This is a genomic window from Paenibacillus thalictri, assembly GCF_004307995.1.
GTDB lineage: Bacteria > Bacillota > Bacilli > Paenibacillales > NBRC-103111 > Paenibacillus_AF > Paenibacillus_AF thalictri.
The window spans coordinates 230,687-287,416 of record NZ_SIRE01000012.1 but is presented as its reverse complement, the minus strand read 5'-3'; the positions used below and the strand labels follow the sequence as shown (position 1 = coordinate 287,416).

Here is a 56,730-nt window from a genome sequence, read left to right as displayed (position 1 = left end):
TTGCCCCGTGTTTCTTGATCTCCTCATGCGAGAAAACCACTCATCCGGTCTTAGCTACCGTTTCCGGTAGTTATCCCGATCTTACAGGCAGGTTGCCTACGTGTTACTCACCCGTCCGCCGCTAACCGTCCCCGAAGGAACGATCCGCTCGACTTGCATGTATTAGGCACGCCGCCAGCGTTCGTCCTGAGCCAGGATCAAACTCTCCATTAAGGTTTGTTTAATATAGCTCAATTCATTGCTGACTTGCTTGTTTTACATTCACTCGTTGTTCAGTTTTCAAAGAGCAATTTTCTTGTCATTTCTTGCCGTCGTTTTAGCGGCGACTTTTATAATATAGCACATTTGCCTAGTTCGATGCAAGCACTTTTTTTATTTTCTTTTTTCTTGAAAAATTTAAGTGCCGTCGAAGCAGCGAAAGTTAATGTACCATAACTATCAGACCAAAGTCAAGCTTCACGGCACTCTTTTTTTCAAAACCTTACTTTTGGATGACGTCCTTAATGAAGAGGTTCCGTTCTAAGGTTAAATTAACAATTGTTCCATTCACATTAACCCATGGACGCGTCGGATTCGAGCGGTCGGAAAAAACGATTTCTCCAATCCGGTTATCGCTGAGTTTAACCAGGGTTCCATTATGGAACTGTGTGACCTTATTAATAAACGTCTGGATCATAGAAGGATCCATCTTCCCGAAAGCCTCGGTAAACAGCTGCTCAAGCACCAGATAAGGCGATGCCGCTTTCTTATGGGCCCGATGGTTGGTCATGGCATGGAACATATCGGCTACCGCGACGATTTTGGCGTATACGTGAATCTTATCGCCTTTTACGCCAAGCGGGTAGCCCGAACCGTCTTCGCGTTCATGATGCTGTACGGCGCATAACTTAACGCCTTCGTTAATAGCAGGCACCGACTTTAGAATGCTGTAGCCGATGACAGTATGCTTCTTCACTTCCTCCAGCTCGGCTGGAGTCAGTTTAGCCGGTTTATAAAGAAGATTATCGTCAATCTTGGCATTCCCGATATCATGCAGTAATCCGCCGAGAGCGATCGGCATTAAATCCTTCTGCGGCATTCCGTGCCATTTGGCCAGCATATACGAAGTGAGGGCAACCATAATGCTATTATGATACAAAAAATCCCTCACCGTGTTGTTGCGCGGAGTGAAGGTCAACACATTATAGAAATCGATATTTTGAATCAGCGCTTCCATATGAGTGCGAATTTCCAAGATAGGCAAGCTTTGATTCGACTCTGCCAAAGTAAAAACCCGCTTCAGCAAATTAAACATCTTATCATATTGCTGATAAAATGGCAGCACCGTATTAAACATTTCCTCCTGAGTCTGTTCTTCGGCAGAAACCTCAGCTTCGCCAGTCTTTGACTCAATCATAATGTTGGGTACCATAAATGCCTTTAAAACCTCAATATCGCGCTCTGTAACAATCTTTCCTTTTTGAAAAAGAACGCCCCCGAGCTTCGTCTGAACGTTCTCGATTATTTTCTCGCCGGACTTTAGCTGTGAAACGGGAATAGTTGCCATGGAACTCCCCTCACTTTATGTGATGTGTAGCTTTATTTTAAAACAAAAAGAATGGGGATGTAAGCCCCATTCCTTAAATTTGTAAATTATTCTTCTGATTCTTCAGAACTAATTTCATCGTTTTCGAGGGCATCATCGCTTTTTTCAACCCGTGTAACCGTCGAAACCTCGTCTTCATCACGGATATGGATAAGTCTTACGCCCTGGGTATTCCGACCCATAACCGATATACCATCCATACTGGTCCGAATAATCGTTCCCATCGCCGTAATAATCATCAGGTCCTCATCATCCTTAACGACCTTCAGTCCGACGACCATACCGTTTTTGGTTGTCACGTTAAGCGTCTTGATTCCTTTGCCGCCGCGCGTCTGCATGCGGTATTCGGATACAGGCGTCCGTTTGCCGAAGCCCTTGGACGTGACGATCAACACGGTATTGTTCTCATCGGCGACATCCATATCGATAACCGCATCGTCATCGTTTAACTGAATGCCCTTAACCCCCGTAGCGCCACGGCCCATCGGACGAACGTCCTCTTCAGGGAAGTGGATGGAGATCCCTTCCTTCGTGCCCATGATGATCGATTGTTTGCCATCGGTCAGTTTGACGCCAATCAAATCGTCGTCTTCACGGAGAGTCAGCGCAATTAAACCGCCTTTGCGGATATTCGAGTAATCGTCGAGCGGTGTCTTTTTGACAATACCGTTCTTCGTCGCAAAAAATAAGTATTTATCCGAATCAAACGATTCAACGGGAATTACCGCATTGACGGTTTCCCCTTGCTCGATTTGAATTAGATTGATGATCGGCGTACCTCTGGCGGTCCGGCTCAAATCCGGAATTTCATAAGCCTTAAGTTTGTACACCTTTCCTTTGTTCGTAAAGAACATGAGGTATTGATGCGAATTCGTAACGAAAAGATGCTCGACGAAGTCGTTATCTTTTGTATCCATACCAAGCACACCGCGGCCGCCGCGTTTTTGACTGCGGTAAGTGCCGACCGGCAGACGTTTGATATAACCCGTATGCGAGATTGTAATAATCACGTCCTCTTGCGGGATCAAATCTTCGTCCTCAATGCTCTCTTCGCCAATCGTAATCTCCGAACGGCGGTCGTCGCCGAAGCGGTCTTTTATCTCGTTCAGTTCTTCACTGATGATATTAAGCACAAGCTGCTCATCGGCAAGAATAGCTTTGTATTCAGCGATTTTTAGCAGCAATTCTGCGTATTCCTCTTCGATTCTCTCGCGCTCCAACCCGGTCAAGCGCTGCAAACGCATGTCCAGAATAGCCTGGGCTTGATCGTGGCTGAGCTGGAATTGGGTCATTAACCCATTGCGCGCTTCTTCAGTCGTACGCGAAGCACGAATTAAAGCGATGACTTCGTCCAGATGATCAAGAGCAATGCGCAGCCCTTCCAGAATATGAGCCCGCGCTTCCGCTTTGCGCAATTCAAATTCCGTACGCCGGCGGATAACGACTTTCTGATGCTCCAGGTAATGATACAGCATTTCCTTCAGGTTAAGCACCTTCGGTTCGCCATTGACAAGCGCAAGCATAATGATACCGAAATTGGACTGCATTGCCGTATGTTTATACAAGTTGTTCAGCACAACGCTCGGATTGACGTCACGGCGCAGCTCAATGACGATGCGCATGCCGTTGCGGTCGGACTCATCGCGCAAATCGGTAATTCCGTCGATTTTTTTCTCGCGGACCAATTCGGCGATTTTCTCAATCAAACGTGCCTTAATAACCTGGTAAGGAAGCTCGTTGACGATGATGCGCGCCTTATTGTTGTTCTCTTCAATAACGGCTCTCGCCCGCATCGTAACCGAACCTCTGCCCGTCGTATAAGCATGTCTGATCCCTTCGCGGCCTAGAATAAACCCGGCAGTCGGAAAGTCAGGGCCCTTGATGTATTGCATCAGTTCAAGCGGCTCGGCTTCCGGATTTTTCATCAAGTGCTGCAATCCGTCAATAACCTCCCGCAAGTTATGCGGCGGAATATTGGTGGCCATACCTACGGCGATCCCGGAGGAACCGTTCACGAGCAGGTTGGGGAAACGCGCCGGCAGAACGGCCGGTTCATGTTCTTCACCGTCGTAGTTCGGGATAAAATCAATGGTTTCTTTGTTAATATCACGCAGCAATTCCATCGCTATTTTGGAAAGACGCGCTTCCGTATATCGCATCGCCGCGGCAAAGTCGCCGTCGATCGAACCGAAGTTTCCGTGTCCGTCCACCAGCATATAACGCAGCGAGAAGTCCTGCGCCATCCGGACCATGGTTTCATAAACGGCCGAGTCGCCATGCGGATGGTATTTACCGATGACTTCGCCGACGATTCTCGCTGATTTTTTGTAAGGCTTATCCGGTGACATTCCGAGTTCGGACATCGCGAATAAAATGCGGCGATGTACCGGCTTTAGGCCGTCCCGAACATCAGGGAGCGCGCGGCTGACGATGATGCTCATCGCATAATCCATAAAGGACGTGCGCATCTCCGTACCGATGTCGATCTCTTTAATTTGCGAACGTATTTCTTCGGCCATGACGGACCTCCTGAAATTTTAAATAAACGCTGGTATTGCAAGCGAAAGCCAGCAAGCCCATTCACATCAATTCACCGAAGGAGTAAGTCTGCGGTAAACCATACCCGTGTTGCCGTTATAAGTGACGCGGCTTCCGAACATGGTTTGCAAATCTCCTGTAGTGATGTAATAACGGTCTTTTACACGAAGCAATGGCTCTTGCATTTGAAAGGACCGATCAGCCGCTACGGCTGAACTGCTGCCTTCCTTCAAATTCCAGCGATTGTCTCCCCACTGCAGCTCCACTGTCCCGTTAGGTTCCAAAGTACATTTCCCGCCCAATTGCTGCGTCGAGTTTTGAAGATCAAGTTTCTCCGGAAGCGAAGAAACGATACGTTTAATGATGAGATTATGCAACGATTGCGGATGAATAAAAGGGCTCCCCGCATTAATTCTAGGAGTCTGCAGCAGTTCGTCGCTGCGGCTTGCCATTTCGCTAACCGTAGTAAATGCATATTTAATGCCGGCCTGCGGCAGCAGCTGCGCCGATGGAGAATCGAGCGATCCGAAAGGATACGCAAACGCATCGATAGGCTGAGGGCTCAGCTGCTCAAGCTTGCTTACACAACGGCTCGTGTCCTGTACGATTCGGGTAGCATATTCGGCATCCGATTCTTTATGTCCGTCTTTTAATAACCGGCTTGTAAAAAGCGGGCTTCCGTCATCCTGCTTGCCATGCAAACTATCTGAATGGCATTCCATATCAAAATTGACGGAGTGATTCATAATCTCCCGAATTTGATCCCGCGACATGGACGGGATGAGCGAGCCCATCGGGTTGTCCAAATCCTTGGTGATCACAAAATCAACCGCCGGTATTCCCAGCTTGGCCATAATCGGGTAGGCTTTTGTGTAAAAACTTTCGTACCCGTCGTCAAAGGTAACCAGCACCGCATTGGGCGGAACCGGTCCCCCGGATTTATAATCCCTAAACTGCTGCAACGTAATAAAATGATACCCCCGGCTCAGCAAATCTTTCAGCTGATTCTCAAATAATGCCGGGGTGATGGTCACGTCGCTTTGTACATGCTCGTCAATATGATGGTACGCAATGACGGCTACTTGATCCTCGTACCAAACTTCCGTTTGCCCGCCTAGCCATACGGGAGAAAACAGAAGGAGCAAGAGGACAAGCAGCCATCCCAAGGGCTTAACAGGCCATAAACGAAGCATATCTAGATATCCAGATTTTTCACATATTTAGCATGCTCTTGGATAAAATCCCGGCGCGGTTCGACATTGTCGCCCATCAACGTGTCAAACATCGCATCGGCTTCCATCGCATCTTCAATAGTCACTTGCAGCATGGTACGGATTTCCGGATCCATCGTTGTTTCCCACAACTGCTCGGGATTCATTTCTCCCAGACCTTTATAGCGCTGCACGTTGACTTTCTGCCCTTCGCCGAATTCCTGCATAGCGGCGTCTCTCTGACGGTCGTTATAGGCGTAACGAACGACCTTGTTTTTCTCCAGCTTATACAGCGGCGGCTGAGCGATGTATACATATCCGTATTCGATCAGCTTACGCATATACCGGTAGAAGAAGGTAAGCAGCAGCGTACGAATGTGCGCGCCGTCGACGTCGGCATCGGTCATGATGATGATTTTGTGGTAACGGGCTTTGCTGATATCGAAGTCGTCGCCAATTCCGCAACCAACTGCGGTAATAATGGCTCTGATCTCGGCATTGGACAAAATTTTGTCCAGCCGCGCTTTCTCCACGTTTAATATTTTTCCGCGCAGCGGCAGGATCGCTTGAAAATGCCGGTCGCGTCCCTGTTTTGCGGAGCCGCCCGCAGAGTCACCTTCGACGATATACACTTCGCTGATCGAAGCGTCCTTGGACGAACAATCGGCGAGTTTGCCGGGCAGCGAGCTGACTTCCAGCGCGCTTTTGCGGCGGGTCAATTCTCTGGCTTTTCTAGCCGCTTCGCGGGCTCTCGCCGCTTGAATCCCTTTCTCTACAATCCGCTTGGCAACAGCCGGATTCTCTCCCAGGAATTCCTGCAGTTTCTCGGAAAATACCGACTCGACGATTCCTCTGACTTCGCTGTTCCCCAGCTTTGTCTTGGTCTGGCCTTCAAATTGCGGCTCGGGAATTTTGACCGAAATGATCGCGGTCAAACCTTCACGCACATCATCGCCGGACAAGTTCGAATCGCTGTCTTTAATCGCATTATATTTACGGGCGCAATCGTTCAAAATACGCGTCAACGCGCTTTTGAAGCCGGATTCGTGTGTGCCGCCCTCATGGGTATGAATGTTGTTGGCAAACGAATAAATGTTCTCGGAATAGCTGTCGTTGTACTGAAGCGCGACTTCCACCTGGATGTTGTCTTTGGTCCCCTCGGCAAAAATCGGCGGTTGATGCAGCGCTTCGCGATTGCGGTTCAAGTATTCGACGAAAGAAACGATACCGCCTTCGTATACGAACGAATTGGACACGCCTGTCCGTTCGTCGGACAGCGATATTTTGAGGCCTTTATTCAAAAAGGCCAGCTCGCGAATACGGGATTGCAGCGTATCGTAGTCATACTCAAGCGTCTCGGTGAAAATCTCCGGGTCGGGCTTGAACGTAACCGTCGTCCCCGATTCATCCGATTCGCCAACCACTTTCAAGTCGTACTGCGGCGCACCGCGGCGGTATTCCTGCATATGAATCTTGCCTTCACGTTTGACCTGTACGGTCACGTGCTCGGATAAAGCATTCACTACGGAAACGCCAACGCCGTGCAAGCCGCCGGATACCTTATAGCCTTCGCCGCCGAATTTACCGCCAGCATGAAGTACGGTCATAACGACTTCCAAAGTCGACTTTTTCAATTTTACATTCTCGCCTACGGGAATCCCCCGGCCGTTATCAACAACCGTTACGCTGTTGTCTTTATGAACAATAACCTCGATATGCGTACAAATACCGGCCAGCGCTTCGTCGATACTGTTATCGACCACTTCCCATACGAGATGGTGGAGCCCTCTGGAGCTCGTGGAGCCGATGTACATGCCGGGACGTTTGCGAACCGCTTCAAGTCCTTCAAGTACTTGAATCTGACTCTCATCATACGTGTGTTGATTAACAGACATCTATAAGACACCTACTTTTCCATGGTAACCACTTAGTTTGTCAGGAGCTGATGGGCACGTTTTTTCAACGTGGAGGAAGAGATGGGAGAATAATAAATTTTCGATTGCGTGACAACAAGCGATTTACACTCTTCCTCGCCAATCACTTCGGCTCTTTTCTCTTTATTCGCTTGGCTTATGAACTGTTTGGAAATTTTCGAAGATTTCTCGATGGATAAATCAAATATCGCGATCAATTCCGATGCGCGTATGATTTTTTCCCCGCCCAAATGAATAAACATACGACCCACTCCTTACCAAAATGCAAAGTCGGCAAACGAACTAATCTATGAATCCATCTATATCAAGCCGCCGCTTCTCACTTGAAAAACAGAGGCGTCTTCTAGCTTCGCCAGATCGATGCTCTCAATGCCGGTCGTCGTAATAAACGTCTGCACCTTGCTTTGAAAGGTTTCAATGAGCTGGGTTTGACGAAATTGGTCAAGCTCGGACAATACGTCGTCAAGCAACAGCACCGGGTATTCGCCGACTTCCTGATGAATCAGCTCGATTTCGGCCAATTTCAAGGAGAGCGCCGTCGTTCTTTGCTGACCTTGCGATCCGAACGTTTGAGCCTCTTTTTCGTTAATGAAAAACAGCAAATCATCGCGATGAGGGCCGACAAGCGTGACGGCACGCCTGATTTCCTGATCCTTCACCTGTGATAACTTTATCATAAATTGGTCAAATAAAACAGTTTCATCTTCTGAAACGGTTAAATCAAGCGCGGTTTGGTATTGAATTTGCAGCTTTTCATGTCCGCCGGTAATACCGAAATGAATCGTTTCCGCCCATTGTTGGAGTTTCTTTATAAAGCTTTGACGTTTTTTAATGATTTTAATACCAAATTGCGCCAATTGTTCATTCCAAACCTCTAACATGGCCATATTTGACGAAGAACTGCCGAACATTTGTTTGAGATGATTGTTGCGCTGGTTCAATATTTTCAGATATTGGGACAAGTCGTAAAGATATGACGGATATACTTGGCCGATCTCCATGTCCAGAAAACGGCGACGAACCCCGGGGGAGCCTTTGACGATTTCGAGGTCCTCCGGGGCAAACATAACGACATTTAGCGCACCGATGAAATTGCTCAATTTTTTTTGTTCCAAGCCGTTCAGCTTTGCTTTCTTGCCTTGAGCGGAGATGACGAGATCCAACTCGGCTTTCCCATATTTTCTTTCGATCGAGCCGTGCAAGTGAGTGAAAGGAGCGTTCCACCGGATCAGCTCCTTATCATGATGGGTCCGATGGGATTTCGTCAAAGCAAGCACAAAGATCGATTCCAGCAGGTTGGTTTTGCCCTGCGCGTTAGGACCGACAAAAATATTGACCATTTGTCCGGAATGGAATTCGATGCGCTCGTAATTGCGGTAATCCTGCAAGGTTAAGCTGTTCAGCCTCACGCCTGAGCCACCCGGAACGTCCCGCAGCCTTCCACCTTGATCACATCTCCCGCTACAAGCTTCCGGCCGCGGCGGTTTTCCGGCTGTTCATTCACAGTGATCTCCGTTTCCTGCAGAAAGCTTTTGGCTTGCCCGCCGGTCGAAATGCAATCAGACAGCTTCAAAAATTGGCCCAAGGTGATGTAGTCCGTATGAATTTCAATAGTTTTCATAAGTCATCCCTCTTAATTTGTTGTCCGGTAAGGAAGAATAAGCTGCAGCAGGGAAGAGGAATCGTCAGGCCGCAGAATGATCGGCTGCATAGCTCCGGTAAATCCGATTTGAATCAAATCGCTGTCCATGACCTTCAGCGCATCCAGCATATATTTAGAGTTAAACGATATGCGCAGCAATTCTCCGGTCATCTTGTTGACAGGAATCTGCTCGGTAACTTTGCCCAGCTCGGAAGAACTGGAGGAAATTTCGACGGATTGATCTTCGCGCATAATCATTTTGACGATATTGGTCTTGTCTTCGCGTGAGAGCAAATATGCCCGGTCTATGGAATCCGCCATCTGTTTGGTATTAAGCACCATTTCGGTTTGAAACGTCTGAGGAATCAGCTTGGATGTGTCCGGATACGTTCCATCCAAAATCCGGGTATAAAACATAATGGAGCTGAGCTTAAACAAAACTTGATTATCTGCGATGACCACGTCGATCAATGTATTCTGATCCGGCAAAATCTTGTTCAGTTCATTCAAAGTTTTCCCTGAAATGGAAAAACTTATGTTTTCAATGTCTGTGCCGCTGGTAATATTCGTTTCGCGGGTAGCCAGTCGATGGCGGTCGCATGCCGTAAATTTAATTTTTCCTCCGCCAATGGTCCAAAGTACACCGGTTAAAACCGGAGTGGCTTCGTTTGTCGATACCGCAAACGACGTTTGTTTAATCATTGTTTTTAAAATATCGCTTGGAATTTGCAGACGTTTGTTTTCCTCAATGCCGGGCATAATCGGATATTCTTCCGGATCGAGCCCAACGAGCTGAATCTCTGCCGTACCTGAGCGTATCGTCGTTTGAAAATGTTCTTTCACTTCAATCTCAACATGCTGCGATGGCAGCTTGCGAATCATTTCCACAAAAAATTTAGCCGGCAATACGACACTTCCCGGTTTTTGCAGCTCAATAACTTGCAATCCGTCTTGTTCTTTGGCAATAAAGCTTTGAATCGAAATATCGGTATCGCTGGCCGTTAAGGTAACTCCGTTATAATCCGCATCTATTTTGATTCCGCTCAGAATCGGAATGGTCGTTTTGCTCGTAATGGCTTTGGAAACGTGATGAATGGATTCGTTCAAAAAGTCTTTTAATATCGTTAACTTCAATTTCTTCACTCCCATGGTTCTATTCTGTTGAAATGGGCATATACGTCTTATTATATATTTATTTTATTAATAGTGATAGTAGTAGGGGCACTGAATATGTGGATATGTGGAGAAAAGGCGCAAAACGAGAGCCTATCCACATGTGAATAAAGTGTGTATAGGCTCAGGACTTTTAAACAGTCGCATTTTTAATTTTTTCGGATATGGTGTGGATAATTTTATAGAGCTCTTGATCCGATTTTATAGCCACCGTAATTTTTTCGTGCGCGTGTATGACCGTCGTATGATCTCTGCCGCCGAACGCTTCTCCGATTTTGGGAAGCGAGTGATCGGTCATTTCGCGCGATAAATACATGGCGATCTGCCTTGGGAAAGCGACCGTTTTGGTACGTTTCCGCGCTTTAAAATCCTCTAACTTCAAACCGTAAAATTCTCCGACTTTCTGCTGTATATCCTGAATGGTGATTTGTTTTGGACGATTGGACGGGATAATGTCCCGCAGCGCCTCAGCCGCCAAATGAGACGTAATGTCTTGATTGATAAGCGATGAGTAGGCGACGACGCGAATTAACGCGCCTTCCAGCTCCCGGATGTTCGTATCGATCTGATTGGCGATGTAGACCATCGCTTCGTTAGGAATATCGAGATTCTCGGCCTTGGCCTTTTTGCGCAAAATGGCGATCCGCGTTTCCAGATCCGGCGGCTGAATGTCGGTAATCAGTCCCCATTCAAACCTGGATCTGAGCCGTTCCTCCAATGTCGGAATTTCTTTAGGCGGACGGTCGCTGGAAATAATAATTTGCTTTCTTTCTTCGTGCAAGGCGTTGAAGGTATGAAAAAATTCTTCCTGCGTCTGTTCTTTTCCCGCCAAAAACTGAATATCATCAATGAGCAGCACATCAATGCTGCGATATTTGCTGCGGAAGCTTTCGCCGCGGTTATCGCGAATCGCATTAATGAACTCGTTCGTGAATTTTTCGGACGAGAGGTAAAGAACCCGCGCGCTCGGATTGTGTTCCAGCACGTAGTGGCCGATCGCATGCATCAGATGAGTTTTTCCCAGTCCGACACCGCCGTACAAAAACAACGGGTTATACGCCTTTGCCGGCGCCTCGGCTACTGCGAGCGAAGCGGCATGAGCAAAGCGGTTGCCGGCGCCGATAACAAACGTATCGAACGTATATTTGGAATTCAAACTGCTAGGCTCTTCGTAGACGGGAAGCGACGTTCTCGCGGGCTGGGGCGCCGCGGGAGCTGCCGGAACGGCTTCCGCTCTTGTCTCTTCGGATTCGAGCGTAAACTTCACTTCAACAGGACGGTCCGTATATTCAAAGATGGTAGCGGAAATCATTTTAGCGTAGCGAGTTTCAAGCCATTCCTTCGCGAAGTTGTTCGGCACGCAGATCACAACAGCATCATCGTTAAAAACGACAGCTTTTGTTGATTTCAACCATGTATCGAAGCTCGGCTTGCTCACCTTCGTTTGAATTATGGAAAGAACTTGCTGCCATTTTTCATTGGGATGGCTTTCCATACTAAAATTCAACTCCTCATTCACGGTACCAACTAAAGCTTATTTCCATGTTATACACATCGGGCATTTTATATAGAAAATGGGCGTTATTGGTCGATTGTCGAAAAGAAACGGGGGAAATGTGTCGTAAATAACCGGATTGTGCAGAAATGTGGATAACTGTATTATAGAATAACTGCGAATTGTTCACAGGTTTATCCACAGGCTGTTGATAAACTATTCAGGGGAATGTATGTATCCACAGGTGAAAACATATTTATAATAACAAAATAGATACTAGATATCAACGAATTATTACAGCTTATCCACAAATTCAATAACTTGTGCGTAAGTTTTATGCACAATACTACATATTGTTAATAATCTGTTCATATTCGACAAAATCCGAAATTGTGGATGAAACGCTATCCCCATAGTTATCCTATGTGTGGGCAAATAAAGGCAGACGGTCGCCGCAACCGTTCTGTTGACTTTTTGGGCTGCAAGTGCTTTAATGGTTAAAGGTGTTTTTTAAAATGGATAGGTGAAATTCCCGAGGAGGTGCATATAGATGAGACCGACTTTTAAGCCGAACGTTAGAAAACGTAAAAAGGTTCATGGCTTCCGTAAAAGAATGAGCACGGTTAACGGCCGTAAAGTGCTGAAGGCACGCCGCCAAAAAGGCAGAAAAGTATTGAGCGCATAAGGCGAAAGACCACTTAAGCTGTGGTCTTTTTTTCTGTCTGCAAATGCGTGCCTCGCTGTCGTTTAAAAACCGTATATTTGTTAACGATATATAGATGTTCCTTATTTTCTAATTATATGATTGCGGAGAATGTTTCGTGGAAAAAGAGCATCGCTTAACGAAAAGGGAATATTTCGACCGGGTGTACCGGTACGGTAAATCTACGGCCAACCATCAGTTTGTCGCCTATTATTTGAAGCGCGGCAAAGGAGAACCGTTCCGCCTGGGTGTTTCGGTCAGCAAAAAGCTGGGCAACGCCGTGGTAAGGAACAGGCTTCGACGGTTGATGAAGGAAATCGTGAGGCTGAATGCCGAACGGATCGCTCCGGAATACGACATTATTTTGATCGCGCGCAAGCCGGTGGTTGGGATCGAGTATAAGGAAATGGAGAAAAACTTGCTGCATGTCGTAAAAAGAGCAGGGCTGCTGCAGCGGTAGTTTTCTTGCGCTCCATGATGTGATATAGTTTATTATTGGAAATGAAAAACCGAAAACGCATACTTCACTGCGTTGGTTTGTGTTAATACGAGAGGCAGACCGTTTTTTAAAATGGTATCTTGAGCGCTGTAGGAGGAACATATTTTGACTCGTAGACTAGTCGCATTTTTGCCGCTTTCCTTGCTGCTTTTCCTTGCCGGATGCGGCAATCCCGTCAATACACCGATTGATCCGCAAAACAGCGTGTGGGACAAGTATTTCGTCGGTCCGCTATCGCATACGCTGGATTGGTTTGCCGATAAATTATGGGGCCAATACGGTTTATCGATACTTGTCGTTACTTTAATTATTCGCCTATTGATTCTTCCTCTTACTTTAAAGCAGTACCGCAGCTCGAAACGGATGCAAGACATTCAACCCGAGCTGAAAAAGCTGAAGGACAAGTATAAGGACGATGCCAAAAAACAGCAGGAAGAAACGATGAAGCTGTTTCAAAAGCATGGGGTTAACCCGCTGGCCGGATGTTTGCCGTTGATCGTGCAAATGCCGGTGCTCATTGCGCTGTATAATTCCATTATGCGTAATGGCGAGATTAAAGGGCACTCCTTCTTGTGGTTGCAGCTTGGTACACCGGACCATCTGTATATTTTGCCTTTGCTCGCGGCCATTACGACGTATCTCCAGCAGAAGATGATGTCGTCGCAGATGAATTCGCAGATGCAGAGCCTGATGTTTATTTTTCCGGTTTTGATTTTCGTCATGTCGATGAACTTTGCTTCAGCGCTGCCGTTGTACTGGGTATATAGTAACTTGTTCACGGTTGTTCAATCTTATTTTATTTATGGTGTTCCTCAAAAAAATAAGGGTGGCCAGTCGAAATGAAAAAAATAGTAGTTTCAGGGAAAACGGTCGACGATGCGGTAAAAGCCGGTATCGCGCAGCTCAAAACAAAAGAAGATCGCGTCAAAGTGGTTGTGTTGGAGCAGCCTTCCAAAGGTTTGTTTGGGCTGATCGGCACCAAGGATGCAAAAGTGGAACTGGAGCTTATTCCTGATGCTTTAGAAGAAGCCGAGCTTTTTCTGCAAAATGTATTTCGGACGATGGACCTGGAAGTTACTATTGAACAGCAAGTTATCAAAGACGGCATTTTACTTAATATGAACGGTTCCGATCTTGGCATGCTTATCGGCCGAAGAGGCCAGACTTTGGATGCGCTGCAGTATTTAGCGAACATTGTCGCAAACCGTTATTCCAGTTCGCATGTTCGTATCACTTTGGATGCTGAACGTTTTCGCGAACGCCGCAGAAAAACATTGGAGGATCTCGCGGTCCGGTTGGCCGAACGCGTCATTCGGTCAAAGAAGGAAGTTGTTCTGGAGCCTATGTCCTCACAAGAGCGTAAGGTGATTCATGCCAGGCTGCAAGATCATTCGCGAGTAAAGACTTACAGCAAAGGCGAGGAACCAAACCGCAGGGTTGTCATCGTACTCAAATAACCGTCAGCAATGGCTTGCGCTTAAAGCGTCAGTCATTGTTTTTTTTAAGAACCGATAATTGGAATGAAAGGGAGGGTGATGAAGATGCACGACACTATTGCGGCCATCTCGACACCTCTCGGGGAAGGCGGTATTGCTGTCATTCGCGTCAGCGGGGAGAACAGCGTGCAGGCCGTCGATCGTATTTTTAAAAGTACAACGAAGTTATCCGACGCACAGACACATACGCTTCATTATGGCCATATCGTCAATGCCGGAACTAAAGATCATATAGAAGAAGTGCTTGTGTCGCTCATGAGAGCGCCCAGATCGTACACCATGGAAGACGTGGTAGAAATCAGCTGTCACGGCGGCATCATTTCGGTGAAACGGGTGCTGGACTTGCTGCTGGAGCAGGATGTGCGTATTGCCGAGCCAGGGGAATTTACGAAGCGCGCATTTTTGAACGGAAGAATTGACTTGTCGCAAGCGGAGGCGGTTATTGATTTAATCCGGGCCAAATCGGATCGGGCCTTTCATATTGCGCTGAAACAAGTCGAGGGGACGCTTTCGACAAAAATCAAACAGCTGCGGCATGAGCTTGTCGAATTGATGGCGCATATTGAGGTAAATATCGATTACCCGGAGCATGATGTCGAAGAAATGACCAATGCTTTTATTAAAAACAAGTGCGTGAAGGCAATGGAACAGATCGATCATCTGCTCAATTCGGCGAATCAAGGACGGATTCTTCGCGAAGGTATCACAACGGCTATTGTCGGCAGTCCCAATGTGGGCAAATCGTCGCTGTTGAACACGCTGGCGCAAGAAAATCGGGCCATTGTTACGGACATTCCCGGCACTACAAGGGATGTGATCGAGGAATACGTCAATGTTGGCGGGATTCCGTTAAAGCTGTTGGACACGGCGGGCATAAGAGAAACGTCGGATCTTGTCGAGCAAATTGGCGTAGAGCGGTCGAAGGACGCCTTGCAGCAAGCGGATCTGATCTTGTATGTGGTGAATGGAGCGGAGCTGTTACATGAGGGTGAGCTGCTGCTTATTGAGCAGCTGAAGGATCGTCAGACGATCGTCATCGTGAATAAGCAAGATTTGCCGCAGCAGGTTCAATATGATGTGCTGGAGTCGGCTTTTTCGGACGAACGAATGATCCGCATGTCAATAGCGGAACAGCAGGGCATTGCTGACTTGGAAAAAGCTATTGCTGGTATTTTTTTTAGCGGTAAGTTAGAATCAAATGATCTGACTTATGTAAGCAACGTACGGCATATTCATCTATTAAAACGAGCCAAACTGTCGCTGGATGAGGCATTTCAAGCCGCTGAGCAGTTTGTTCCCATTGATATGATTCAGATTGACATTCGCAATGCCTGGGAGCAGCTGGGTGAAATTATAGGTGATTCGGTAGGCGATTCATTGATCGACCAGATTTTTTCGCAATTTTGTTTAGGAAAATAAGTGTTTTCCTCAAAGGAGGTTAGTTAAATGACATATGTAGCAGGCCAATATGATGTAATTGTTGTCGGTGCAGGCCATGCCGGCTGTGAATCGGCTTTAGCCGCGGCGAGAATGGGCTGCAATACGCTGCTGCTGACCATTAATTTGGATATGGTAGCTTTTATGCCCTGCAACCCATCCATCGGCGGACCAGCCAAAGGCCACGTCGTTCGGGAAATTGACGCGCTTGGCGGAGAGATGGGGCGCAATATCGACAAAACGTATATTCAAATGAGAATGCTTAATACCGGCAAAGGCCCTGCGGTGCACGCGCTTCGCGCCCAAGCCGATAAGTTTCTGTATCAGCATATGATGAAAGAAACGATTGAAAAGACGGAACATCTGACGCTGCGTCAAGGCATGGTTGAGGAACTCATCGTAGAGGATGGTATATGCAAAGGCGTTACGACAAAAACGGGGGCCCAATATCGGGCTGATGCCGTTGTTTTGACAACCGGAACCTATTTGCGCGGCAAGGTGATCATGGGTGAATTAATGTACGAGAGCGGTCCGAATAACCAGCAGCCGGCCGTTAAGTTGTCCAGTAATCTGCGCGACCATGGGTTGGAACTTGTTAGGTTTAAGACCGGAACACCACCTCGTGTTCATAAAGATTCGATTGATTTCTCCAAAACGTCGATTCAACCGGGCGATGAAAAACCGAAGTTTTTTTCATATGAAACAACGAAGGAAGTACCCGATCAGCTGCCATGCTGGTTGACCTACACTTCCGAGGACACTCATCAAATTATTAACGATAACCTTCATCGGGCGCCGATGTTTTCGGGTGCCATCGAGGGGACCGGACCGCGTTATTGCCCTTCGATCGAAGATAAAATCGTACGTTTCAGCGATAAACCGAAACACCAAATATTCCTCGAGCCTGAAGGCAGAAATACGTCCGAATATTATGTGCAAGGTCTGTCTACGAGTATGCCTGAGGACGTTCAGCTGAAGATTTTGCGTTCGATTCCGGGACTTGAGCAAGTAGAAATGATGAGAACAGGGTACGCTATCGAATATGATGCCGTTATTCCTACACAATTAAAGCCTTCGCTGGAAACAAAAATGATTGACGGATTATTTACCGCAGGTCAAATAAATGGAACTTCCGGTTATGAGGAAGCAGCAGGTCAAGGGATTATGGCCGGTATCAATGCAGCCAGAAAAGTTCTAGGGAAAGAAGCGGTTATTTTAGATCGTTCGGAAGCTTATATCGGTGTACTGATCGATGATTTGGTGACCAAAGGGACCAATGAGCCTTATCGACTGCTAACATCGCGGGCTGAGTACCGTCTTCTGCTGCGCCACGACAATGCCGATTTGAGACTGACGCCAATCGGTCATGAGATTGGATTGATCGCCGAACAGAGATACGAAGCTTTTATCCAGAAGAAGCAGTATGTACAAGATGAGCTTTTGCGTTTGAAAAGCACGAAAGTCAAACCGGATGCCGTACAAGCGATGCTTGCTTCAATAGATAGTGCAGAAGTGAACAACTCTGTTGATCTTTTATCTTTGCTGCGCCGACCTGAAGTGACTTACGGTCACATTGAGTCGATTTCCCCTGCAACTGTGGAGCTCACTGAAGATATGAAAGAACAGGTAGAGATTCAAGTGAAATATGCCGGATACATTGAGAAGCAGCTTGCCCAAGTTGAACGCTTGCGCAAGATGGAGAAAAAACGTATACCGGATGATATCATTTATAATGACGTTCACGGCCTTGCTTCGGAGGCAAAGCAGAAGCTGAATAAAATTCGTCCGGTTTCGATTGGTCAAGCATCACGCATATCGGGTGTAACTCCTGCAGACGTATCGATCCTGCTCGTCTATCTGGAGCATTATAACAAAGTAGTTGCCGCTAGGGGATAATATGGACGCCGTACAAAATCGATTTGTTTCCTTGCTTGAACAAAACAACATAACCTTGACGCCACAGCAACTCCAGCAATTTGAAACTTATTTTAAAGAGCTGGTGTTGTGGAATGAAAAGATGAATCTTACCGGGATCACAGAAAGAGAGCAGGTTTATGTGAAACATTTCTACGACTCTCTTTCCGTGTCTTTTTTCGTGTCCATGAAGAATATAAAGAGGGTGGCCGATATAGGTTCAGGCGCCGGCTTCCCTAGTATTCCTCTTAAAATTGTTTTTCCTCATTTGCAGGTTACGATTATTGATTCTCTGAATAAGAGAATACAATTTCTGAATCACCTCTGTGCAGAGCTTCAATTGAATGATATGTTGTGTTTGCACAGCAGGGCGGAGGATGCTGCGCGGTTGCCTCAACACAGGGATCAGTATGATCTTGTCACTGCTAGAGCTGTTGCGCGGCTGAGCGTTTTAAACGAGTTTTGTTTGCCGTTTGTCACAAAAGGCGGGTTATTTGCAGCTATGAAGGGGAGCGCCTTTGAAGAAGAGTTAACTGAAGCCGCCTTTAGCTTCAATGAGCTGAAATCCAAGCCGCTGCAAGTTCACAAATTTGTGCTTCCGGACGAAGAACATTCAACACGGCACATACTAGTAGCTGAGAAGCAAGCCGTTACCCCGAAAAAATATCCGCGCAAAGCGGGTGTACCGCTGAAAAATCCTCTTATCGGATAAAATGTTTCACGTGGAACAATTCACTGACAACAATTTACTCTGTGCGCAATAGACAGCAGGAAAATGAAGTTTTATGGAGAATTACTATATATAGAAGATATTATTTAGAGCGGTCAGTCACCATCGCAGCGTATGCAACAACTAGCAGGCTCTAAGGCTGCATTACAATAAGCCGTATTTCCAGATTGGTGTTACTGTAAATAAGTGTGTTGGGTTTCATTGGACATATTACCGAATAGGGCTCTGTAAAGAGCCTTATTGTATCTTTACTGCTCAAATAGTGTTTGTTACATAGTCTTCTAGATTAGTAGAAGAACTTGCTGTAGTTTTCAGATTTGGCATATTGAATCGGGTGGTTATGAAGAATGAAGGAACAGTTTACTAGATTGTTTGGTTTCGCAGAAAAAAACACAGCATCGGACGAAGTGAAAAATGTTCCTGTAAACGAAATTGTCCCTAGTCCTTACCAGCCAAGAACTATATTTGATGACGATCGAATAGATGAACTATGTCAAACGATCAAAACTCATGGCGTCATTCAACCTATTGTAGTCCGCATAAGAAATAGTCAGTACGAGCTGATAGCCGGCGAGAGACGTTTGCGCGCAGTCAGAAAGCTTGGACTCGAGACGATTCCTGCCATTATTCGTGAATTTAATGATTCGCAAGCAGCTTCTATCGCTCTAATTGAGAATTTGCAAAGAGAAGGGCTTACGGCGATTGAGGAAGCTGCCGCATATCAGCAGCTCATTGACTTGCATAGTTTGACCCAGGAAAGCTTGGCGCAAAGATTGGGTAAAAGCCAGTCAACGATCGCCAATAAAATTAGATTGCTTAATTTGTGTGAGCCCGTAAAGCAGGCGTTAATGGAACGTAAAATAACCGAACGCCATGCAAGAGCGCTTCTTTCGCTTGACAACGAAGATGCTCAGGTTAAGTTATTGGAAGAAATTATTGCGAAAGAACTAAACGTAAAGCAAACGGAAACCAGGATTGCATTTATTAAAGAAGCTGCGAAAATCAAAAAGTCCAAGCGAGTATCCTTTTCGAAGGATGTTCGTCTTGCGCTTAATACAATTCGTCAATCTGTCGATATGGTAACCAACTCCGGGCTGAAGATAGATACCTCAGAGAAAGACTTTGAGGATCACTATGAAATCGTTATAAAGATACCTAAAAGATAAATTATGAAATACTGCTAGAGCATGATATAATAAAATAGTTTCTATTATTATCTATATGGATTCAAATTATGCTCATGGTACTCCCGCTGAGGAGCACCGTTTTTTTTCTCATAAAAAAACGCGGGCTTCTCATGTTTTAACGAAGAAAATGCACGATATCTATCTCTGTATTTTATTAAAGCTTTTTTGAGGTGAATATTTTGTCTAAGATCATTGCTATTACGAATCAAAAAGGTGGGGTAGGGAAGACGACCACATCCGTTAATCTGGGCGCCTCATTGGCATCCTTAGGGAAAAGGGTGCTCCTTGTGGACATCGATCCGCAGGGAAATACAACGAGTGGAATCGGCATTAATAAAGCGGATGTCACGTATTGCATATATGATGTGTTGATCAATGACATTCATCCCAAAGATGCGATTATCGATACGAGTTTGCCTAACTTGAAGATTATACCTGCAACGATTCAACTGGCAGGCGCGGAGATCGAACTTGTTCCGACGATTTCACGAGAAGTACGTTTGAAGAAATCGCTGCATCTGGTAAAGCATTTATTTGATTATATACTAATCGATTGTCCGCCTTCACTTGGTATTCTGACGGTGAATTCTTTAACAGCTGCGGATTCCGTCATTATTCCAATTCAGTGCGAGTATTATGCCCTTGAAGGGTTAAGTCAATTACTTAACACGGTGCGTCTTGTACAAAAACATCTAAACACAACACTTCAGATCGAAGGTGTTTTGTTGACGATGTTTGACGCGCGTACGAATCTGGGCATTCAAGTTATTGAAGAAGTTAAAAAGTATTTTCAGCAAAAGGTTTATCAAACGATTATTCCGAGAAATGTCAGACTTAGCGAAGCACCAAGCCATGGGCAGTCCATCATTACTTATGACCCAAGATCCAAGGGTGCTGAAGTGTATTTGGAATTAGCGAAGGAAGTGATCTCGATTTGAGTAAACGACTGGGCAGAGGACTTGACGCACTTATTCCTTCTTTAAATATTAGCGATGATGAGAAAGTGGTTGAGATCCCGTTAAACCAACTGAGACCCAACCCGTATCAGCCGCGCAAAACATTTAACGACGATTCGATTAAAGAGCTTGCTGCTTCAATTAAAGAACATGGCGTTATTCAACCGATTATCGTAAGAACGGTGCTTAAAGGATATGAAATCATTGCAGGCGAACGTCGTTTCAGAGCTTCAGAGTTCAGCGGCTTAGCGACAATACCTGCGGTGGTGAAAAAGTTTAGCGACCAGCAGGTCATGGAAATTGCGCTTATTGAGAATCTTCAGCGTGAGGACTTAAATGCTATGGAGATCGCTGTCGCCTATCAATCATTAATTGATCAGTTTTCATTAACGCAAGAAGAGTTATCCGTCAAAGTAGGGAAAAGTCGGTCGCATATTGCTAACTTTCTGAGACTTCTGCAGCTTCCGGAAGAAATAAAACAATATGTTTCACGTGGAACATTATCGATGGGACATGCGAAAGCGATCGTCTCTTTAAAAGATGAGAAAATGCAAACAATGATTGCCAACTCTGCGATTAAAGAACAGTGGAGCGTTCGAGAATTAGAAGAAGCTGTTTACAAAGTAGAAGAGGGCAATGCGGCGGCTAAAAAGTCGGTCGGCAAACCTAAAAAGAAAGATCCTTATATACACCAGCTTGAAGATAATCTTCGAAACGTATACCGGACGACGGTGAAAATAAAACACAACAATAACAAAGGTAAGATAGAAATCATGTACTATTCCAAAGATGATTTGGAGCGCTTATTGGAGCTGTTGAAAGGGAAAATATCTTGAGTTTAAGGATACATAGCATACCTTGATTGCTCTGGCAGGGCATACTAGGTGTGCTATATTTTTCGTTAAAGGAGATGGAGTTCATGCGGATCCGGTATTTCGATAATGCAGCATCATCTTGGCCGAAGCCTGCTCAAGTGGCCGAAGCCATGAAGCAATGTGTGGATGAATATGGAGCCAACCCCGGGCGGGGAAGCCACTCGATGGCGGTGAAGGCAAGTCGCATCTTATTTGAGACGCGAAAAAATATATCCAAGCTGCTGCATGTGAAAAATCCAAACGACATCAGTTTTGCGCTTAATACGACTGGAGCGTTGAATCTGGCGATTCAAGGTTTTTTGCGGGAAGGCGATCATGTAATTTGCTCAAATGTTGAGCATAATTCGGTGCGGCGTCCATTGGAATATTTGCGCAGAAGCCGAGGTGTAAGTGTCTCTTATACGCCTTCGGATTCCCAGGGAAACATCCGAATCGATGACATAACATCTTTAATTACAGCAAAAACAAAGATGATCGTTTGCAGTCACAGCTCAAATCTGTTAGGTACTGTTCTGCCGATTGAAGAGATCGCCGAATTGTGCCATAGGCATGGCATTAAATTGCTGGTTGACGCAGCTCAAACTGCAGGAACCTTGCCGCTCGATATAGCCGCTTCAGGGATACATATGCTTGCTTTCCCGGGACATAAAGGGTTGCTGGGCCCACAAGGCACTGGAGGGCTCTACATAGCCCCTGACATTGATCTCGAGCCGCTTCTTTACGGAGGAACGGGAAGCCAATCGGAGGAAATCGAACAGCCGACCGTTCGGCCGGATCGTTACGAGGCGGGAACACAAAATACGGCGGGCATTGCGGGACTTAATGAGGGAGTGAAATTCGTTTTGCAGGAAACCGTTGAAAAGATTCATCATAAGGAGTGGGGGCTCACCCAAAGATTAATGGAAGGATTGCTGGGAATTGACGGTGTAGCGATATTGGGTCCTGATTTGGGACAAAATAGAACAGGCATCGTTTCTTTTAATTTGGCACAGGCCGATTCTTCGGAAATTTCATTTATACTGGATCAAAGCTATCAGATCGCCGTCCGGGCAGGTTATCATTGCTCGCCGCTTGCACATGAATGTGCCGGCACATTGGGGGTTGGCGCAGTGAGGGCTAGCATCGGGTATTTTACAACAGAGTCGGAAGTGGATGAACTGATTGCTGCGGTTAAAGAAATATCACAGCATTACGCACATTAAATGTAGAGAGAGGATTCGTCATGGCGGGGGACTTTGCACAATATTTGCCGTTGGAACTCATTTTATTAGTTATTGCAGTGATCTTTATCATTATGCTGGTGTTAACCATAGTGTTATGGGTGAAGTTATCCAAGCTTAGAGCAAAATACATGATGATGATAAATGGGGGAGGCTCTGAAAATATGGAGTCTCTGTTGATCGATATGCAAGGGCAAATCAATCGTCTGAAAGAAGGCGAACGGAATGCCCAAGAATCCATTCAGCAGCATGCGCGTATTATTAATAAGATGAAAGCTAATGTAGGCCTTCAAAGATTTAATGCTTTTGCAGAAGGAGGAAATGACTTGAGCTTCTCCGTTGCGATTGTCGATAATGAGCTGGATGGAGTTGTATTGACCGGTATTCACAATCGGGAACAAGTGTACGTTTATGCGAAGCCGGTCGCTCAGGGCCAGTCCAAATATACGCTATCGCCTGAGGAGCAAAGAGCTATTGCTCTAGCCTCGCAAAAGAAATAGGTGAGGATGCGCGCACATTCAGCATTGTGTGATGCAGGGCGGTAGAGATTACTTCCGCCATATTCATGACAAGACTTAAGCGGGTGTTCTGAAGTACAAAATACTCCATAAAGCCGCCGACATTCACAATTCCGGTCACATGGATGTTTCCGACGGGAGGGAGATCCTTGTTAACGCCAGCGCCAGGTTTCACCGGACCGTAACCGACTTGAATGCAGCCAACGCTCGTAAGCTGACCAAGGCAAGCATCAACTGCGATAATAAAAGGTTCGTCGAAATGCTGATAGATGGAGGACAAGGTCTCATTCAAGTTCATGGCATGAACCGGATGGCCGAGAGTACCGTATAAATATAAGCCTTTTAATGCGCCTAGCTTCGAAAGACGGCTGCCGACCAGTGGGCCAAGAGCATCGCCGGTTGAGCGGTCGGTGCCAACGCATACAAGCACAATCGGTTTCTCTGCAGGGACCTCAGAAAGCATCGATTGCAGCTTTTTTAGCAGCACTTCTTGAATGTTCTTTTCATTATGCATGATCTTTAAAGGCTCTATAGGTACAGGATCGACGTTCTCTTTTCCTAGCGAAAATCTCATAGTTTTAGGCCCCCGTTACGAGATATTTTTACTAGTATACGAATATTGGAAACTGTTTATACGTCAAACCGAAAATATAGGTGGGGTAAGCTTTGGAACCGTTGCTGATTGCTTTTGATTCGACCCAACAGGCGTTAAGGGCTGAAATGCTGCTCGAATATGCGGATATTGAAATAGATATAAGGCCAACGCCCAAGGAAATCACCGCAGGTTGCGCATTGTCCATAGAATTTCCGCAGGATCAGCTGCGTGAGGTGAAACACATCATCGTATCGGAACATGTAGAGATTAGAGGCCTGTATTTAAAAGAACAAGACAAATATGTTAACATCAAACTAGATGATTCAGAGTAATTTTTGACGGGAGAAGGGAGCTTCTTCAAGTGGATGCATTAATGAACTGGAGTCGAGCTGGCGAATCATCTGCAACAACGTTTGGTGAGGTCCGCGAGCAGCTGCTGAATTATTTCATTAATCCGGCAATTTGGACACAATTATTGGTCGGCGGGTTGAAAATTATTGTGATTGTGATTGCAGGGCGGTTAACGATTAAAATCGCTAATAAAGCGCTGCATCATATTTTAATGGCCAAGGAAAAAGGGCCGCTCAAGTTCGATACCAGAAGAGCAAACACGTTCGGTAAATTAATCGGTAATATCATATCGTATGTGGTTAATTTTATTATGATACTGATGATTCTAAATCTGTTCGGTTTTCGTTTGGAGCCGCTTTTGGCGGGGGCGGGGGTAATCGGACTTGCGGTTGGCTTCGGTGCGCAGAGTCTCGTAAAAGATGTCATAACCGGTTTTTTTATCATATTTGAGGATCAGTTTTCTGTAGGGGATGTCATTCAGATTAATACGTATAAAGGCACCGTCGAAGAAATCGGATTGCGTATTACCAAAATCAAAAGTTGGACAGGCGAGGTCTACATTATACCGAACGGAACAATCTCTCAGGTCACCAATTTCTCATTATACAATTCGTTGGCGGTAGTCGATGTGTCCGTTTCGTATGAAGAGGATATTGACAAAGCGATGGAAGTGCTTAAGACGTCCGTGCACAATTTTTTTGAAAAGAGCGAAAATATCGTATTGGAGCCGGAAGTGCTTGGTGTGCAGAAGCTGGGAGCTTCTGAGGTCATCTTGCGCGTGATTGCCGAGTGTAAGCCCAATACGCATGCGCCGGTGGCAAGGGAACTGAACGGTGAGATCAAAAGGGCGTTTAAAGATGCGGGGATCGCGATCCCGTATCCAAAACTCATCACATACCATCGAGGAGAAGGAGCGGAGGAGACATGGAAAAAAAGCAGTACCAACTAGGAGATATTGTGCAAATGAAGAAGGCGCATCCTTGCGGTACGAATGAAATGGAAATTATACGCCTTGGCATGGATATTCGGATTAAGTGTGTAGGCTGCAAGCATAGCGTGTTGGTGCCGCGGGCGAAGTTTGAGAGCAAGCTGAAAAAAGTGCTCCGCTCGGCTTCTCCGAATGCAGATCAAGCGGAATTGTAAGCGCTAGAAAAATTTATTTAAAAGGGTATTGCAATTATTGGAGAGTCTTGATACAATATAACTTGTCTCTCACGGAAAGGTACCCAAGAGGCCCAAGGGGGCTGACTCGAAATCAGCTAGGCGGCGCAAGCCGTGCGTGGGTTCGAATCCCACTCTTTCCGCCATTTAAATCAAAAAGTCACGGTTCCCCGAAGGGGGAGCCGTTTTTTGATTATAAGGAAGGAACGGGGATGAGAACCGGAGGTTCGTCGGAGGGATGCTTCGTAAGGGATGGCAGCGCAGTCGGCCCAGAGGGCCGTATCCCACTCTTTCCGCCATTTAAATCAAAAACTTACGGTTCCCCGAAGGGGGAGCCGTTTTTTGATTATAAGGAAGGAACGGGGATGAGAACCGGAGGTTCGTCGGAGGGAAGCTTCGTAAGAAATGGCATCGCAGTCGGCCCAAGGGGCCGTAACCCACTCTTTCCGCCATTAACAATATATTTACATACAAGAAGCAACATTTATCCAATTGCCGCGTCCTAAGGTAGTAGATAATGATCTCAATGCCTAGGGAGTGTTTATTATATGATGAAACGAATACGACGAGTTCAATGGATCGCTAGTGCCGTATTGCTCTTGGCCTCCAGCGTTTTGCCTGCCGCGGCTTCAGCCGAACCGAAGCAAGTGCAAGCCGAGATTCCCGAGTTTCCCGTAAAAGTGAACGGAACCCCCGTAGATAGTCTCCATTCGATGTACCCGCTGCTTTTATATAAGGATATCACTTATTTCCCGCTTACATGGGACATGGCCCAGGCGCTTCAATGGCAAGTGGAATGGAATGCCGAAGATGGGCTTAAGGTGTACCCGGCCAATGTGACCAGAGGCGGGGCCGCGTACGGCTACGTCAAAATGCCGCTTCAGCAGGATCTGAATGTCGTAAATCGATACAGTATTCTTTATCGTGCGTTTCTTCCCGAATTTCCGGTAGAAATCAATAACGAATCAATCGATAACGTAAACGAAACGTACCCGGTAATCACATTCCGAGACGTGACCTATTTTCCGCTCACTTGGCGGTTTGCACACGATATGTTGAACATTGATTTGCAGTGGGATGAGAAGGAAGGGTTCGATATCCGCTCACCGCAGCAGCCCGTTCTAGAGCGTATTCTGTTTGATGATACCCATAACCTGTATTTTTACCCTACGTTAGTGACAAAGCCGGGATACAGCTTACTTAAGGTGAACAAATCGCTTGCGGAAAAGCCGGTGTGGGTAACGGAGGCGGAAGCCAAGACGGAGAATCCCAGTATCGACCTAACCACGTATTACAAACCTGCCGGAACCGATGTTTCTGACAGCATCAAAACGGATGGAGACTATGTATACTACAAAGATATAAAACTGGACCTAGAAGCCGATAAAGATCCGCAAGGTCAGAAAAAAGACGTTGTCTTTGAAGCGCAGTGGTTTGCATTGGGAGAGGGCGAAGGATTATTGTCAGTCGCAACGTCAGGCAAAATACTTGGTGTGTCCGTGCGGAGAATGCCTTATCAAGCGGAACTGTTCCATGTGAAGGGTAATACGGCCACAAAGCTGCAAGGATTTCGCGATATCCCTCAAGGCGTTATCGCCAGTCCCGACGGTTCCTGCTGGATCTATGCGAATATCGATCGGAGAGGGGACATCCGGGACAATTATTATCGCTACGCGCAGCTGGCATTATTGGAGCCGGACGGAAAATTCCATGTCATCAATGATCAACTCTCGGCTGATTTGATTAATGTGCTGGGAACGGATAATATGGCTGTCAATCAGCCTTCCCGAGCGGATGGAAGCATCACCTTCGAAGCGTTCGAGAAAAATCCTCAGCTGGGGTTATATGGGAAGCCAGGAGGGAAGATCTATACCATCGATACGAAAAGAAATGTTCAACTACTGCAATCGTACGATAGCGGCATTCCGTTTATGGATAGAAATCAGAACATCTTTATTTATGAACCGAAGAACAATACGATAACTTCGCTGAGTGCTAAACAAACGAAATTTTGGTGGGATTATGAGTTGATTGGTCCTTAATACGCACGTACAAGCAACAAAAGCCGTTTTCTCAGGCTTTTCCGGTAAAAAGCAACGCCTGCCCTTCCGGGCAGGCGCGAATCGCGTAAACCTTATCTGGCTCTTCTACGCGATACTTGAACCGCAAAAAGGTCAATGAAGAATCCGATAATCGCCCATGACAGCACGGTCAGCAAATAGACGTAGACGATATTAACGGTTACGACATTAATAAAAGCGGGAGCAAACCAAGCCGGGACACTCAGCATATAGAACAGCAGATACATCGGGTCGGAATCGTGCCATATATAATGAGCAAGGCACAGCACGGCGCCGATCACGGTACAGATCAACGTAAATCTTCCCATGTTCAGATCTCCTTTTACTTTTACCGGGGAACCTTATTGATTTTTCTTCTTCCACTTGCGGTTATGATTGCCAGGCTCGGGGAAAGCTTCACCCTTTTTCAGAAAAATGGTTCGCGGATTTTTAATCCCCGTATGGAAAGAAGCTTCACCGATTTCGATGTATTCTCCATCGTTAGGTGCGGTATCTCCGGTAATGAATTCGGTTCTTTCGCCCATAGCGATCACCTCCTGTGTACTTGGTTATAGAATAGCCACATGTGGTAAAAAGCATGTGGCTAAACTGCTGCCAGGTTCGTCCAATATGGAATCCGCATGAGAAAAACTTGTCATGCCTACGGTAATTTGATATACTACTTTGGTGCGAGTTTTAGCTAGAAATTCGTGCCTCTTGCTCCTGAATACAATTCAGGGGCCGCTTAAGTCCAAAAGGAGGTGAAACCATGCGCAAATATGAGATTATGTACATCATTCGTACCGACATCGAGCAAGAAGCAGTTCAATCTACGATTGAAAAGTTTCAAGGCATCATCAACAACGGTGGCGAAGTTACTAAACACGATGTAATGGGCAAACGCCGTCTTGCGTATGAGATCGAGAAGTTCCGTGACGGGCATTATGTGCTTGTTCATTTCAATGCAACTCCAGAAGTTGTATCGGAACTTGACCGTGTGATGAAGATTTCCGACGAAATCATTCGTTACCTGATCGTGAAAGACGTAGCTTAATTGCTGCTTGAAATCGTAAGTTTTGTAATTGATCGTCCGGGAGGGGTTTAGGTTGTTGAATCGTGTCATACTCATCGGTAGGCTGACAAAGGATCCCGAGCTGCGTTATACGCCGGCTGGAGTGGCGGTTACCCAGTTTACACTGGCAGTGGATCGGCCATTTTCAAACCAGCAGCGCGAGCGGGAAGCGGATTTTATTCCGGTTGTCGTTTGGCGGCAGCAAGCGGAACATGTGGCTAACTATTTGCGAAAAGGTCGTCTTGCGGCTGTAGAAGGCCGGATGCAAGTGCGCAATTATGACAACAATGAAGGACGCAGAGTGTATGTGACTGAAGTTGTAGCGGATAATGTGCGGTTCTTGGATCGTGGCGATGCTGGCGGCAATAGTGAAGACCCAGGTTTCTCGCAAGGGGGACAACAACAACAGCGCTACAGCGGTGGCGGTGCACGCGGCGGCAATCAGGATCCGTTCGTAGACGACGGCAAGCCGATCGACATCTCCGATGATGATTTGCCATTCTAACGTAGAAAGGACTGACTAATAGATGGAACAAAGAAGAGATCGTAATTCCGAAGATCGCGGCGAAAGAAAGTTCGGCGGCCGCGGCGGCAAAAAAGGCGGAAAACGCCGTAAAGTTTGCTACTTCACTGTAAATAAAATTACGCACATTGACTATAAAGATATCGAAACGCTGAAGAAGTTCATCAGCGAGCGTGGTAAAATTTTGCCGCGTCGTGTGACTGGCACTTCCGCAAAATATCAACGTGCTTTGACTACCGCGATCAAACGCGCTCGTCAAATCGCGCTGCTGCCTTACACAACGGAATAATTAGCTTGGCAAGCGGAGACAGCCTGTGACGGCTGTCTCTTTTTCGTTCCAAAAGGACGGGCAGGCATGTACTTACAGTACGATGTTGTTGTATGATGGATGGGATGGAAGTTGAAAACCAAATATCGCAAGAAAGGAAGGATGCCGATGAATATCGCATTTTTTCTTGTCCCAAAGGAAGAAGTCATTTATTTATCCGATCATTCTACGATTCGTCAGGCATTGGAGCGGATGGAGTATCACAGGTATTCTGCGGTGCCGCTGGTTAACGGAGAAGGCAAATATGTCGGCACGATTACCGAAGGCGATCTGCTCTGGAAGCTGAAGCGCTCACCGGAGATCGGATTTGAAAATACACATAAGGTTCAACTGAGGGATGTGCCGCAGCACATGACCATTAAGCCGGTACGCATCGACGCGCAAATGGAGGATTTGATCGTACTGGCAACGAACCAGAACTATGTACCGGTCATTGACGACAATGAAGTATTTATCGGGATTATCCGCCGCCGTGAAATTATCGATTATTTTTTTAAGCAATGGGAGAAAAGCCGTCAAACTTGATCGTAAGGTATACGGAATATACACAATGCTTCGATAGCCGCAATGGTTGTGGTATAATTTGAGATATGCGGGTAAAGCTCCGAAAGGAGAGGTTGCTATTGCCGGGTATGGATAAGGATATGGACGTCGCCAAACGGGCTAAAATTATTGAGTGGCTCAAAACGGAGCTGGTCGATCAAGTAGCGCATTTGCTCAAGGGCATATGGGAAGGAAGCCATCATAAGATGGTGGACGGCCTCGCCAGTATTGTTGCTTGCTGCTATATTCTCGGGAGACGGCTCGGCATCCCTTACCGCAGTTTAGATGAGGCTCTTTTGGATAAAATGAAGAAGCATAGGGAGGATGGGCATCAGCTAGAGGACTGGTACGGGGATATTTCGGCTTTAGAAGACCATCTGCGTAAGAGGTGAACCTGTTGGGTAGTTCAAGTTGGCGTATCGTAGGTTGGAATGTCCTGTTTATTGTGCTGCTGCTGTCCATGGGCACGCCGTTTGGCCTGATTACGACGGGATTTATTATGATTCCGCTGCTGTATATGTATGTAAGAACGAATATCAAGCTGTTTGCGGCACATTATGCGGTTGCGCTGATCCTTGTATATATACTGACGGGACTTGTATTTCCGGGCTGGTTCGGGGCCTTGCTGCTGGCCATTGCGTTGTTTTTCCTGCCGCCGGTCATTCAGATGGGCAATTTGTATAAGAAGAAGGCGCCGGCTCGTTCTGTGATGACGGTAGGGGCGGTAACGCTGCTATGCGAACTGTTGTTAAGTCTGGTGATCAGTTACGGGTTCGGATTTAATTGGGTTGAGAAAATGAAGCAGTTTATGCGTGAAAGCCTGGATACGCTGCCGGCCAGCCTGAAGGGCATGATCCCGATGGATGCCGATCTGGTCGTACAGCTGACCGCGCAAATGCTGCCTTTATATATGATAGGATTTTCGCTATTCTATGCGGTATTTACGCATTGGCTGGCGCGCAAGGCACTTGTGAGATCAGGCGAAATGATACCTGCCTTCCGGCCGGTTAGGGAGTGGATGCTGCCTCGATCGTTCGTGTGGTATTATCTGGTCGCGCTGATCATGGAATATTTCGTTAAGGATCCAAACTCCATTCTGTTCACCATATTGATCAATTTGGTTCCGATATTGTCCTTTGCATTTGCACTTCAAGGCATTGCCCTTTTGTTCTTTATTGCATACCGCAAAAAATGGAACAAAGCGCTGCCGATCATCGGTATTATTTTATTTATCGTTTTTCCTCCAACGTACTTTTTGCTCAGTTTGCTTGGCCTTTTCGATGTGGCGTTTCCTCTCCGCGATCGGTTGACCAAAAAATAATTACTTCTTGAAATTAGGGGCGAAAAAATAATGCCGAAGTTCCTGCTGAAGCGATGGCATGGATCTCATATGATCTGGTTGTTCGGGCTTTTGCTTGTATTGATTTTGGTGCTGTTTTATTATATGTGGGTTATCGGAGCTATCGCTTTAGTCATTTGCTGTATTCTCGGTTATATGACCATAAGCTCCGAGAAGGCGTTCCGCCAAGATTTGAACGAGTATGCGGCCACGTTATCACATAGGGTGAAGAAAGCTGGCAGCGATGTTGTTGCAAATCTGCCTATCGGGATGCTGCTTTATAATGAAGATAAAGTAGTCGAGTGGCATAATCCGTTTGTGGCCAAGATGGCTGGACGGGATTCTATCATCGGCGAACCGCTGCATGAAGTCATCCCTTCGTTGAAAGCGAAGAAGGACAAAGAAACCAAGCTGGAAATTACGATTGGCAAGCAGGTATACTATGTGCAAGTAAAGCCGGATGAACGGCTGATGTATTTTTTTGATATCACCGAGGTTAAAAGCTTGCGGGAGCGGTATGAAGAAGAAAAGCTGGCGATCGGTATTGTCATGATGGACAACTTGGAAGAAGCTACCCAGGGCATGGACGATCAGACACGCAGCATCATGATGGCGAAAGTAACCGGCGAGATTACGGAGTGGTCGACTAAATACGGATTGTATTTGCGCCGGACGGCCTCGGACCGGTATTTGATTTTGCTCGATCAGAGAGCGCTAAAGCAGTTGGAGCAGTCGCGTTTTGAGTTATTGGACGAGGTGCGGGACATTACGATTCAGAACAAGCTGCCGATGACACTCAGCGTTGGCATTGCTTCAGGAGCCGACACGCTGCCCGAGCTCGGGATATGGGCGCAAACCAGCTTGGACATGGCGCTTGGCCGGGGCGGCGATCAAGTGGCCGTTAAAGTAGGCGAGCGATTGTCTTTCTACGGCGGACGTTCCAATGCGGTTGAGAAGCGGACACGCGTGCGGGCCCGCGTGATCTCCCATGCGATGCGCGACTTGATCCGCGACAGCGATAAAGTCGTTATTATGGGTCACCGCGTGGCGGACATGGATTCGTTGGGAGCGGCCATCGGGGTGCTGAAGGCGGCGCATGTCAGCAATAAGGAAGGCTATATCGTGCTGGAGGGGGTTAATCCTTCCATTCAGCGGCTGATGGAGACGATCACGGAAGACGAGAAGCTCAACAGGTGGTTTATTACACCGGAGCAGGCGCTGCAGATTACGACGCGGCACTCGCTTGCCGTAGTGGTAGATACACACAGGGCATCGATGGTGCCCGAGCCGAGGGTGCTGCAGCAGACCAATCGTATTTTCGTGGTTGACCATCACCGGCGCAGCGAAGATTTTTTGCATGAAGCGACCCTTGTTTATATGGAGCCTTATGCCTCATCGACATGCGAGCTGGTGACCGAGCTGCTGCAATATTTCCATGACCGCCTGACGATGGGCGTGCTTGAGGCTACGGCGCTGTTGGCCGGCATTGTCGTCGATACGAAAAGCTTCAGCTTGCGTACAGGAGCCCGAACCTTCGAGGCGGCATCCTTTTTGCGCCGGAGCGGAGCCGATTCTTCACTGATTCAGCGTTTTCTGAAAGAAGATTTGGAGAGCTACATTCAGAAGTCGGAAATGGTCAAAAACGTCAACGTGATCTATGAGCATATCGCACTGGCGATCACGGAACCGGGCCGAAAATATTCTCAGCTGCTGATCGCCCAGGTGGCGGATACGTTAATTACGATGACGGGCATTATGGCCTCGTTTGTGATCAGCGAACGCCCCGATGGCCAAATCGGCATTAGCGCCCGGTCACTCGGGCAGATGAACGTACAGATCGTGATGGAGCATATGGGCGGCGGCGGTCATTTAACCAATGCGGCGACGCAGCTGGAAGGGGTTACCGTGTACGAAGCGGCGGAACGATTAAAACATATTTTAAGCGAGATTCATGATAAGGAGGGGCTTTTCGAATGAAGGTCATTTTATTGAAGGATGTTAAAGGTCAAGGTAAAAAAGGTGAAATTAAAGAGGTATCCGAAGGATACGCTACGAATTTCTTGTTTAAACAACAGCTTGCGGCACCGGCCACGGAGGGCAGCGTCAAGACGCTGGAGCAGCAGAAGAAAGCGGAGGACCGCCGCAAGGAACAAGAGAAGCTGGACGCTCAGGAGCTGGGGAAAAAGCTTGGCGAACTGATTGTGCAGATCAAAGCCAAGTCGGGACAAGACGGCCGGCTGTTCGGGGCGATCTCCAATAAACAAGTGGCGGAAGAGCTGGATAAGCAATACAAGATCAGTATCGACAAACGCAAGGTGGAAATGAAGGAACCGATCCGTACGCTGGGCGTAACGGAAGTGACAGTGAAGCTGCACCCTCAGGTGACGGCGAAGCTGCGGGTTCAAGTGTCGGAAGAGTAACAATGGCAGCACTTTTGGCTTCAGACCTGACGGGAAAGGAGAAGTAGGTCATGGAGGGAGAATTGCTGTTAGACCGCATTCCGCCGCAAAATGCGGAAGCTGAGCAAGCGGTGCTTGGCGCCATTTTGCTGGATAGCGATGCGATGGTTACGGCGATGGAGCGCATTACCAGCGACGATTTCTACCGCGGCGCGCACCAGCGTATCTTTGAAGCTATGATTGAATTGAACGGCGACAACGAGCCGGTTGATTTAATCACCTTGACCGCGCGGCTGCAGGATAAGCAGCAACTGGACGAGATCGGCGGCGTGGGCTACTTAACGGAGCTGGCCAATGCCGTGCCGACGGCGGCCAACATCGACTATTACGCGCAAATCGTCGAAGAGAAATCGATGCTGCGCAGGCTGATCCGCGCGGCGACGCAAATTGTATCGAACGGTTACGCCAGCGAAGACGATGTCGGCGGATTACTATCGGATGCAGAGCGGCGCATTATGGAAATCTCACAGCGCCGTTCGGGCAGCGGATTCGTTGCTATACGCGATGTGCTGATGGAAGTGTTCGAGAAAGTTGAAAAGCTGCATGAGCAAAAAGGTACGACAACCGGCATTAAATCCGGGTTCCTGGACTTAGATCGCATGACGGCCGGCTTTCAGCGGTCGGACTTGATTATCGTGGCGGCCCGTCCTTCCGTAGGTAAGACGGCGTTTGCCTTGAATATCGCGCAGAACGTCGGTATCCGCGAAAAGCAGACCGTAGCCATTTTCAGTTTGGAGATGGGTGCGGCCCAGCTTGTTACGCGGATGTTGTGCGCAGAGGGCAATATCGAAGCAAGCGGGATGAGAAACGGTAACTTAAAGCCGGAAGAATGGGACAAGCTGACGATGGCGATGAGCGTCATGTCCGAGGCCAACATCTATATCGATGATTCGCCGACGGTAACGGTTGCCGATATTCGGGCCAAATGCCGGAGACTGAAGCAGGAGAGAGGTCTTGGCATGATTCTGATCGATTACTTGCAGCTGATTGCGGGCCGCGGCAAAGCCGGGGAAAACCGCCAGCAGGAAGTATCGGAAATATCGCGTACGCTGAAGCAGATTGCTCGTGAGCTGGACGTGCCGGTTATCGCTCTGTCGCAGCTGAGCCGGGGGGTCGAGCAACGTCAGGACAAACGTCCGATGATGTCCGACTTGCGGGAGTCCGGTTCGATCGAGCAGGATGCCGATATTGTCGCTTTCTTATACCGGGACGATTATTACGATCAGGAATCGGAAAAGAAAAATGTCATCGAGATTATTATCGCCAAGCAGCGGAACGGCCCTGTCGGCACGGTGGAGCTTGGTTTTCAGAAAAGTTTCAATAAGTTCGTAAATTTGAACTTAACACACCAGGATTCAGCGGCCGGATAGCGGCTTTGCTCCTATATGAAGCGAACAATACTGCCCTTAGGGGTGGGATTGTTCGTTTTTTTATTGACATCGATCAGACAGGCTGATAAACTTATTTTGGTGCTTGAAACCTCATGGTTTCAAGCTATTTTTTGGACGGCGATGGAATCGCCGCCGGGACCGGGGGTAATGTGAATGTCAACGGTAGTTGTAGTCGGAACCCAATGGGGCGACGAGGGAAAAGGTAAAATCACCGATTTTTTAGCGGAATCCGCGGAAGTGGTGGCCCGTTACCAAGGCGGTAACAATGCAGGCCACACGATTTTGATTGAAGACAAAAAATATAAGCTGCACCTGATTCCGTCCGGTATTTTTTATAATAATAAAATATGTGTGATCGGCAACGGCATGGTCATTAATCCGGCTGCGCTGATTGAGGAAATTCAGTATATACACGACAACGGTTTCACTACGGATAATTTGAAAATCAGCGACCGCGCCCATATCATCATGCCGTATCATCTGCTGCTGGACGGTTTGGAAGAAGAACGTAAAGGCGACGCCAAAATCGGAACGACCCGCAAAGGGATTGGACCGTGTTATATGGATAAAGCGGCTCGCAACGGCATTCGGATTGCCGATCTGATGGACGCGCAGGAGTTCGAGAAGAAGCTTCGCCGTCTTGTAGCCGAGAAAAACGTGCTGATTCAGCAAGTATACGGCGCAGAACCGCTGGACGCCGATGCGATTCTTGAAGAATACTTGAGTTACGCAGAGAAGATCCGCCATTATGTTACGGATACTTCGGTAGTGTTGAACGATCATATCGATGAGGGAAGTAAAGTGCTGTTTGAAGGCGCACAAGGCGTCATGCTTGACATCGATCAAGGCACCTATCCGTTTGTTACCTCCTCCAACCCGACTGCCGGTGGCGTATGTATCGGCTCCGGTGTAGGTCCGACGAAAATCGGACAAGTCATTGGGGTAGCCAAGTCCTACACGACACGTGTCGGCGATGGACCTTTCCCGACCGAGCAGGATAATGAGGTTGGCAGCTGGATTCGCGAAAAAGGCAACGAATACGGAACCACTACGGGCAGACCACGCCGCGTAGGCTGGTTTGACAGCGTTGTTGTGCGTCACGCCAGAAGAGTAAGCGGGATTACCGGCTTGTCCTTGAATTCGCTCGACGTGCTTGCCGGACTGGATTCGGTAAAGATTTGCACCGGCTACAAATTCCGCGGAGAAGTCATTACGCATTACCCGGCCAGCTTGAATCAATTGTCCGAATGCGAAGCGGTATACGAGGAACTGCCGGGCTGGAAAGAAGATATTTCCGGAGCCCGTACGCTGGATGATTTGCCGGTTAACGCGCGCCGTTATGTAGAGCGTGTGGCGGAACTGACAGGTATTCCGGTGGCGATTTTCTCGGTTGGCCGCAACCGCGAGCAAACGAATCTCGTTCAACCGATCTGGTCATAAGTCTATAGATTCCCATATCCATAAGTTAAGCTCTTCCGGACAACTGACGTTGCGCCGGGAGAGCTTTTTTGCTGGTTTGGCTTGGCTGAATTTGGTTAATACTGATGAAATAGTTCATATTGACGATGAAGGTGGAACCGGCGATGAAGCTGTTAAAATGGATGTCCAAATTGATTTTACAAACAACTTTTATTATTGTGTTATGTACGGCGACCACATTTACCGCAATCCAGGTATATGTGAACGAACTGCTTAAGCAGTTTAATATGTCGGCAGCGATTAAACCGGTTATGCCGTCCGATTTGTTTCATGGATGGAGCGACAGATTCACCGCGTTCGCAAGCAGGAAACCTCCGGAGAAGCCCTCCATAACAACGGGATCCTCTGCCGTGTCCGCCCCGGTAGAGTCGACTGCCAAGCAGCCGGAACCGCAGGAGCAGAATACTCCGCGCGAGCAGCAGGGCAAGAGTACGGAACAATCCGCACCTACCGATGCTGTGGCGGTATGGAGTCAAACTTCCGCAAGCGGAGACGGACTGAAAAAGCAGGATGCCCTCGAACAACATAAAAGGGTCGTCGTTACGGGCGAGGAAGTATCGAAACTAAAGGAAACGATGTCGAGCGAAGATAAGCTGAGGTTGTTTACATTATTAGCGAACAGACTTCCGCAAACGGAAATGCAGAATATCTCAAAAATCGCCGAGGACGGCATTACGACAAGTGAAATGAAGGAACTGGAGCAGATCGTCAAACAGTATTTGCAATCGGATGAATACAATGAACTGATGTCTATCATAAATAAGTATTAATTCGATTCGGAAATAACCCCGCAACAGAACCAATAAGTCTGGTGCTTATCATACCGCGAAGCTGCAGTTAAGCCGTGGTACAAGAAGCAGTTCCCGTCAAAGGAGCTGCTTCATAAGCAAAGATACAACCCCTGCAATGATCGCGACGAAGATGCAAACACTCACAGTCTCATTCCGCATGAATCAATCACTGCTTTGCTCCTTCAGTGTCAATCCGTGCCTCGTTTAGTCCGAAGCTCTGAGTCGTAATGCCTACGCTAAGCTTTTTCAAGTGAGTATTTTGTTGAAAAAAGTAGAGAGTTTGTGATAAAGTGATAGAAACAGTGTTTTGCTAGACTAAGGAATTTTTTAACAACAAGCAGATATGCATTAAATGAACGACCCTATATGATTTGGATTACGCTGCAACAGGCAGCGATTGCAGAACAGGCGTAGTATGTGTACATAACAATTAAAAAACCGCTCATTAAGGAGACGATCATGACCGTTTTCAAGGGAAGGGGCTGGCTGAAGGCGGTTCCAGGGAAGTGGAAGCCTTGGATCACTCAGCGGCTGGATAGCTTGACAGGAAAGTCAGAGAACAAACCGGACACAGCGGAACAACTAGAACATACAGATCCTGCAGCGCTTCATACCGAAGCGTTGGCAGAACAGGCAAATCAATCGGCTGTGGAGGCGCTCGCAGCGCACGAACCGGCAGCAGCTCTAGCAGTGACGGCGGTCACGGAGACCCCGGATGTGCAGCAGCTGGATGCAGCTGCGGAGCTTTCGGCAGATGAACCGTCTGAGACGGAGCTTACGACGATTCAACAAGCGTCAGCGGATGTTTCCGACGAAGAGACAGTCCAAGCTGTGCAGGCCGAAGTGCAGGAAGCGGCGGATCAAGCGGCTGCAGCTACGGCGCTGGGGGTTGGACAACAACCCGGCATACATATATCCGGTTTTGTAAAAAAACATAAGTGGCAGTTCGTACAAGCGTGTGCGGTTATCGGGTTATTGACGGGCGCGACCTTATGGGGCCATCAATATGTGGATGCTCATATGGATCATGTGTATCACGTACAGGTTAACGGCGTTGAACTCGGAACCGTTAAAGACGTGAAGCCGATCGAGCAAATCAAGATCGACAAGAAGAAGGAAATTGAAGAGAACTCCGGCAAGGTTGAGCTGGAGCTGGATGAACCGGAAATCAAGTACAGTTCCGAGCGCATTTTTATGGCTAAGACGAATGACGCTGAAGTACTGCAGAAGGTTCCGCAATTTTTCGAAGCCCACCCGGTCGGCATGCAAATGAAGGTTGACGGCAAGGTGATTGGTGTCTTGAAGGACCAGGCTACCGCAAATAACGTATTGCAAGCCATTAAGGACAAAACGCAGAAGAAGGAACCGGGCAAAGTTGGTATCTTATCGGCTTCGAGCGGCTCTACGCCTCCTGATGAGGTAGAACTGCAAAGCATCGAATTTGTGCAGAAAGTGGAATTAAACAAGATCGAGTTGCAGTCGCAAGATGTGGCCGATCCGCAGGAAATTATTAAAAAGCTTGAAACCGGCGACATACAGCCGACTAAATATACGGTGGAAAAGGGAGATTGCGTCTCCTGTATCGCCAAGAAGTTCAATATTTCCAAGCAGATCATCTACCAGAACAATCCATGGATTGTCGATGATAAAATTAAAGTAGGCCAGCAGCTTGATCTGACCGTACTTGAACCGACACTGGCCGTCAAAACGGTAGAGAAGATTACCGAAAGCCAAGAGATTCAATACGAAACCGAATATAAGACGGACGATACATTGCGTGCCGGTACGGTGCAAGCGGTGAGTCCCGGCAAGAACGGCCTCAAGAAGGTGACCATTATCGTAACAAAGGTAAATGGCATCACCATCGAAGAAAAAGTGGATAATGAACAAGTGATTCAACAGCCGGTCAAGGCGGTCGCCAAGAAAGGCACCAAAGTTATCAAAGGCGAAGGCACCGGCAAATTCGCATGGCCTGTGTTGGGCGCTTCGATCAGCAGCACATTTGGAACCCGTTGGGGCGTGCTCCATAAGGGGATTGACCTGACGTCCAGCAACAAGACGATTATGGCCGCCGATAACGGCAAAGTGGTCTATGCGGGTTTCAAAAGCGATTACGGCAATCATGTTATTATCGATCATATGAACGGTTATCAGACGTTGTATGCCCATATGAGCCAGCTTAACACGTCGGTAGGGAAGATCGTCGAGAAAGGCGAGAAGATCGGCGTAATGGGCAGTACGGGAGACGCAACGGGTGTGCATCTGCACTTTGAAGTGCATAAGGGCGGCGGACTGGAAAATCCGCTGAAATACTTGAACCGTTAACAGAGCAAGGGACATGGAATAAGCAGGCAACAAGCTTATCCATGTCTCTTTTTGCATTGGGATATGGTAATATAGACGAAAGAGACCTTGATTTACAAGTAAAGGCGGCGGTAGTCATGTATGGAAAAATTCTCGTTGTCGACGATGAGCAGCCGATTGCGGATATATTGAAGTTTAATCTCGAGAAGGAAGGTTATGAGGTAATCTGCGCTTATGACGGCGGGAAAGCCGTGGAGCTGGCCTTTTCCGAAGAGCCGGATTTGATTTTGCTGGATCTGATGCTTCCGGTGAAGGACGGCATGGATGTGTGCAGAGAAGTCAGAACCCGTCTGAATACGCCGATTATTATGCTGACGGCCAAAGATACGGAGATCGACAAGGTGCTCGGCTTGGAACTGGGCGCCGACGATTATGTGACCAAGCCGTTTGGAACCAGAGAGCTGCTGGCCCGTGTGAAGGCGCATCTGCGCAGACAGTCCAAAGCCCAACAGGCCTCCCAGCCGGAGTCAGGAACGGGAGCGGGTTCCGGCACAGGAGCGCCTCAGGGACTGCGTGTGCACCAGCTGTTGATTGACAGCGACATGTACGTCGTCTATAAGGATGGCGTTCAATTGGATCTGACCCACCGGGAGTTTGAGCTGGTGCAATATATGGCCAAAAATGCCGGCCGGGTGATGACCCGGGAACATCTGCTGCAGGCAGTATGGGGCTTCGAATATTTCGGTGATGTGCGAACCGTCGATGTGACGATTCGCCGCTTGCGCGAGAAGCTTGAGGACGACCCGAGCCGGCCGGAGTACATAACGACCCGCCGCGGACTCGGTTATATGATGCGCAATCCGAAATCGGGGGGCAATTAGTCCGTGCAGAAGATCCGTTTGTTTCAATCGGTTCAGGCCAAGCTGATTATTATTTACGTGCTGCTGATCCTGATTGCCATGCAACTGATCGGGGTTTATTTTATACGAACGCTGGAGAGTTATTTCAAGAACGACTTTCTCGACTCCCGCACGAAGCAGGCTTATTTGCTGGCTGAATATATCGAGCCTTACATGCGCGGTTTGCAGGAAGGGAAAGCCAACGAAGATAAGAAGCCGTCTGCCGGTCTGAACGACGTGATCAATAATTTATTTGCGATCAGCAAAGCGGAAATTCAAGTTATTGATGCCAACGGTATCGTCATTACGACAACGCAGCAGAACCACCAGATGATCGTCGGGCAAAAAAATACGCAAACCGAGGTCAGCCGGGCGCTGCAGGGCATTAAAGACAATCCCCGTATGTTCATCGATATGGACAATATCCGTAAGGTCGTAATTACGCGTCCGATTGGCAGCGGGGCTCAGGTGGTCGGGGCGGTATATATCGTAGCTTCCATGGAAGATATTTACAATACAATGAATTCGATCAACAAAATATTTATTTCCGGGACACTTATCGCGCTCGCCTTAACGGTGGGGCTTGGCGTCATTCTGACTCATGCGATAACGAGTCCGATTAAGGAAATAACGAAGCAAGCCACTGCGGTGGCCGAGGGCAATTTTGTCCAAAAGGTAAAAATCAAAGGCAACGATGAAATCGGCCAACTGGGCAATACGTTTAATTTCATGACCGCCAAGTTAAAAGAGGCGTTGTCATTAAACGAAGAAGAGAAAGAAAAGCTGGCATCGATTCTGGCGAATATGAATGAAGGCCTGCTGGCGACGGACGACCAAGGACAGGTTATTATGATTAACCGCAGGGCGAAGCAGATGCTGCTGATTAATGAGGAGACGGCGCTTGGCAAACCTCTCTCCGAATCGCTGGGCTTTTCGAATGAGGAACTGAACCGGCTCAGCTCGGGTGAAGGCCAGATGGTGACGCTGCAGGTATACAATGCGGAAGAAGATGAGGAGCAGTCGGTGAAGCTGTCGTTCACCCGGATCCACAGCCGCGGGACGGGAGCGGGCGGAACGATCGTTGTTCTTCAGGATGTGACGGAGCAGGAAAAGCTGGAGCTGTCGCGCCGCGAATTCGTAGCTAACGTATCCCACGAGCTGCGTACGCCGCTGACAACGATCAAAAGCTACCTTGAAGCGTTGGAAGACGGGGCCATTGAGGAACCGCAGCTTGCCCACAAATTCGTCGGCGTCACGCGAAACGAGACGGAGCGGATGATTCGGCTGGTCAACGATTTGCTGCAGCTGTCCAGGCTTGATTCCAAGCAGGTGACGATCAGCAAGGAGCCTACCGATGTAGCCGAGATGCTGGATGAGGTAGTCGACCGGTTCTCCGTGCAGATGCTGCAAAGGCAAATCGACATTCGCGTTGAGGTAGACCACGCACTTGGCGTCATGATGCTGGACCGCGACCGGATCGATCAGGTGCTGGACAATCTGGTGTCCAACGCGGTGAAATATACGGGCGAAGGCGGCAGTATTTCCTTACGCGCGGCGGTGCAGGACGCCAAATGGGTGGAAGTGACGGTACAGGACAACGGTATCGGCATTCCGAAAAAAGATTTAAACCGGATTTTTGACCGTTTCTATAGGGTGGATAAAGCAAGGTCGCGCAGCATGGGAGGGACAGGGCTCGGTCTGTCGATTGCCCGGGAAATAGTAAAAGCGCACGGGGGCACTATCATGCTGGAATCGGAGCTGAACCAAGGGACGAAGGTGGTCTTTACACTGCCATACCAGATGGAGGAGAATGCTGCCGTATGATAGAGAAGCTGAAGACGGTCGTCTTGGCCATATTGGTCTGTTTGAGTCTGGTGGAAAGCTATTATCTGGCTTACAGCTCTCCTCAGCTTGAACCTCTCGCTCAGGAAGAGTATGTGAAAGCCGAACCGGTAGGTTCCCAGGCCGTGCTCGAAGATCTGCTGTTTCCCGATCAGATGGTGTTGCATTTAGGCAATCAAACGCATACGGTGCTGTACTCCAGTACGCCGTATTACAACAGCATTTTCGATATCGTGAAACAGCGTTACATTGAAGGGTTCCGCAAGCTTAACGGCGCCTCTCTGGCGGTCAATTGGGATGACGTGCGCAATAAGCAGCAGGGTGTCGAGCTGAGGTTCCGGGATGGCGTGCCGTTTAACGTACTGCAGCGAATCATGCAGTTTAAAGGCGATCTGCCGATCGAAAACGATCTGGTCACCCGGATCTGGATTTATACGAAGGAATCAAAGGACGATGTGCGGACGTTCTTTTTTACCGATACTTCTTCGATTGTATATGAGGCCATCAAGGCGGATTTTACGATAAAGGATATCGAGAAGTTCGTCAGCCTCGGCGAGACGTTAACCCCTTATACGATGGGGGCCGGCGATTATTACTTGCCGACAAAACCTTTGACGCTCCCGTCGTACAAGTTTAATTTCACCCAATATACGGCGGAACAGCTGAAACGAAGCTTTTTTGTCGATCCGGCGATTACGCGCAATTTGACTGAACGGGACGGTTCGGAAATCTATACGGACGGCAAGCGGGGATTGCAGCTGAAAAACGATCAGCATTGGATGACCTACTCCGACCCGGTAGCGCCGGTAGAAAGCAAGGTTGAGCTGCGGGAGAGTTTGCTGGCCGCTATTCAGTTCGTGAACCAGCACGGCGGCTGGAACGGGAAATATACGGTCAGCAAGGTGCCGCAGCGGCTGCTTACCTCGAATCAGTCGTTTATTTTCAGGCAATATTATGGCTCTTACCCGGTCATTAACCAGAGAACGGAAAATATCGGATACATTAAAGTTGTGCTGCAAAAAGGAGTCGTATCCAGCTTCGAGCGATCCTTGATCGTGCCGGATGTCCGCACGCAAACGGTGAAAGAGATGCAGATTGCCGGTACCGAGGAGCTGGAGCCGAAGCTGGCTCAATATCCGAAGAAGTTCAGCATTTATTCGATGTATCCAGCCTATAAAACGGTGCTGACCGACCAGACGCTGGAGCTGGTACCGGCTTGGGCGGTGGAGCTGCGGGACGGATCGTACGAGTTTTTGGAGTAGGACGGTGTGATAGGGTCCGGTTCATGGCAGAAGATGAAACGGGAAGGATCTCGTAAAAGGTTGCGAGATTTGATCGAGTCACGTGGTGTTCGGGAAATTACAATAAATGTAAAAAACACGATTGCGTTATACAGCGTGCTGTTTTGCAAACAACAAAGGTAAAAAGGAGGGAGGTACTGTATGGACTGGGGCAGGGTGAAATCGATCCTTATCTTCTCGTTTCTAATCTTGAACCTGATATTGGGTTACCAGCTATGGACGAGCCGTTCGGTGCAGCTGCAGTCCGTAGCGGACGCTTCGACTGCACTGGAGGAGATTAAGCATCTGGTTAGAACGAAGAACATTCAGCTTCCCTCCGAGCTGCCGAAGGATGTGCCGAAGCTCAAGGAAATTGTCGTGCGATTCGATGAGAATATGAAATCGGATAAGCAAATTCCGCTGCAGCTGCCGTTCCGTTACAATCCGCTGTTGAGCAAAGGCGCGATGAAAGATATGACGGCCAAAATGGCGATCCAGCACATCGAATCGTATCAATACGATCCGGTGGAGAGCAAAAACGGCGTATACGTGTTTCATCAATTAAACGGGACGCTGCCGATGTTTGAGGTGAAGCTGGAGCTGTATGAGCAGAACGGTCAAATTTCCGCTTACAAACAGGGCTATGTTGAAGTACAATCAGAAGGAGAGCAGAAGGAGCAGAAGGTTATTCCGATGCATATCGCTCTGCGCAGCTTAATCGAAAATTATATGCCGAATAATTCGGTCATCACAAGCATGAAGCTGGGGTATCACGGCCAGGTGTACAATTCGCAAACGATGTACATGGTACCGTCCTGGCGGGTGGCGCTTGCTAACGGCGATTTTTATTATATTCATGCGTTGAACGGTGCGGTGGAAGTGCCGCAGAACGGCAAAAGGTAACGTGTTGTGCAAAGCAAGATGAGGAGATAATCGAATGGGGATTCGTTTTACGATATTATCCAGCGGCTCAACCGGCAATGCCACGGTGGTCTCGAATGGGGAGCACACGGTACTGATTGATGCCGGATTAAGCGCAAAGAAGATTGACCAGCTATTACGTGAACGGGACGCTTCAGCGAAGGACATCGACGCGATCCTGGTTACACACGAGCATGCCGATCACATCAAGGGTCTGGGTGCGGTGGCCCGAAAATACGATCTTCCCGTATATGCCAATGAAAAAACATGGGAAGAGCTGAATAAGCAGATCGGGGAAATAGCGGACGACAAGCGGAAGGTGCTGCAGACGGGGGAAATGCTCGATTTTGGCACGATGAAGGTGGAATCGTTCGGCATTTCCCACGACGCGGCGGAGCCGGTAGGATACACGTTCTATGAAGGCGAGCAGAAGCTGAGTGTGGCAACCGATCTCGGTTACATGAGCGATAAAGTCAGGGACCAGATTACGGACAGCGACGTGCTTGTGCTGGAGTCGAATCACGATGTGGAAATGCTGCGAATGGGCCGCTATCCGTGGAATATTAAACGGCGGATCTTAAGCGATGTCGGCCATTTATCGAACGAAGCGGCCGGAGACGCGCTCTGTGAAGTGACCACCGGGAGAACGAAACGGGTCTACCTGGCTCATTTAAGCCGCGACCACAACCTGATGGATTTGGCCAGGCTGACCGTGAATAACATTGTAGAAGATCGTTTCGCCAAGGACGATCACCGGGCGAAACTGAAGGATACATATTATGACCGTCCTACACCGTGGGACTCTCTGGATGAGGCATAGCGGAAGCGTCGAGCTCGGCGGCTTTCGAGCGGATTTGCTCAGCGGTTAATAGGCCTTGTTCAATTAATAATTCGATTACGGCGCTTAAGGCCAACGTATTGCGGTAATGCTGGTTCGACAGATCGGCCAGCTTGGCGATCACATTCACTTGTTCCATGTGGGAGTGGATACGGTTCATTTATCTCGTCCTTTCTATTAATCTAGCATGAACTTATTTACTATGAAGTATAGTCGGCTGACGGCAAAAACATTCCTGTTTTTTTCGTAAAGGAATCGATAATTTTCAGGCGAGTGTGGAGCAAAGGTCATCTTTAACACAATGGATTAAGCCGATCGCAGCAGCCTGGCTGTACAAGGCCCCTTATCGTTTCAAATACACGACCCGGGTACTTGCGAGCGGCGGATTTCATAAAGGTGCGAATATACAATAGGGAGAAGAAGCGCCGATGAGTTTCTTTGAAGATGATTTCTACTCAACCAAAGTATCCAAATGGAGCCCGGCGCCAAAAGAGCCCCGTTATGGAATGACCCGGATCGGCCGCAGCCGCACGTTTCCGGATTGGGCGGTTCCCGCACTTGGCGGCGCGCTCGTGACGCTTATCCTTATTGCCCTTATTGGCGGCATTCTGCTTGCAACAAGGCCTTCCGTGTCCAAAGAGACCGCTGTTGCGGCTGTCGCTCCGAAGGTGGGAGACACGCAGCAGTTGATCAGTGATGCGGTAGTGCATGCGGCGGAGAAAGTGGGTCCGGCGGTGGTCAGCATTATCAGTTCACGGAAAGACGGTGCCGATAAGCAGGCACGCGGATCCGGTCTTGGTTCCGGCGTTGTGTTTCAAAAAGTCGGCGACAAAGTGCGAATCGTGACCAACAACCATGTTGTAGACGGATCGACACAGTTGGAGGTCGTGCTTTCTTCCGGTGAACGGAAGAAGGGAACTTTGGTCGGAAACGACCAGATCAGCGATCTTGCCGTCGTAGAAATAGATGGAGCGGGTGTCAAACAGATCGCCGAATTCGGTGATTCGGATATATTGAAATCGGGAGAGACGGTCATCGCGATCGGCAATCCGCTGGGCCTGGGCGTTGCCCCTACAACGACCCGCGGCATTATCAGCTCCCCTAAACGGCTTATTCCCGTGTCGCTGGGCAAGGAAGGCGAATTTGATTGGGAAATGGAAGTCATCCAAACTGACGCCGCTATTAACTCCGGCAACAGCGGCGGAGCACTTGTGAATATGGAAGGCAAAGTCATCGGTATCAATACGCTAAAGGTTGCTGATTACGGCGTTGAAGGTCTTGGTTTTGCCATACCGATTAATCAGGTGAAGACGGTCATCGACAGTCTGATCCAGTACCACAAGGTGAAACGTCCTTATATGGGCGTAGTTACGCAGGAATTGCAATCTTTTGCCGGGACGGATGTTTTAAAGCTGCCTTCTGAGGTGAAAACTGGTATTATCGTGCTGGATGCCATAGGGCCGGCGAAGGAAGCCGGGTTGAAAACCAACGATGTAATTACGGAGCTGGACGGCAAGCCAATCGGCAGCACGCTGGAGCTGCGCAAGTACATCTACGGATCGAAAGCGATCGGCGAGAAATTGAACGTAACCTATTACCGCGGCGGCAAAAAGGCGACAGCCGTCTTGACGCTGGCCGAGTTAAAAGATAAATAATGACGCACTCATGATGGGAGTTTAGGTTATGCATGTTGTTTGCATCGATCATCTAGAAATCGCCATTGACGAATTTGTTGATGAATATGAAGAGGCTCCGGATATTGTCGATTTGGAAAAAACGCGTTTTTCCGCGTGGGAGCCGCCGGATTGCTGCGAGCGCTGCAGCGCTCCGGGACGGTTTCTGGTTGTGTAGAAGGGGGGGGGGCTGCGGCCTCCCTTTTTGTTGTTATGAAGCGGTAAGAAAAGCACTATTTCTGAAGATAGAGGTGTATGCAGCAGATGCAAGTACAAATTGTTGCGGTCGGGAAGTTAAAGGAATCTTATCTGGTGCAAGGCATTGCGGAGTATACGAAGCGGCTTGGCCCTTATGCCAAGCTGCAGATGGTTGAGGTGCCGGACGAGAAGGCACCGGAGACGATGTCGCCTGCCGAAGAGCGGCAGGTGCGGGAGCGGGAGGGCGAGCGGATATTGGCCGCGCTGCGTCCTGAAGTTTATGTCGTCGCGCTGGCAATCGACGGCAAGACGCTGTCATCCGAGGAGCTTGCGGAGCGGATGCAGGAGCTGGCCACCTATGGGCGCAGCCAGGTGGCGTTTGTGATCGGGGGCTCGCTAGGGCTAGCCCCCGCGGTTTTGGCGCGCGCGGAGCTGAAGCTGTCGTTCGGCAGGATGACCCTGCCGCACCAGCTGATGCGCCTCGTGCTGGTCGAGCAGGTGTACCGCGCGATGAAGATCAATCGGGGGGAACCCTACCATAAATGACGGCTAAATTTTTCGAAAGGGGAGGGCGTAGAGGCGTTCAATGAGGTTATAGAGGGTAGGATGAGGGATGGAGAAGAAAGGGTCCTATTAGCTTGGTTTAGAACTAATAGAGCCCTCAAAAGTTCGAATCATTTAACTAAAGTAAGTCAAATGTTTTTATTCCTCTGAAATTATGGTTAATCATTCGGTTGTAATCTTCGTAAGAGATTTGGTCTTTACAATCCTGATAAATATCATTTTCTACACCTGTAATATGAACAATTGTAGATTGATCCATGCCCTGTAAAATCATATTTGTTATAGCATATTTAGCCAGGCCCGTCGGGGTAAACGGATTCTTTAAGTACTCATCTTGCTTGCTTCCAGAAAAGTAGCTTGTTCTTGCTTTATTTAGGAAATCACTAATAAATGCGTTAGTGATTAGGGAGCCAGCTCTAGTTATAAATAAATTACTATTTCCGGACTTGTAACTTGTTCGTATGTCATAGTGGGTTTTCATATCTTTATATAACGAGTATGGTAACTCAAGAAAAACCTGTTTATTATGTCCATTTTTGAAGCTGATTTCTAAAGTTCTCTTCTCTGGATCAAAAGCATCAAGGCTAAGTTCAATTATTCTATTGAATTTAAATCCATATAGTAATAATAGTTTTACAATTAACTTGACTTGAACAGATACAAATGTATCTTTAGAACGCTCTGCTAAAAGTCTAACTATATGATTAAAGTGATCTTCAGTAATCGAGGGGTTGGATTCTCTTTCTTTTAGTTCTTTAATGTGGGTAAGATTGTTCCTCTTTAGCCCCGAAATTGGATTTGAGTCTAGTCCACGTAACAGTGTAAGCTAGAGATAGAACCAATGGAGGGGATTTTTTATGCAACGGAGAAGGTTCACACTGGAGTTCAAACAACAGATCATTCAGGAAGCGAAAGAAGTCGGTAATGCCTCACAGGTTGCACGCAGACATAACATGAATCCAAAGATGTTATATCGGTGGATGAATGAAGCTGAGCATACAGATTGGCAACAGTCCGAAGCGTCAGCCAAGATCATTAAAACGTATGTTCCTTCCCCACAGGAGTTTCGTTCTCTCGAAGGAGAAAATAAACAACTGAAGGGATTGCTTGGCGAAAAAGATCTGGAGATCGCTGTATTACGTGACTTGCTAAAAAAGCAGAACCCAGCTTATCGGACAAAATTGAAATAGCCGACAAGTGGATTAGGCTGGGGCATGCGGCTAATCGCATTTTACAGATCGTCGGTGTTAGCGAGCAGATTTACTACTACCGCAAAAAGAACGCTCCGTATGCTAGAAGTGAGAAGCACGGAGGACGCCCTGTACCGGGCTTCTCACAAACGGTGGATAAGAAAATCGTCAGTGATGAGCAGATCTGCGAGTGGTTGTGTGAGCTCATAAGCGGCGATGAAACCGATGTATATGGTTATCGTAAGCTCACGGTCTATTTACGACGTGAGTACGGGCTAGTCATTAACAAAAAGAAGGTCTATCGTCTGTTGAAGGATATGAATCTTCTGCAGCCGCAGCGCCGCAAACGTAGCGCATTCCCGCGTAAGCTGGCAAACAATCGAGAGATTACGGCATCGAATCAACTCTGGGAAATGGACGTGAAGTACGGCTACATCGCGGGAGAACATCGGTTCTTTTTCCTACTCTGCGTGCTGGATGTATGTGACCGAGAGATCATCGATTTTCACTTCGGACTCTCCTGCGAAGGAAAACACGCAGCAGCTCTTATACAGCGAAGCCTGTGGAAACGGCAGTTGTTTCAAACGCAAGAACGTCCTATCGTTCGGACAGATAACGGACCGCAGTTTATTAGCCATGTCTTTGAAGAAGGTTGTCTGAAGCACGAAACGATCCATGAGCGTATTCCTCCTAGAACGCCGAATAAGAACGCTCACATTGAATCTTTCCATAGCGTACTCGAATCAGAGTGTCTACAGAGGCATGAGTTTGCGAACTACCAGGAAGCTTACAGTACCGTTACAGTTTATATTGAGTTTTATAATAAGCGCCGTATGCACGGAAGTCTGAACGATCTTGCTCCTGAGCAGTTCCGTAAAGCGATTGCGGCAGGACAAATGTGCCCTAAAATAATAAAAGTTTAAGCAATTTTGAGCATTTCTAAGTAAGATGCCTGTTAAGCCACCTTGACTCAATAATTCGGGTGTTCAGCCGGTTCTCAATCTCTGAACTCAACTTATTAAAAGGTCGTATATTCATCAAATTTTGGTTTGGATATTTTTCATAAATTTCCTCTTCAAAAAAACAATTCAAAGCAGTTAGAAAATCATCAATTGCACTTTTGCTTTTTACCTTTTCATTTTTCAGTATATAATACTCAGTGCTCTTAACAATATCACTTCTAGTTAGTTCAAACTTAAATAAAGTTCCTGCATCAGTAACATGCTTCTTTTCCTGAAGCAAAAAAGGAAAGAAGTAATCTCGAAGTTTCGGGATATATTGGTTAAATTCGTATTGTGTAAGATTAATACCAAAATTTCTTAGTAATTGATTTAACCCTATAATTAACATTATAAACAACTCCATTATCGGTTTTTGAAGAGATTACTTTGTCAGTGATAGTCTTCTATAATCAGATTCCTTATAGTAGGGCTAACTTAATAATTTTGTCCATTTTTATCTTCTGATCCCAGTTCTAATCGGTTTCTGACGGAATCAAATACTTTTTTGAGACTATTCTTCCATTCCTTTTCGTAATTAATCGGATCAATAACATTGTGAAAACTGAATCCGATAACCCCTTCTTTCCCTTGTAATGACTTGCCAATAATCATTTCTGCAGGATATGCAACAGATAAGACTTTCAATAGTTCTGCAAGGAGGATCTTTTCATTCAAAATGAGGAACTCTCGATCAGATTCATCTAATGCAAATACCATTCTATGCTCCCGGACTTTCTTATAAGTCGCCCCGAACATCGTAACTTTTCTAATTTCCTGGTCCCAGAAAGGTTTAACCGTTATACTTTTCATTTCACGTTGAATTTCATCAGGTACCCATGTACGTAAGTCATCTCTATAGAGAATACGGTCAACCACCCAATCCCAAGCTTTGAGCTTTAGAGATTGTTCAATTTTTTGATCTGTTTCTAAACGTATATTTTCTTTTATAACCTCTGTTAGCTCTTGATGGAAAGTTTCGGCAGTTGTATTTATCAAATTAGTTTGGAGATTGGAAAAGTAATCCGGGAAATGCAACCGTAAAGCTCGAAACGAAAAGGTATTGTCGTCAAATGCCCGTGGAGCTAATTCAAGGAAGTTGATGTTATTATCAATTAGCCAATGCTGTTTTTCTTGCTCCATTTCGTGAGTTACAACAATCTCGAAAACGAAACCCTCCTCTGAAATACCGCTCTGTATATCAATATCGTATAACAGCATAAATACGTCAGCTATATATGGTCCAATAGCTTTTTCAACTATTGCTCCACGACTTTTGTAAAATGAAGTTAGAGAGAGAAGCGACAAAGGATATTCCCTTATTCCAAGACTAAGCAAAGTGCCTTTTAGTTTAGGGGGCAAGATTTCCACAGGGACATGGATCGCAATATCAAATTTGTTTTTAATACAGTATGCGAGATAGTGTTTTGCATTAAAGTGCAGGAGAGTTTCCTCATTTGCTGAGCAACTTGTCCCTGGCAAATGAGCAAAATGATGCTGACGTTCCTGTCCTTTTTTACTTTGAACAGGAGCTAGGCAGAAGGGACAGGTATATGATTTTGAACGGTCTAATCGTTCGCTTATATGCCGGAATATTTTATTATCTTCCAGAGCTATCGCCAGTTTAATCGACATGGTGCACCTTCCAATATTGGTTAATAGTAACAATAGTAACATTTTAGTATGGAAGAAGCTTTATGAAAAGACGAACTGCTACCAAAAATAAGCATATATAATAATCCTGATACGAAGGTAATCAGCTAAATTTGAAAGGAGACCACGACTTCACCCAAAAGTAACCTCTATCCAACTTGGACGGAGGTTGCTTTCTTTGTTTTGCATCATTACAAACCCAAAATGAACAGGAGAATGACGATGAATCACACGCGGCATCAACGGATACTGGATTTTCTCAAACAAGAATTTAACCCGGACGATACGATTCACTTGTTAGCCGTTTCCGCGGCAGAGCAATTACATGACGAATGTGACCTTGCAACTACATTAAAGGTCCGTATAGCCCTGACCCTTCAAGAAGGTGCGAGTGTAAATCCTTATTTCGATGGCACCGACCTGTTTGTATGCATGACGGAAACAGACATCCGATTTACTAAAGAGGATGAATGGGCAGACGGACCTCCACTCAGGGAAGGTAGCCCGAATGAACTTGCTCTTGGTTGGGTATCGGAATTAGCTTCTCCTATTTTTGTATCTCCAGAAGCCCAAGAAGCAGCTCTAAGAGGTAAAGCCACGTCAGCTGACACAGACGATTGCGGCTCAGAGACTCGTAATCCTAAAGAATAGTTTGCTGGGCTTGCTTCAAGCAAAATGACCGTAAAAGTTGTCAAAGCAAAGCTGCCGGAAAGGAGGTGAGGATCGATGACAAATCCACTTGAGAATTATCAAGAGCTTGTTGAGGAAGAAGATAATTTAATCAACCGAATTGAAACATGCAAAGAGACGATCGACGCGGTATTGCAGACGCTTTACGACAAAGACGGTCCTGTTCATGTTCAAACTGTCCGCGATATATTGAGTGCTATGCACGAAGTCCAAGTTAAACTCGAACGAGAGCTGCTTATTGTCCAGGCAAACAAAAAGCTTACGGCCCGTCATATGGACCATAAGCCATCTCAATTTACTTAACGCTATCGTTCCATTCCAGTACCGCTTTTACAACCTTCAAAGCCTTAGCGTGCTCCTGCACCGGCCTCCTCGATAGCAATCCTATTATTTCCCCCAATGCATCTGTTTGATCGGCAGGGTCGATTAACCGAAATAATTCCTCTAATGACATGGACAGTCCATCGGCGATCTTCTTCAGAGTAAAAACGGAAAGGCTTTTTTCGCCGCGCTCAATCTGGCCGATGTAGTTCGAATTCAGCTCGGCCAATTCTCCCAGTTTCTCTTGTGATAATCCTTTCTCCGTACGAAGTACCCGGATTTTATCTCCTACTATTTTTACAAACGCTTCCGCAGCTTTTTGATCACTCTTCGCTTTATGAACCATGGGAAATCACCTCATGATAAGCGTAAGAGAGAGTGAATGTTAGTAACCAACTACCAAGAATACGAATTAGATGATAAAATATTATTTAATAATACAAAATATGACACATTGTTGTATTATTAAATACGATTGTGCTTGGCGGTTCATCCCACTATCAAAACATAAGCGAGGTAATCAAATTGAAAATGAAAAAGCGAATACTTGCACCTATTGCCACTGCCGCCCTATTACTCGGACAGGTCGGAACTGCATTTGCGGATGATGCAATCAATGTATACCTGAAAGGAAAGCAGCAAACATTCGAACAGCCACCGATTATCAAGGATGGTTCTACGCTTGTGCCAATGAGAGCGATCTTCGAGGCTCTTGGAGCAGCCGTTGAATGGGATGGAAACAAGCAAATTATAGACGCTACAAAAGAAGGTAAGAGCATTCGTTTGCAGATTGGCTGGAAAGGCGCTTGGATTGGGCAGACTGAAGCCGATTTGGATGTCGCTCCGGAAATCGTCAACGGAAGTACGATGGTGCCGCTGCGTTTCGTTGGCGAAGCACTGGGCGAGAAAATCGAATGGGACGGAGATACGCGCTCTGTTCTGATCTCAACCGATAAGTCCCAGCTCTCGAAAGCAGATAGCGGGACATATAAGGGCTACGCCGATGTTTTGAAAGAAGTAATTGCCGCTAACACCGATACCGGCTTGAAAATGAGCGATGCTACATACAACGTACTTGCAAGCAACGCAGATGCTTTCTTCTCGGAGAACAGAGGCAAGTTTTCGTTGGAAAGCAAAGCGCAAAAAATCGGCAGCAGCGAACTTTCCAAAAATCCGGTAAAATACAGCTCGACCATCACGGAGCTCAATCGGATTCGTCTTTTCGACGTCAAAGAAGTAAACCTGGACAACGGACAAGTCGTGACGATCGCTTTCGGGGAAAATGAGAGCGGCGGACTGTATTTTCAGGTATTCTACGTAGGTTCAACTAACTATGGAAAAGGGGACACCATCGAAATGAGGGGCGTTCCGGTAGGCGCATCAGCAGCAAGGTTTGTCAATAAGCAGGGCAACGAGTTTAATGCGCAGACAACCGTGTTCGCGGCGGGAAACCTATTTGCCGCACTGGACAAATACTTGGACGAGGCGAGCGCTAAGGAAGCACAGCGGAAGGCCGAAGAAGAGCAGAAGCTAAAGGAAAAGGTCTATGACGTAAAGACCGGCCTAAAGAGTGCAATCTTCGACAAGAACACCGAAGCTGTCAAAGACCTGATTACCAAAGGTGCAGACGTTAATCAAACCGATGACTTGGGCAATACGCCGCTTTTCTATGCGGTAAGCAGCGCTAAAAATGACGACGACGCTTATGTGCAGATCGTACAGACTCTCCTTGATGCGGGGGCTAACCCTAATCCGAGAACAAATGGCCTGACGCTTTTAAACATAGCGTATAAGAACGGGAGTACAAAGATCGGAAACATGCTCAATGCCGCCGCGAAGTAGAAATAAATAGAATGTCCCATGTTCGCAATAGCGGACATGGGGTTTCAATCAGCAGCAGTAGAATGGGGGAGCAGTCAATGGGCTTACTTTTTTTCGATATGCTTCGCAACAAAGTAGACATGAAAAAAGCCGAGGCGGCGGTAAAACGAGCAGGGAAACAGGATAACAAGCGCTTCCGGGATGATCGCACCTTCGCTGAGCGGCAAATCACAGTAAGTACCAAAGCAGAACTGCAGGATGCCGTCGACAAACGATATGGGACCATTATCGTCGTCGGGGAACTGGCTGAAAACGTGAGCCAAGCCTATAGGGTTAAGGACAAACTGGCCCAATTGGAAAAGGTTCCACAAAACGCTACTGCCGCTACATTAGCCGCTGTCGGTGTTTCAGAAACGGTCATCGTTACCGCCATCATCGCGTTAGCGGTCGTTTTTGTAGTCGCATTGTTCAGAAACTATGACATCGATTCTGACATCCAGCTAATCAACGAACAAGGAGACATACTGCCGAAGATAAAATTGAAACTGGTTAGGAAGAATATTTGAACTAACTCTAAAATTCCCTAAGTCGCTGAGATTTAGGGATTTTCCTTTCCCATATAGGAAATGTATATACGGTCAAAGATGCTGTAAATTTTTGTTTTAATGAACGAATCACGATAAAATGAGCTCATATAGGCAAAAGCGTATAAAATGTGTAGGGGGTTGCAATAAATATGTGTATCCTTGAAGGGATCTACGATTATACGTCCGTAGTTGAATTGAGTAATATTAACGATACTTGGCTTAACCGGAGGAATTATAAAAATGCAGCAAAATGAAATTCCTACGGTTTCGCTGTATGAAATCTGTAACGAGTACTTTAGTTCTAAAAATGATAAAGAAAATGCTAAGCAGAAAAAGGATCAAACAGAAACAGCCTTCGATCCAAAACATCATTTTTACATAGAGCAAAAAAAGCGGTTTAAGGAAATGCTGAGCTGCTTAGGTGTTAACGTTGATGTACTTAAGCCCGAAAACCAAGCATTTGCCATACCGGCTGAACATAAAGATCAGGTAATAAAGTTGCTAAAAAGCTACACCTCGCCTGCAATGAAGAAGATTCGAAAAAAGGCTTATAGCGAAGTTGACTACAAAGAGGTAGAGGCTTTTATTAAAATAGTCGATTTAATCTTAGACGAACGATTGTTCGGAAAAGATCGGTATGACCAATTGGCCCGAATGCAGGTGCTAACGAGGTATAAGGTTAACGAAGCGGTTCAGCAAGTAAGAAATGAAGCGGTAAATGAAATAATCGGATCGATACAGGAACTAATTCCGATTGTAACCGAAAGCATGCTTAACGACCCGGATAAGATCGGATTGCTGAGTTATTATAAACAGATTCTGATCACTGCCAATCATCATTTCAGGAAGGTTACCGAAATTGTTAGCGATTTACGATATAGTTCGTTAAGTGAACTGGACGCATGTTCAGAGCTGGACAGTAAGCTCCTGGAACCTGTTGAGCAGCTAATTTGGGAAGCCAATCAGATCATTAATGGAATGCCCATTGCCACGGAATTAAATAAGCCTTCAAGTGAAGAATTAAAACAGACAGAACGTTTGCTTAACGACTTGAAAAGCAAGAGCAAAATTAAATAGATATTATTTTAAAGACAGCGTCGCTTGGATGCTGTTTTTTTGCTTTCAGAGGGGCATGGGAGGGTAAAAAAATAGATTTTTTCCCCTTCTACGAGCACTTCGCAAGAAGGTATAGTATTTGACTTGTAAGTTAATTGCTCTTTGAAAACTGAGTAAACAAACCACCAACTACAAGGAGGAACCCAAAATGCTAACTACAGAAATCATCATTCAGGCCCGAGAGATCCAAAATCTTTATGAGGAAGCCTTCTTAAGGAAGCAAATCGAGGCGGGCAATGTCCAAGCCATAGGCTGCTGCTTTCTTAAGGACTTTCAACGCGAAAAAGTTCGAGAGAGAAAGTTTCTTGCTCCTCATTTCATTGATTCGGAAAAGCAGGTAATCGACTATCTCGCTGAAATGGAACTCTTGAAGACCCAGCGGGATGAAAAGGCATGTCTGATTGCTGAACTGACCGACAAAGTTGAAGGCTACTGTATCGACGGTAGGAGATTCGAGATATCGCTTGCTCACGACAATGGCAAGTCTAACGAACAACGTGAAGAGTATGAAATTTGCAAGCCATTGTACGTCCTAATCCGCGAGGAAGGAATCAAAGGAGCAGCTCGCGAGATTAGTGATAAGATGGCGAACGAGAGATATGCTTTCACAATTGATTATATGGACGAGAT

The 56,730-nt window shown here is 47.0% G+C and carries 61 protein-coding genes, 1 tRNA gene and 1 rRNA gene (1 of these 63 running past the window's edge); 45 read left to right on the top strand and 18 right to left on the bottom strand.

The window, feature by feature from the left end:
- From EYB31_RS18640 to dnaA, 10 genes are all read right to left on the bottom strand, one after another.
- Positions 1–213: ribosomal RNA gene (locus EYB31_RS18640) — 16S ribosomal RNA — on the bottom strand; the annotation flags it as partial.
- A gap of 268 nt (positions 214–481) precedes the next feature.
- Positions 482–1,546: an HD-GYP domain-containing protein gene (locus tag EYB31_RS18635; protein WP_131014873.1), complete on the bottom strand. Its 1,065-nt coding sequence runs from the start codon at positions 1,544–1,546 to the stop codon at positions 482–484.
- Between the two features lie 86 nt (positions 1,547–1,632).
- Complete coding sequence (gyrA, locus tag EYB31_RS18630; RefSeq protein WP_131014872.1) at positions 1,633–4,104, bottom strand: DNA gyrase subunit A; 2,472 nt, start codon at positions 4,102–4,104, stop codon at positions 1,633–1,635.
- A gap of 66 nt (positions 4,105–4,170) precedes the next feature.
- Positions 4,171–5,316 carry a polysaccharide deacetylase family protein gene (locus EYB31_RS18625; RefSeq protein ID WP_165452476.1) on the bottom strand — a complete coding sequence of 382 codons (1,146 nt, stop codon included), beginning with the start codon at positions 5,314–5,316 and terminating at the stop codon, positions 4,171–4,173.
- Between the two features lie 2 nt (positions 5,317–5,318).
- Complete coding sequence (gyrB, locus tag EYB31_RS18620; RefSeq protein ID WP_131014870.1) at positions 5,319–7,229, bottom strand: DNA topoisomerase (ATP-hydrolyzing) subunit B; 1,911 nt, start codon at positions 7,227–7,229, stop codon at positions 5,319–5,321.
- A 32-nt stretch (positions 7,230–7,261) separates the two neighbouring features.
- Positions 7,262–7,510: an extracellular matrix regulator RemB gene (gene remB / locus EYB31_RS18615; RefSeq protein ID WP_131014868.1), complete on the bottom strand. Its 249-nt coding sequence runs from the start codon at positions 7,508–7,510 to the stop codon at positions 7,262–7,264.
- Between the two features lie 57 nt (positions 7,511–7,567).
- Positions 7,568–8,677, bottom strand: a complete 1,110-nt coding sequence (gene recF, locus EYB31_RS18610) for a DNA replication/repair protein RecF (RefSeq protein WP_131014867.1) — start codon at positions 8,675–8,677, stop codon at positions 7,568–7,570.
- A complete protein-coding gene (gene yaaA / locus EYB31_RS18605) occupies positions 8,674–8,889 on the bottom strand; it encodes a S4 domain-containing protein YaaA (RefSeq protein ID WP_131014865.1) in 216 nt (71 codons plus the stop codon). Before yaaA ends, recF begins: the two co-directional genes overlap by 4 nt.
- A 12-nt stretch (positions 8,890–8,901) precedes the next feature.
- Complete coding sequence (gene dnaN / locus EYB31_RS18600; RefSeq protein WP_131014864.1) at positions 8,902–10,044, bottom strand: DNA polymerase III subunit beta; 1,143 nt, start codon at positions 10,042–10,044, stop codon at positions 8,902–8,904.
- A 172-nt stretch (positions 10,045–10,216) separates the two neighbouring features.
- A complete protein-coding gene (gene dnaA, locus EYB31_RS18595) occupies positions 10,217–11,578 on the bottom strand; it encodes a chromosomal replication initiator protein DnaA (protein ID WP_131014863.1) in 1,362 nt (453 codons plus the stop codon).
- Positions 11,579–12,128: 550 nt separating this feature from the next.
- Here dnaA and rpmH point away from each other — a divergent pair.
- The 12 genes from rpmH (at position 12,129) to EYB31_RS18535 (ending at position 23,095) form a co-directional block, all read left to right on the top strand.
- Positions 12,129–12,263 carry a 50S ribosomal protein L34 gene (gene rpmH, locus EYB31_RS18590; protein WP_131014862.1) on the top strand — a complete coding sequence of 45 codons (135 nt, stop codon included), beginning with the start codon at positions 12,129–12,131 and terminating at the stop codon, positions 12,261–12,263.
- Positions 12,264–12,399: 136 nt separating this feature from the next.
- Entirely contained in the window at positions 12,400–12,741 is a 342-nt protein-coding gene (rnpA, locus tag EYB31_RS18585) for a ribonuclease P protein component (RefSeq protein ID WP_131014861.1), read from the top strand.
- Between the two features lie 144 nt (positions 12,742–12,885).
- Complete coding sequence (gene yidC, locus EYB31_RS18580; RefSeq protein ID WP_131014860.1) at positions 12,886–13,623, top strand: membrane protein insertase YidC; 738 nt, start codon at positions 12,886–12,888, stop codon at positions 13,621–13,623.
- Positions 13,620–14,237 carry an RNA-binding cell elongation regulator Jag/EloR gene (gene jag, locus EYB31_RS18575; RefSeq protein ID WP_131014859.1) on the top strand — a complete coding sequence of 206 codons (618 nt, stop codon included), beginning with the start codon at positions 13,620–13,622 and terminating at the stop codon, positions 14,235–14,237. The genes yidC and jag overlap by 4 nt, the downstream gene beginning before the upstream one ends.
- Before the next feature lie 78 nt (positions 14,238–14,315).
- Positions 14,316–15,695, top strand: coding sequence for a tRNA uridine-5-carboxymethylaminomethyl(34) synthesis GTPase MnmE (gene mnmE / locus EYB31_RS18570; protein WP_131014858.1), 1,380 nt, complete (start codon positions 14,316–14,318; stop codon positions 15,693–15,695).
- 27 nt (positions 15,696–15,722) lie between these two features.
- Positions 15,723–17,609, top strand: coding sequence for a tRNA uridine-5-carboxymethylaminomethyl(34) synthesis enzyme MnmG (mnmG, locus tag EYB31_RS18565; RefSeq protein ID WP_131014857.1), 1,887 nt, complete (start codon positions 15,723–15,725; stop codon positions 17,607–17,609).
- Between the two features lies 1 nt (position 17,610).
- Positions 17,611–18,339: a 16S rRNA (guanine(527)-N(7))-methyltransferase RsmG gene (gene rsmG, locus EYB31_RS18560; protein WP_131014856.1), complete on the top strand. Its 729-nt coding sequence runs from the start codon at positions 17,611–17,613 to the stop codon at positions 18,337–18,339.
- A gap of 365 nt (positions 18,340–18,704) precedes the next feature.
- Positions 18,705–19,523, top strand: a complete 819-nt coding sequence (gene noc, locus EYB31_RS18555; RefSeq protein ID WP_131014855.1) for a nucleoid occlusion protein — start codon at positions 18,705–18,707, stop codon at positions 19,521–19,523.
- A gap of 200 nt (positions 19,524–19,723) precedes the next feature.
- Entirely contained in the window at positions 19,724–20,482 is a 759-nt protein-coding gene (locus EYB31_RS18550; RefSeq protein ID WP_131014854.1) for a ParA family protein, read from the top strand.
- The gene (locus EYB31_RS18545; protein WP_131014853.1) at positions 20,479–21,336 is read left to right on the top strand and encodes a ParB/RepB/Spo0J family partition protein; all 858 of its coding nucleotides are present in this window, start codon (positions 20,479–20,481) and stop codon (positions 21,334–21,336) included. The genes EYB31_RS18550 and EYB31_RS18545 overlap by 4 nt, the downstream gene beginning before the upstream one ends.
- A gap of 83 nt (positions 21,337–21,419) precedes the next feature.
- On the top strand, positions 21,420–22,577 hold the full coding sequence (locus tag EYB31_RS18540; RefSeq protein WP_131014852.1) for an aminotransferase class V-fold PLP-dependent enzyme: 1,158 nt from the start codon (positions 21,420–21,422) through the stop codon (positions 22,575–22,577).
- 20 nt (positions 22,578–22,597) lie between these two features.
- Positions 22,598–23,095, top strand: a complete 498-nt coding sequence (locus tag EYB31_RS18535) for a DUF4446 family protein (RefSeq protein WP_131014851.1) — start codon at positions 22,598–22,600, stop codon at positions 23,093–23,095.
- Here EYB31_RS18535 and yyaC read toward each other — a convergent pair.
- Complete coding sequence (gene yyaC / locus EYB31_RS18530) at positions 23,067–23,687, bottom strand: spore protease YyaC (RefSeq protein WP_131014850.1); 621 nt, start codon at positions 23,685–23,687, stop codon at positions 23,067–23,069. The two genes, EYB31_RS18535 and yyaC, sit on opposite strands and share 29 nt — an antisense overlap.
- A gap of 101 nt (positions 23,688–23,788) precedes the next feature.
- Between yyaC and EYB31_RS18525 the strand changes: the two genes are divergently transcribed.
- The 5 genes from EYB31_RS18525 to EYB31_RS18505 all read left to right on the top strand — a co-directional run bounded on the left by EYB31_RS18525 (position 23,789) and on the right by EYB31_RS18505 (position 27,262).
- A complete protein-coding gene (locus tag EYB31_RS18525) occupies positions 23,789–24,040 on the top strand; it encodes a putative Se/S carrier protein (protein ID WP_420819454.1) in 252 nt (83 codons plus the stop codon).
- Between the two features lie 41 nt (positions 24,041–24,081).
- A complete protein-coding gene (locus EYB31_RS18520; RefSeq protein WP_131014848.1) occupies positions 24,082–25,008 on the top strand; it encodes a mechanosensitive ion channel family protein in 927 nt (308 codons plus the stop codon).
- Entirely contained in the window at positions 24,984–25,202 is a 219-nt protein-coding gene (locus tag EYB31_RS18515) for a DUF951 domain-containing protein (RefSeq protein WP_131014847.1), read from the top strand. The genes EYB31_RS18520 and EYB31_RS18515 overlap by 25 nt, the downstream gene beginning before the upstream one ends.
- 73 nt (positions 25,203–25,275) lie before the next feature.
- Positions 25,276–25,366: transfer RNA gene (locus EYB31_RS18510), tRNA-Ser, on the top strand.
- Positions 25,367–25,768: 402 nt separating this feature from the next.
- Positions 25,769–27,262, top strand: a complete 1,494-nt coding sequence (locus EYB31_RS18505) for a hypothetical protein (RefSeq protein ID WP_131014846.1) — start codon at positions 25,769–25,771, stop codon at positions 27,260–27,262.
- Between the two features lie 92 nt (positions 27,263–27,354).
- Here EYB31_RS18505 and EYB31_RS18500 read toward each other — a convergent pair whose 3' ends face one another.
- Together EYB31_RS18500 and EYB31_RS18495 are read right to left on the bottom strand one after the other, a co-directional pair.
- Complete coding sequence (locus EYB31_RS18500; protein ID WP_131014845.1) at positions 27,355–27,609, bottom strand: hypothetical protein; 255 nt, start codon at positions 27,607–27,609, stop codon at positions 27,355–27,357.
- 33 nt (positions 27,610–27,642) lie between these two features.
- Positions 27,643–27,825 carry a YjzC family protein gene (locus EYB31_RS18495; protein WP_131014844.1) on the bottom strand — a complete coding sequence of 61 codons (183 nt, stop codon included), beginning with the start codon at positions 27,823–27,825 and terminating at the stop codon, positions 27,643–27,645.
- Between the two features lie 224 nt (positions 27,826–28,049).
- Between EYB31_RS18495 and rpsF the strand changes: the two genes are divergently transcribed.
- The 17 genes from rpsF to EYB31_RS18410 all read left to right on the top strand — a co-directional run bounded on the left by rpsF (position 28,050) and on the right by EYB31_RS18410 (position 45,271).
- Positions 28,050–28,334 (top strand): 30S ribosomal protein S6, encoded by a 285-nt coding sequence (rpsF, locus tag EYB31_RS18490; protein WP_131014843.1) that lies wholly within the window; start codon positions 28,050–28,052, stop codon positions 28,332–28,334.
- Positions 28,335–28,386: 52 nt separating this feature from the next.
- Entirely contained in the window at positions 28,387–28,857 is a 471-nt protein-coding gene (gene ssb / locus EYB31_RS18485) for a single-stranded DNA-binding protein (protein WP_131014842.1), read from the top strand.
- 22 nt (positions 28,858–28,879) lie between these two features.
- On the top strand, positions 28,880–29,164 hold the full coding sequence (gene rpsR, locus EYB31_RS18480) for a 30S ribosomal protein S18 (protein WP_131014841.1): 285 nt from the start codon (positions 28,880–28,882) through the stop codon (positions 29,162–29,164).
- A 147-nt stretch (positions 29,165–29,311) separates the two neighbouring features.
- On the top strand, positions 29,312–29,728 hold the full coding sequence (locus tag EYB31_RS18475) for a CBS domain-containing protein (protein WP_131014840.1): 417 nt from the start codon (positions 29,312–29,314) through the stop codon (positions 29,726–29,728).
- 107 nt (positions 29,729–29,835) lie between these two features.
- Entirely contained in the window at positions 29,836–30,138 is a 303-nt protein-coding gene (locus EYB31_RS18470) for a MazG-like family protein (protein ID WP_131014918.1), read from the top strand.
- Entirely contained in the window at positions 30,135–31,067 is a 933-nt protein-coding gene (locus EYB31_RS18465) for a DUF2232 domain-containing protein (protein WP_420819453.1), read from the top strand. Before EYB31_RS18470 ends, EYB31_RS18465 begins: the two co-directional genes overlap by 4 nt.
- A 30-nt stretch (positions 31,068–31,097) precedes the next feature.
- A complete protein-coding gene (locus EYB31_RS18460; protein WP_131014839.1) occupies positions 31,098–33,062 on the top strand; it encodes a DHH family phosphoesterase in 1,965 nt (654 codons plus the stop codon).
- The gene (gene rplI, locus EYB31_RS18455; RefSeq protein ID WP_131014838.1) at positions 33,059–33,505 is read left to right on the top strand and encodes a 50S ribosomal protein L9; all 447 of its coding nucleotides are present in this window, start codon (positions 33,059–33,061) and stop codon (positions 33,503–33,505) included. Before EYB31_RS18460 ends, rplI begins: the two co-directional genes overlap by 4 nt.
- A 50-nt stretch (positions 33,506–33,555) precedes the next feature.
- Positions 33,556–34,914, top strand: coding sequence for a replicative DNA helicase (gene dnaB, locus EYB31_RS18450; protein ID WP_131014837.1), 1,359 nt, complete (start codon positions 33,556–33,558; stop codon positions 34,912–34,914).
- Positions 34,915–35,088: 174 nt separating this feature from the next.
- Positions 35,089–36,375 carry an adenylosuccinate synthase gene (locus EYB31_RS18445; RefSeq protein ID WP_131014836.1) on the top strand — a complete coding sequence of 429 codons (1,287 nt, stop codon included), beginning with the start codon at positions 35,089–35,091 and terminating at the stop codon, positions 36,373–36,375.
- Between the two features lie 143 nt (positions 36,376–36,518).
- Positions 36,519–37,184 carry a hypothetical protein gene (locus tag EYB31_RS18440; protein ID WP_131014835.1) on the top strand — a complete coding sequence of 222 codons (666 nt, stop codon included), beginning with the start codon at positions 36,519–36,521 and terminating at the stop codon, positions 37,182–37,184.
- Positions 37,185–37,664: 480 nt separating this feature from the next.
- Positions 37,665–39,530, top strand: a complete 1,866-nt coding sequence (locus EYB31_RS18435) for a peptidoglycan DD-metalloendopeptidase family protein (protein WP_131014834.1) — start codon at positions 37,665–37,667, stop codon at positions 39,528–39,530.
- Positions 39,531–39,646: 116 nt separating this feature from the next.
- Positions 39,647–40,390, top strand: a complete 744-nt coding sequence (gene yycF / locus EYB31_RS18430; protein WP_131014833.1) for a response regulator YycF — start codon at positions 39,647–39,649, stop codon at positions 40,388–40,390.
- Between the two features lie 3 nt (positions 40,391–40,393).
- Positions 40,394–42,232, top strand: coding sequence for a cell wall metabolism sensor histidine kinase WalK (gene walK / locus EYB31_RS18425; RefSeq protein ID WP_131014832.1), 1,839 nt, complete (start codon positions 40,394–40,396; stop codon positions 42,230–42,232).
- Positions 42,229–43,512, top strand: coding sequence for a YycH family regulatory protein (locus tag EYB31_RS18420; RefSeq protein ID WP_131014831.1), 1,284 nt, complete (start codon positions 42,229–42,231; stop codon positions 43,510–43,512). The genes walK and EYB31_RS18420 overlap by 4 nt, the downstream gene beginning before the upstream one ends.
- A gap of 180 nt (positions 43,513–43,692) precedes the next feature.
- Positions 43,693–44,433: a two-component system regulatory protein YycI gene (yycI, locus tag EYB31_RS18415; protein WP_131014830.1), complete on the top strand. Its 741-nt coding sequence runs from the start codon at positions 43,693–43,695 to the stop codon at positions 44,431–44,433.
- Between the two features lie 34 nt (positions 44,434–44,467).
- Positions 44,468–45,271 carry an MBL fold metallo-hydrolase gene (locus tag EYB31_RS18410; protein ID WP_131014829.1) on the top strand — a complete coding sequence of 268 codons (804 nt, stop codon included), beginning with the start codon at positions 44,468–44,470 and terminating at the stop codon, positions 45,269–45,271.
- On the opposite strand, the gene EYB31_RS18405 is transcribed toward EYB31_RS18410, so the two are convergent.
- Positions 45,240–45,428: a hypothetical protein gene (locus EYB31_RS18405; protein WP_420819452.1), complete on the bottom strand. Its 189-nt coding sequence runs from the start codon at positions 45,426–45,428 to the stop codon at positions 45,240–45,242. The genes EYB31_RS18410 and EYB31_RS18405 overlap by 32 nt on opposite strands.
- A 289-nt stretch (positions 45,429–45,717) precedes the next feature.
- On the opposite strand from EYB31_RS18405, the gene EYB31_RS18400 reads away from it, so the two are divergent.
- The 3 genes from EYB31_RS18400 to rlmH all read left to right on the top strand — a co-directional run bounded on the left by EYB31_RS18400 (position 45,718) and on the right by rlmH (position 47,706).
- Positions 45,718–46,944 carry a S1C family serine protease gene (locus tag EYB31_RS18400; RefSeq protein WP_131014827.1) on the top strand — a complete coding sequence of 409 codons (1,227 nt, stop codon included), beginning with the start codon at positions 45,718–45,720 and terminating at the stop codon, positions 46,942–46,944.
- Between the two features lie 28 nt (positions 46,945–46,972).
- Entirely contained in the window at positions 46,973–47,140 is a 168-nt protein-coding gene (locus tag EYB31_RS18395) for a CxxH/CxxC protein (RefSeq protein WP_131014826.1), read from the top strand.
- Between the two features lie 86 nt (positions 47,141–47,226).
- Positions 47,227–47,706: a 23S rRNA (pseudouridine(1915)-N(3))-methyltransferase RlmH gene (gene rlmH, locus EYB31_RS18390; RefSeq protein ID WP_131014825.1), complete on the top strand. Its 480-nt coding sequence runs from the start codon at positions 47,227–47,229 to the stop codon at positions 47,704–47,706.
- 136 nt (positions 47,707–47,842) lie between these two features.
- Here the strand turns inward: rlmH and EYB31_RS18385 are convergent, their stop codons facing one another.
- Entirely contained in the window at positions 47,843–48,424 is a 582-nt protein-coding gene (locus tag EYB31_RS18385) for a tyrosine-type recombinase/integrase (RefSeq protein WP_276322061.1), read from the bottom strand.
- A 157-nt stretch (positions 48,425–48,581) separates the two neighbouring features.
- Here EYB31_RS18385 and EYB31_RS18380 point away from each other — a divergent pair, with 157 nt between their 5' ends.
- Entirely contained in the window at positions 48,582–48,914 is a 333-nt protein-coding gene (locus tag EYB31_RS18380) for a transposase (protein WP_131014823.1), read from the top strand.
- Complete coding sequence (locus tag EYB31_RS18375) at positions 48,905–49,837, top strand: IS3 family transposase (RefSeq protein WP_131014822.1); 933 nt, start codon at positions 48,905–48,907, stop codon at positions 49,835–49,837. The genes EYB31_RS18380 and EYB31_RS18375 overlap by 10 nt, the downstream gene beginning before the upstream one ends.
- A 16-nt stretch (positions 49,838–49,853) precedes the next feature.
- Here EYB31_RS18375 and EYB31_RS18370 read toward each other — a convergent pair whose 3' ends face one another.
- Both EYB31_RS18370 and EYB31_RS18365 read right to left on the bottom strand, forming a co-directional pair.
- Positions 49,854–50,264, bottom strand: coding sequence for a hypothetical protein (locus EYB31_RS18370; protein WP_131014821.1), 411 nt, complete (start codon positions 50,262–50,264; stop codon positions 49,854–49,856).
- Positions 50,265–50,350: 86 nt separating this feature from the next.
- Entirely contained in the window at positions 50,351–51,547 is a 1,197-nt protein-coding gene (locus EYB31_RS18365) for a competence protein CoiA family protein (RefSeq protein WP_165452475.1), read from the bottom strand.
- A gap of 240 nt (positions 51,548–51,787) precedes the next feature.
- Between EYB31_RS18365 and EYB31_RS18360 the strand changes: the two genes are divergently transcribed.
- Positions 51,788–52,216, top strand: a complete 429-nt coding sequence (locus EYB31_RS18360) for a hypothetical protein (RefSeq protein ID WP_131014819.1) — start codon at positions 51,788–51,790, stop codon at positions 52,214–52,216.
- A 75-nt stretch (positions 52,217–52,291) separates the two neighbouring features.
- The gene (locus EYB31_RS18355) at positions 52,292–52,558 is read left to right on the top strand and encodes a hypothetical protein (RefSeq protein ID WP_131014818.1); all 267 of its coding nucleotides are present in this window, start codon (positions 52,292–52,294) and stop codon (positions 52,556–52,558) included.
- On the opposite strand, the gene EYB31_RS18350 is transcribed toward EYB31_RS18355, so the two are convergent.
- Positions 52,551–52,922 (bottom strand): helix-turn-helix domain-containing protein, encoded by a 372-nt coding sequence (locus tag EYB31_RS18350; RefSeq protein WP_131014817.1) that lies wholly within the window; start codon positions 52,920–52,922, stop codon positions 52,551–52,553. The genes EYB31_RS18355 and EYB31_RS18350 overlap by 8 nt on opposite strands.
- A 185-nt stretch (positions 52,923–53,107) precedes the next feature.
- Here EYB31_RS18350 and EYB31_RS18345 point away from each other — a divergent pair, with 185 nt between their 5' ends.
- The 4 genes from EYB31_RS18345 to EYB31_RS18330 form a co-directional block, all read left to right on the top strand.
- Positions 53,108–54,418 (top strand): stalk domain-containing protein, encoded by a 1,311-nt coding sequence (locus EYB31_RS18345; protein ID WP_240762565.1) that lies wholly within the window; start codon positions 53,108–53,110, stop codon positions 54,416–54,418.
- A 98-nt stretch (positions 54,419–54,516) separates the two neighbouring features.
- Positions 54,517–54,963 (top strand): hypothetical protein, encoded by a 447-nt coding sequence (locus EYB31_RS18340; protein ID WP_165452474.1) that lies wholly within the window; start codon positions 54,517–54,519, stop codon positions 54,961–54,963.
- Between the two features lie 261 nt (positions 54,964–55,224).
- Positions 55,225–56,061, top strand: a complete 837-nt coding sequence (locus tag EYB31_RS18335) for a hypothetical protein (protein ID WP_131014814.1) — start codon at positions 55,225–55,227, stop codon at positions 56,059–56,061.
- A 187-nt stretch (positions 56,062–56,248) separates the two neighbouring features.
- Positions 56,249–56,730: the 5' portion of a hypothetical protein gene (locus EYB31_RS18330; protein ID WP_131014813.1), read on the top strand. It continues 313 nt past the right edge of the window; only the first 482 of its 795 coding nucleotides appear in the window; its start codon is at positions 56,249–56,251; its stop codon lies off the right edge, out of view.

Excerpts from the sequence above, each read along its gene's own strand:
- EYB31_RS18400 (WP_131014827.1), top strand. The coding sequence starts at position 45,718 with ATGAGTTTCTTTGAAGATGATTTCTACTCAACCAAAGTATCCAAATGG.
- dnaA (WP_131014863.1), bottom strand. The coding sequence starts at position 11,578 with ATGGAAAGCCATCCCAATGAAAAATGGCAGCAAGTTCTTTCCATAATT.
- EYB31_RS18395 (WP_131014826.1), top strand. The coding sequence starts at position 46,973 with ATGCATGTTGTTTGCATCGATCATCTAGAAATCGCCATTGACGAATTT.
- EYB31_RS18520 (WP_131014848.1), top strand. The coding sequence starts at position 24,082 with ATGAACTGGAGTCGAGCTGGCGAATCATCTGCAACAACGTTTGGTGAG.
- EYB31_RS18350 (WP_131014817.1), bottom strand. The coding sequence starts at position 52,922 with ATGGTTCATAAAGCGAAGAGTGATCAAAAAGCTGCGGAAGCGTTTGTA.
- gyrA (WP_131014872.1), bottom strand. The coding sequence starts at position 4,104 with ATGGCCGAAGAAATACGTTCGCAAATTAAAGAGATCGACATCGGTACG.
- EYB31_RS18470 (WP_131014918.1), top strand. The coding sequence starts at position 29,836 with ATGGATAAGGATATGGACGTCGCCAAACGGGCTAAAATTATTGAGTGG.
- EYB31_RS18355 (WP_131014818.1), top strand. The coding sequence starts at position 52,292 with ATGACAAATCCACTTGAGAATTATCAAGAGCTTGTTGAGGAAGAAGAT.
- remB (WP_131014868.1), bottom strand. The coding sequence starts at position 7,510 with ATGTTTATTCATTTGGGCGGGGAAAAAATCATACGCGCATCGGAATTG.
- EYB31_RS18410 (WP_131014829.1), top strand. The coding sequence starts at position 44,468 with ATGGGGATTCGTTTTACGATATTATCCAGCGGCTCAACCGGCAATGCC.
- EYB31_RS18495 (WP_131014844.1), bottom strand. The coding sequence starts at position 27,825 with ATGGGCGAAAGAACCGAATTCATTACCGGAGATACCGCACCTAACGAT.
- EYB31_RS18460 (WP_131014839.1), top strand. The coding sequence starts at position 31,098 with ATGCCGAAGTTCCTGCTGAAGCGATGGCATGGATCTCATATGATCTGG.
- dnaB (WP_131014837.1), top strand. The coding sequence starts at position 33,556 with ATGGAGGGAGAATTGCTGTTAGACCGCATTCCGCCGCAAAATGCGGAA.
- yyaC (WP_131014850.1), bottom strand. The coding sequence starts at position 23,687 with ATGAGATTTTCGCTAGGAAAAGAGAACGTCGATCCTGTACCTATAGAG.
- EYB31_RS18340 (WP_165452474.1), top strand. The coding sequence starts at position 54,517 with ATGCTTCGCAACAAAGTAGACATGAAAAAAGCCGAGGCGGCGGTAAAA.
- EYB31_RS18535 (WP_131014851.1), top strand. The coding sequence starts at position 22,598 with ATGGCGGGGGACTTTGCACAATATTTGCCGTTGGAACTCATTTTATTA.
- mnmE (WP_131014858.1), top strand. The coding sequence starts at position 14,316 with ATGAAGATGCACGACACTATTGCGGCCATCTCGACACCTCTCGGGGAA.
- EYB31_RS18335 (WP_131014814.1), top strand. The coding sequence starts at position 55,225 with ATGCAGCAAAATGAAATTCCTACGGTTTCGCTGTATGAAATCTGTAAC.
- yycF (WP_131014833.1), top strand. The coding sequence starts at position 39,647 with ATGTATGGAAAAATTCTCGTTGTCGACGATGAGCAGCCGATTGCGGAT.
- mnmG (WP_131014857.1), top strand. The coding sequence starts at position 15,723 with ATGACATATGTAGCAGGCCAATATGATGTAATTGTTGTCGGTGCAGGC.
- rlmH (WP_131014825.1), top strand. The coding sequence starts at position 47,227 with ATGCAAGTACAAATTGTTGCGGTCGGGAAGTTAAAGGAATCTTATCTG.
- EYB31_RS18505 (WP_131014846.1), top strand. The coding sequence starts at position 25,769 with ATGATGAAACGAATACGACGAGTTCAATGGATCGCTAGTGCCGTATTG.
- EYB31_RS18435 (WP_131014834.1), top strand. The coding sequence starts at position 37,665 with ATGACCGTTTTCAAGGGAAGGGGCTGGCTGAAGGCGGTTCCAGGGAAG.
- EYB31_RS18345 (WP_240762565.1), top strand. The coding sequence starts at position 53,108 with ATGAAAAAGCGAATACTTGCACCTATTGCCACTGCCGCCCTATTACTC.
- EYB31_RS18475 (WP_131014840.1), top strand. The coding sequence starts at position 29,312 with ATGAATATCGCATTTTTTCTTGTCCCAAAGGAAGAAGTCATTTATTTA.
- EYB31_RS18445 (WP_131014836.1), top strand. The coding sequence starts at position 35,089 with ATGTCAACGGTAGTTGTAGTCGGAACCCAATGGGGCGACGAGGGAAAA.
- EYB31_RS18360 (WP_131014819.1), top strand. The coding sequence starts at position 51,788 with ATGAATCACACGCGGCATCAACGGATACTGGATTTTCTCAAACAAGAA.
- EYB31_RS18540 (WP_131014852.1), top strand. The coding sequence starts at position 21,420 with ATGCGGATCCGGTATTTCGATAATGCAGCATCATCTTGGCCGAAGCCT.
- rplI (WP_131014838.1), top strand. The coding sequence starts at position 33,059 with ATGAAGGTCATTTTATTGAAGGATGTTAAAGGTCAAGGTAAAAAAGGT.
- EYB31_RS18500 (WP_131014845.1), bottom strand. The coding sequence starts at position 27,609 with ATGGGAAGATTTACGTTGATCTGTACCGTGATCGGCGCCGTGCTGTGC.
- EYB31_RS18440 (WP_131014835.1), top strand. The coding sequence starts at position 36,519 with ATGAAGCTGTTAAAATGGATGTCCAAATTGATTTTACAAACAACTTTT.
- noc (WP_131014855.1), top strand. The coding sequence starts at position 18,705 with ATGAAGGAACAGTTTACTAGATTGTTTGGTTTCGCAGAAAAAAACACA.
- EYB31_RS18635 (WP_131014873.1), bottom strand. The coding sequence starts at position 1,546 with ATGGCAACTATTCCCGTTTCACAGCTAAAGTCCGGCGAGAAAATAATC.
- EYB31_RS18625 (WP_165452476.1), bottom strand. The coding sequence starts at position 5,316 with ATGCTTCGTTTATGGCCTGTTAAGCCCTTGGGATGGCTGCTTGTCCTC.
- EYB31_RS18405 (WP_420819452.1), bottom strand. The coding sequence starts at position 45,428 with ATGGAACAAGTGAATGTGATCGCCAAGCTGGCCGATCTGTCGAACCAG.
- yycI (WP_131014830.1), top strand. The coding sequence starts at position 43,693 with ATGGACTGGGGCAGGGTGAAATCGATCCTTATCTTCTCGTTTCTAATC.
- rpsF (WP_131014843.1), top strand. The coding sequence starts at position 28,050 with ATGCGCAAATATGAGATTATGTACATCATTCGTACCGACATCGAGCAA.
- rpmH (WP_131014862.1), top strand. The coding sequence starts at position 12,129 with ATGAGACCGACTTTTAAGCCGAACGTTAGAAAACGTAAAAAGGTTCAT.
- EYB31_RS18370 (WP_131014821.1), bottom strand. The coding sequence starts at position 50,264 with ATGTTAATTATAGGGTTAAATCAATTACTAAGAAATTTTGGTATTAAT.
- EYB31_RS18380 (WP_131014823.1), top strand. The coding sequence starts at position 48,582 with ATGCAACGGAGAAGGTTCACACTGGAGTTCAAACAACAGATCATTCAG.
- rpsR (WP_131014841.1), top strand. The coding sequence starts at position 28,880 with ATGGAACAAAGAAGAGATCGTAATTCCGAAGATCGCGGCGAAAGAAAG.
- EYB31_RS18515 (WP_131014847.1), top strand. The coding sequence starts at position 24,984 with ATGGAAAAAAAGCAGTACCAACTAGGAGATATTGTGCAAATGAAGAAG.
- EYB31_RS18365 (WP_165452475.1), bottom strand. The coding sequence starts at position 51,547 with ATGTCGATTAAACTGGCGATAGCTCTGGAAGATAATAAAATATTCCGG.
- yaaA (WP_131014865.1), bottom strand. The coding sequence starts at position 8,889 with ATGAAAACTATTGAAATTCATACGGACTACATCACCTTGGGCCAATTT.
- EYB31_RS18420 (WP_131014831.1), top strand. The coding sequence starts at position 42,229 with ATGATAGAGAAGCTGAAGACGGTCGTCTTGGCCATATTGGTCTGTTTG.
- jag (WP_131014859.1), top strand. The coding sequence starts at position 13,620 with ATGAAAAAAATAGTAGTTTCAGGGAAAACGGTCGACGATGCGGTAAAA.
- gyrB (WP_131014870.1), bottom strand. The coding sequence starts at position 7,229 with ATGTCTGTTAATCAACACACGTATGATGAGAGTCAGATTCAAGTACTT.
- rsmG (WP_131014856.1), top strand. The coding sequence starts at position 17,611 with ATGGACGCCGTACAAAATCGATTTGTTTCCTTGCTTGAACAAAACAAC.